The 57,671-nt window shown below is 47.6% G+C and carries 45 protein-coding genes (2 of these 45 running past the window's edge); 27 read left to right on the top strand and 18 right to left on the bottom strand.

The features are described 5' to 3' along the window. Both JOY44_RS03430 and JOY44_RS03425 read left to right on the top strand, forming a co-directional pair. Nucleotides 1-514 carry the 3' portion of a DUF6492 family protein gene (locus JOY44_RS03430; RefSeq protein ID WP_171572327.1) on the top strand. 479 nt of this gene lie to the left of the window's left edge, so the window shows 514 of its 993 coding nt (coding positions 480-993); its start codon lies off the left edge, out of view; its stop codon occupies nucleotides 512-514. A gap of 259 nt (nucleotides 515-773) precedes the next feature. Beyond that, the gene (locus tag JOY44_RS03425; RefSeq protein WP_207211154.1) at nucleotides 774-926 is read left to right on the top strand and encodes a hypothetical protein; all 153 of its coding nucleotides are present in this window, start codon (nucleotides 774-776) and stop codon (nucleotides 924-926) included. A 48-nt stretch (nucleotides 927-974) separates the two neighbouring features. Here the strand turns inward: JOY44_RS03425 and JOY44_RS03420 are convergent, their stop codons facing one another. The 3 genes from JOY44_RS03420 to JOY44_RS32280 all read right to left on the bottom strand — a co-directional run bounded on the left by JOY44_RS03420 (nucleotide 975) and on the right by JOY44_RS32280 (nucleotide 3,212). After that, nucleotides 975-2,144 carry an MFS transporter gene (locus tag JOY44_RS03420; protein ID WP_197984924.1) on the bottom strand — a complete coding sequence of 390 codons (1,170 nt, stop codon included), beginning with the start codon at nucleotides 2,142-2,144 and terminating at the stop codon, nucleotides 975-977. A gap of 101 nt (nucleotides 2,145-2,245) precedes the next feature. After that, nucleotides 2,246-2,983, bottom strand: a complete 738-nt coding sequence (locus JOY44_RS03415; protein WP_171572325.1) for an SDR family oxidoreductase — start codon at nucleotides 2,981-2,983, stop codon at nucleotides 2,246-2,248. A 100-nt stretch (nucleotides 2,984-3,083) separates the two neighbouring features. Further along, complete coding sequence (locus JOY44_RS32280) at nucleotides 3,084-3,212, bottom strand: hypothetical protein (RefSeq protein ID WP_281063275.1); 129 nt, start codon at nucleotides 3,210-3,212, stop codon at nucleotides 3,084-3,086. Between the two features lie 151 nt (nucleotides 3,213-3,363). Between JOY44_RS32280 and JOY44_RS03410 the strand changes: the two genes are divergently transcribed. Continuing rightward, complete coding sequence (locus tag JOY44_RS03410) at nucleotides 3,364-3,705, top strand: winged helix-turn-helix transcriptional regulator (protein ID WP_171572324.1); 342 nt, start codon at nucleotides 3,364-3,366, stop codon at nucleotides 3,703-3,705. Between the two features lie 76 nt (nucleotides 3,706-3,781). Here JOY44_RS03410 and JOY44_RS03405 read toward each other — a convergent pair whose 3' ends face one another. Further along, nucleotides 3,782-4,114 (bottom strand): hypothetical protein, encoded by a 333-nt coding sequence (locus JOY44_RS03405; protein ID WP_171572323.1) that lies wholly within the window; start codon nucleotides 4,112-4,114, stop codon nucleotides 3,782-3,784. A 377-nt stretch (nucleotides 4,115-4,491) separates the two neighbouring features. Between JOY44_RS03405 and JOY44_RS03400 the strand changes: the two genes are divergently transcribed. From JOY44_RS03400 to JOY44_RS03390, 3 genes are all read left to right on the top strand, one after another. Continuing rightward, the gene (locus JOY44_RS03400; protein ID WP_171572322.1) at nucleotides 4,492-11,247 is read left to right on the top strand and encodes a HAMP domain-containing protein; all 6,756 of its coding nucleotides are present in this window, start codon (nucleotides 4,492-4,494) and stop codon (nucleotides 11,245-11,247) included. Nucleotides 11,248-11,336: 89 nt separating this feature from the next. Further along, nucleotides 11,337-13,040 (top strand): response regulator, encoded by a 1,704-nt coding sequence (locus JOY44_RS03395; protein ID WP_171572321.1) that lies wholly within the window; start codon nucleotides 11,337-11,339, stop codon nucleotides 13,038-13,040. A 270-nt stretch (nucleotides 13,041-13,310) separates the two neighbouring features. After that, nucleotides 13,311-14,507, top strand: a complete 1,197-nt coding sequence (locus JOY44_RS03390) for an MFS transporter (RefSeq protein WP_171572320.1) — start codon at nucleotides 13,311-13,313, stop codon at nucleotides 14,505-14,507. Nucleotides 14,508-14,510: 3 nt separating this feature from the next. On the opposite strand, the gene JOY44_RS03385 is transcribed toward JOY44_RS03390, so the two are convergent. Next, a complete protein-coding gene (locus JOY44_RS03385) occupies nucleotides 14,511-15,524 on the bottom strand; it encodes a WG repeat-containing protein (RefSeq protein WP_207211153.1) in 1,014 nt (337 codons plus the stop codon). A 221-nt stretch (nucleotides 15,525-15,745) separates the two neighbouring features. Between JOY44_RS03385 and JOY44_RS03380 the strand changes: the two genes are divergently transcribed. Further along, a complete protein-coding gene (locus JOY44_RS03380) occupies nucleotides 15,746-16,192 on the top strand; it encodes a hypothetical protein (RefSeq protein WP_171572318.1) in 447 nt (148 codons plus the stop codon). Between the two features lie 223 nt (nucleotides 16,193-16,415). Here the strand turns inward: JOY44_RS03380 and JOY44_RS03375 are convergent, their stop codons facing one another. Further along, entirely contained in the window at nucleotides 16,416-17,615 is a 1,200-nt protein-coding gene (locus tag JOY44_RS03375; protein WP_171572317.1) for an amidohydrolase family protein, read from the bottom strand. A 253-nt stretch (nucleotides 17,616-17,868) separates the two neighbouring features. On the opposite strand from JOY44_RS03375, the gene JOY44_RS03370 reads away from it, so the two are divergent. After that, nucleotides 17,869-19,242: a serine/threonine protein kinase gene (locus JOY44_RS03370; RefSeq protein ID WP_197984923.1), complete on the top strand. Its 1,374-nt coding sequence runs from the start codon at nucleotides 17,869-17,871 to the stop codon at nucleotides 19,240-19,242. A gap of 321 nt (nucleotides 19,243-19,563) precedes the next feature. Beyond that, nucleotides 19,564-21,051: a CoA-acylating methylmalonate-semialdehyde dehydrogenase gene (locus tag JOY44_RS03365; protein WP_197984922.1), complete on the top strand. Its 1,488-nt coding sequence runs from the start codon at nucleotides 19,564-19,566 to the stop codon at nucleotides 21,049-21,051. A gap of 2 nt (nucleotides 21,052-21,053) precedes the next feature. Here the strand turns inward: JOY44_RS03365 and pbpC are convergent, their stop codons facing one another. The 3 genes from pbpC to JOY44_RS03350 form a co-directional block, all read right to left on the bottom strand. After that, entirely contained in the window at nucleotides 21,054-23,429 is a 2,376-nt protein-coding gene (pbpC, locus tag JOY44_RS03360; protein WP_171572315.1) for a penicillin-binding protein 1C, read from the bottom strand. 66 nt (nucleotides 23,430-23,495) lie between these two features. After that, nucleotides 23,496-24,557: a hypothetical protein gene (locus tag JOY44_RS03355; RefSeq protein WP_197984921.1), complete on the bottom strand. Its 1,062-nt coding sequence runs from the start codon at nucleotides 24,555-24,557 to the stop codon at nucleotides 23,496-23,498. Nucleotides 24,558-24,703: 146 nt separating this feature from the next. Further along, on the bottom strand, nucleotides 24,704-25,855 hold the full coding sequence (locus tag JOY44_RS03350; protein ID WP_171572314.1) for a PP2C family protein-serine/threonine phosphatase: 1,152 nt from the start codon (nucleotides 25,853-25,855) through the stop codon (nucleotides 24,704-24,706). Nucleotides 25,856-26,063: 208 nt separating this feature from the next. On the opposite strand from JOY44_RS03350, the gene JOY44_RS03345 reads away from it, so the two are divergent. Then, nucleotides 26,064-26,507, top strand: a complete 444-nt coding sequence (locus JOY44_RS03345; RefSeq protein WP_171572313.1) for an ATP-binding protein — start codon at nucleotides 26,064-26,066, stop codon at nucleotides 26,505-26,507. Nucleotides 26,508-26,548: 41 nt separating this feature from the next. On the opposite strand, the gene JOY44_RS03340 is transcribed toward JOY44_RS03345, so the two are convergent. Continuing rightward, complete coding sequence (locus JOY44_RS03340; protein ID WP_171572312.1) at nucleotides 26,549-27,082, bottom strand: Hpt domain-containing protein; 534 nt, start codon at nucleotides 27,080-27,082, stop codon at nucleotides 26,549-26,551. Between the two features lie 461 nt (nucleotides 27,083-27,543). Between JOY44_RS03340 and JOY44_RS03335 the strand changes: the two genes are divergently transcribed. Next, on the top strand, nucleotides 27,544-28,032 hold the full coding sequence (locus tag JOY44_RS03335; RefSeq protein ID WP_171572311.1) for a hypothetical protein: 489 nt from the start codon (nucleotides 27,544-27,546) through the stop codon (nucleotides 28,030-28,032). 195 nt (nucleotides 28,033-28,227) lie between these two features. Next, a complete protein-coding gene (cysE, locus tag JOY44_RS03330; protein ID WP_171572310.1) occupies nucleotides 28,228-29,025 on the top strand; it encodes a serine O-acetyltransferase in 798 nt (265 codons plus the stop codon). Here the strand turns inward: cysE and JOY44_RS03325 are convergent. Further along, nucleotides 29,022-30,074: an aromatic ring-hydroxylating oxygenase subunit alpha gene (locus JOY44_RS03325; RefSeq protein ID WP_171572309.1), complete on the bottom strand. Its 1,053-nt coding sequence runs from the start codon at nucleotides 30,072-30,074 to the stop codon at nucleotides 29,022-29,024. The genes cysE and JOY44_RS03325 overlap by 4 nt on opposite strands. A gap of 509 nt (nucleotides 30,075-30,583) precedes the next feature. Between JOY44_RS03325 and JOY44_RS03320 the strand changes: the two genes are divergently transcribed. The 3 genes from JOY44_RS03320 to JOY44_RS03310 all read left to right on the top strand — a co-directional run bounded on the left by JOY44_RS03320 (nucleotide 30,584) and on the right by JOY44_RS03310 (nucleotide 34,939). After that, nucleotides 30,584-31,846, top strand: a complete 1,263-nt coding sequence (locus JOY44_RS03320) for a glycosyltransferase (RefSeq protein WP_197984920.1) — start codon at nucleotides 30,584-30,586, stop codon at nucleotides 31,844-31,846. Between the two features lie 93 nt (nucleotides 31,847-31,939). Continuing rightward, a complete protein-coding gene (locus JOY44_RS03315; RefSeq protein ID WP_171572308.1) occupies nucleotides 31,940-33,427 on the top strand; it encodes a hypothetical protein in 1,488 nt (495 codons plus the stop codon). 63 nt (nucleotides 33,428-33,490) lie between these two features. After that, nucleotides 33,491-34,939: a glycosyltransferase family 4 protein gene (locus JOY44_RS03310; protein WP_197984919.1), complete on the top strand. Its 1,449-nt coding sequence runs from the start codon at nucleotides 33,491-33,493 to the stop codon at nucleotides 34,937-34,939. An 8-nt stretch (nucleotides 34,940-34,947) separates the two neighbouring features. Here JOY44_RS03310 and JOY44_RS03305 read toward each other — a convergent pair whose 3' ends face one another. Next, nucleotides 34,948-36,465, bottom strand: a complete 1,518-nt coding sequence (locus JOY44_RS03305) for a carotenoid oxygenase family protein (RefSeq protein WP_171572307.1) — start codon at nucleotides 36,463-36,465, stop codon at nucleotides 34,948-34,950. 91 nt (nucleotides 36,466-36,556) lie between these two features. Next, nucleotides 36,557-38,005 (bottom strand): folate/biopterin family MFS transporter, encoded by a 1,449-nt coding sequence (locus JOY44_RS03300; RefSeq protein WP_171572306.1) that lies wholly within the window; start codon nucleotides 38,003-38,005, stop codon nucleotides 36,557-36,559. A gap of 357 nt (nucleotides 38,006-38,362) precedes the next feature. On the opposite strand from JOY44_RS03300, the gene JOY44_RS03295 reads away from it, so the two are divergent. The 4 genes from JOY44_RS03295 to JOY44_RS03280 all read left to right on the top strand — a co-directional run bounded on the left by JOY44_RS03295 (nucleotide 38,363) and on the right by JOY44_RS03280 (nucleotide 45,091). Beyond that, on the top strand, nucleotides 38,363-41,458 hold the full coding sequence (locus JOY44_RS03295; protein WP_171572305.1) for a GAF domain-containing protein: 3,096 nt from the start codon (nucleotides 38,363-38,365) through the stop codon (nucleotides 41,456-41,458). 9 nt (nucleotides 41,459-41,467) lie between these two features. After that, nucleotides 41,468-42,664 carry an anhydro-N-acetylmuramic acid kinase gene (locus JOY44_RS03290; protein WP_171572304.1) on the top strand — a complete coding sequence of 399 codons (1,197 nt, stop codon included), beginning with the start codon at nucleotides 41,468-41,470 and terminating at the stop codon, nucleotides 42,662-42,664. Between the two features lie 184 nt (nucleotides 42,665-42,848). Further along, nucleotides 42,849-43,298 carry a hypothetical protein gene (locus tag JOY44_RS03285; protein WP_171572303.1) on the top strand — a complete coding sequence of 150 codons (450 nt, stop codon included), beginning with the start codon at nucleotides 42,849-42,851 and terminating at the stop codon, nucleotides 43,296-43,298. Between the two features lie 239 nt (nucleotides 43,299-43,537). Beyond that, nucleotides 43,538-45,091 carry a serine/threonine protein kinase gene (locus tag JOY44_RS03280; RefSeq protein ID WP_171572302.1) on the top strand — a complete coding sequence of 518 codons (1,554 nt, stop codon included), beginning with the start codon at nucleotides 43,538-43,540 and terminating at the stop codon, nucleotides 45,089-45,091. 241 nt (nucleotides 45,092-45,332) lie between these two features. On the opposite strand, the gene JOY44_RS03275 is transcribed toward JOY44_RS03280, so the two are convergent. Next, nucleotides 45,333-46,763: a carotenoid oxygenase family protein gene (locus tag JOY44_RS03275; protein ID WP_171572301.1), complete on the bottom strand. Its 1,431-nt coding sequence runs from the start codon at nucleotides 46,761-46,763 to the stop codon at nucleotides 45,333-45,335. 211 nt (nucleotides 46,764-46,974) lie between these two features. Between JOY44_RS03275 and JOY44_RS03270 the strand changes: the two genes are divergently transcribed. The 7 genes from JOY44_RS03270 to JOY44_RS03240 all read left to right on the top strand — a co-directional run bounded on the left by JOY44_RS03270 (nucleotide 46,975) and on the right by JOY44_RS03240 (nucleotide 53,697). Beyond that, entirely contained in the window at nucleotides 46,975-47,517 is a 543-nt protein-coding gene (locus JOY44_RS03270; protein WP_171572300.1) for a PadR family transcriptional regulator, read from the top strand. Between the two features lie 117 nt (nucleotides 47,518-47,634). Next, nucleotides 47,635-48,522 (top strand): PhzF family phenazine biosynthesis protein, encoded by an 888-nt coding sequence (locus tag JOY44_RS03265; protein WP_171572299.1) that lies wholly within the window; start codon nucleotides 47,635-47,637, stop codon nucleotides 48,520-48,522. A gap of 11 nt (nucleotides 48,523-48,533) precedes the next feature. Beyond that, nucleotides 48,534-49,385, top strand: a complete 852-nt coding sequence (locus JOY44_RS03260) for a M20/M25/M40 family metallo-hydrolase (protein ID WP_171572298.1) — start codon at nucleotides 48,534-48,536, stop codon at nucleotides 49,383-49,385. A gap of 100 nt (nucleotides 49,386-49,485) precedes the next feature. Then, entirely contained in the window at nucleotides 49,486-50,988 is a 1,503-nt protein-coding gene (locus tag JOY44_RS03255; RefSeq protein ID WP_171572297.1) for an alpha-amylase, read from the top strand. 39 nt (nucleotides 50,989-51,027) lie between these two features. Continuing rightward, complete coding sequence (locus JOY44_RS03250) at nucleotides 51,028-52,053, top strand: ABC transporter permease (protein ID WP_197984918.1); 1,026 nt, start codon at nucleotides 51,028-51,030, stop codon at nucleotides 52,051-52,053. Nucleotides 52,054-52,151: 98 nt separating this feature from the next. Next, the gene (locus JOY44_RS03245) at nucleotides 52,152-53,087 is read left to right on the top strand and encodes an ABC transporter permease (RefSeq protein WP_171572296.1); all 936 of its coding nucleotides are present in this window, start codon (nucleotides 52,152-52,154) and stop codon (nucleotides 53,085-53,087) included. A gap of 241 nt (nucleotides 53,088-53,328) precedes the next feature. Then, nucleotides 53,329-53,697 (top strand): hypothetical protein, encoded by a 369-nt coding sequence (locus tag JOY44_RS03240; protein ID WP_171572295.1) that lies wholly within the window; start codon nucleotides 53,329-53,331, stop codon nucleotides 53,695-53,697. Nucleotides 53,698-53,781: 84 nt separating this feature from the next. On the opposite strand, the gene JOY44_RS03235 is transcribed toward JOY44_RS03240, so the two are convergent. Next, the gene (locus JOY44_RS03235) at nucleotides 53,782-54,378 is read right to left on the bottom strand and encodes a hypothetical protein (RefSeq protein ID WP_203031925.1); all 597 of its coding nucleotides are present in this window, start codon (nucleotides 54,376-54,378) and stop codon (nucleotides 53,782-53,784) included. Between the two features lie 793 nt (nucleotides 54,379-55,171). Between JOY44_RS03235 and JOY44_RS03230 the strand changes: the two genes are divergently transcribed. Continuing rightward, nucleotides 55,172-55,528 (top strand): hypothetical protein, encoded by a 357-nt coding sequence (locus tag JOY44_RS03230; RefSeq protein ID WP_171572293.1) that lies wholly within the window; start codon nucleotides 55,172-55,174, stop codon nucleotides 55,526-55,528. A gap of 214 nt (nucleotides 55,529-55,742) precedes the next feature. Here the strand turns inward: JOY44_RS03230 and JOY44_RS03225 are convergent, their stop codons facing one another. The 3 genes in view from JOY44_RS03225 to JOY44_RS03215 are tightly spaced (at most 49 nt apart) and all read right to left on the bottom strand, a layout consistent with a single transcriptional unit that may run on beyond the window. Beyond that, nucleotides 55,743-56,552 carry a pathogenesis-related family 1 protein gene (locus JOY44_RS03225; protein ID WP_171572292.1) on the bottom strand — a complete coding sequence of 270 codons (810 nt, stop codon included), beginning with the start codon at nucleotides 56,550-56,552 and terminating at the stop codon, nucleotides 55,743-55,745. A gap of 49 nt (nucleotides 56,553-56,601) precedes the next feature. Continuing rightward, nucleotides 56,602-57,438 (bottom strand): DUF3598 family protein, encoded by an 837-nt coding sequence (locus tag JOY44_RS03220; RefSeq protein ID WP_171572291.1) that lies wholly within the window; start codon nucleotides 57,436-57,438, stop codon nucleotides 56,602-56,604. A 2-nt stretch (nucleotides 57,439-57,440) separates the two neighbouring features. Continuing rightward, on the bottom strand, nucleotides 57,441-57,671 hold the end of the coding sequence (locus tag JOY44_RS03215) for a cell division protein FtsX (RefSeq protein ID WP_171572290.1). 672 nt of this gene lie beyond the right edge of the window; 231 of the gene's 903 nt are visible here — the last part of the coding sequence; its start codon lies beyond the right edge, outside the window — the gene reads right to left on this strand; the stop codon is at nucleotides 57,441-57,443.

The following is a 57,671-nucleotide window of genomic DNA, read 5'->3' as shown; positions in this document are numbered from 1 at the left end:
AGTGCTTGCAGTTGAGCCGCTGACAGATCATGAAGGAACTTTCGTGCCGCACCACATGTGGTTCAAGCAAACCCATCTCGAATCTTTTAAGCAGCAGATTAATCGCTATTTTCAAACAGATGATTCTTGGCTATTGCTGATGATACGCTCTGCTAATCAGTTTGGTACTTTCAGCGAATATTGGTCCTATGTTTCGTGGGTTGCTGCTCACGCTCCTGCTGATTTATCATTTCATCCCTACGAGCACTATGGAGCGACGACCGAGCGATTTTTTGATGATGGTACGGGACTGTTTTTTACGGCACTTCAGCAATATCAAATGCCGACCTCTGCTGAAATCGACAGTCCTAGTTATGCTGAGGTAGAAGCATTTGTTCAAGCTGCCTATGGTTCAGATCCAATGCCATCTTCTCTATCGTTTGAAAGCAGTCCGAGGCATCTAAAGAAGGGAAATGAGAACAGACATATTGAAGAATTGCGCTCTCGTTGGCAGATAATTAGCGCCCAGCCTTAGAGAGTATTTGTAGAAAGGCGTTAAGTTTTTTTACCCTACTCTACTCGGATTATTTCTAATCGTCGCAGCATCAATCGATCATCGCAAAATAAATGCGCTTTATTCGGTCGAGTGCCAGCGAATGCTTCACACGCTTCAATTCATCGCTACTAAGTCAGACAGGCGCTGCTGAATCTTGAGACTAAAAGCGATCGCGCAAACAAACCCCATCTTTAAATAATTAGACAAACCCTTTTCCATACTCTCTGTAGACTATACTTTGCTCGTTTTGCCTCTCTCCTTCAGCTCCCGCAACCCTGAAAAGCTCTCTGCGTTAGTGGCAGCGGTAGGAAGCAATGCGATCGCAGGCACGATCGCGGAGGCTACTAGTTTCACCGATAAGTTCTGGATCATCTCACAAAGCCAAACCTAACTAACCGTAATCCGAGATGGCGGAGAAACAGCAATAGTCTCTGAATCATTACCAGCGAGACATCACACCGAGAGTCAGGAGGGTCATCATCAGCATTAATCCACCCGCCAATCCATAGGTTGTGCTCAATCCCACCCATTGGCTGAGAGGTTGACTGGCAAACGGTGAAATAAACTGCCCCAGAAAAAAGCTAGTGGTTAAGCCACCCAAAATCCGTCCCCGTAAAACTGCTGGAGTGGATGAGGTCAAACATACAGTCATGTTAGGCATTAACAATCCCACGCCTAACCCACCGATCGCCAAGCCAAGTAAGACTATTTCATAGGTGCGCCCGAAACTGATGACTAGATAACCAAGACCCATCAGCAAAAACGCGATCGCGTAGAGATTCAGAAAGGTAAAACGCGCTTTAAGGCGCTGATAGCTGAGGGCACTGATGGAAGTGGCAAGCGTGGCACAGGCGATCGCCAGCCCACTTTGAGCCGCATTGGCGTTAGTGAGTTGCTGAAGATAAAAAGGAATCTGCACCGGAATCATGTAGAACACAATTTGAGTGACCAGCGCAATACTGTAGGTCGTGAGCAGCAGCAACCAGGGAACTGACTCGGAAACAACTGCCTCAGAGGATTGTGCGGCCGAATTGGCAGAAGGTTCGGACAGTACCAGCAGAATGAAGGGTAAAATCAGCCATGCCAGCAGGTAAATTAAGAATGGGAACCGCCAATTAAGGTCAGCCAGATAGCCGCCCAGAGTCAGGAAAATTACACCGCCGAAGCCCATGAAAGCGGCTTGCAGTCCGAGAAATTGGGCACGGGCAGCACCCCCGTAGTAATCGGCAATGAGCGTGGTGGCGGTGGTCATGATCCCAGCCACACTCAAGCCCAGCAGCACCCGCCCCAGCAGCAGCAGCCCAATCTCATTTAGCAAAAAACCAGAACTGCCCGCCAAACCATAAAGAAAGACGGCAGCACCCAGTAAGCCTTTGCGCCCAAAGCGATCGATGATGGTTCCAGCAATGGGGGCACCGATCGCAATAAATAGCGCTGGAGCAGTCAAGATTAATCTCACCCAGTAATCGGCATTAGGCACCTCTGCAAAGTGCTGCCGCATGGCTGGAAGAGCCGGGGCGATCGTCGCGCCTGCCATGACGGTGAGGGTGCTGACCAGCAGTAACGTTGCTTTGACGAGAAGAGTGTCTGGACTGCGGGATTTCATCATACTTTTAGGAAGGTTTTAATGACGATTTGCATAGGCATCGTAGTGTTCTTCTACGCTCAAAACATTCCTACGAAACTGAGCCAAAACTCTGATTAGTGAGTTTAACTTGGCAACATCAACGCCACTGTTTTTTCCAGCATCTTTGGATCGCTAAGCAACTGTGCTGCCATTTGTTTCGCCTGCTCACCGGGGTAAACATCTTCAACCCCCTCGATCGCGGCTTGTAATGCCTCGCTGACTACTTCTTCAGGCGACACTTTCGGTTCAGGATAAGCTTTGCCCATGCCAATATCAATGGTCGCAGGCAAGACCGCGATGACTAGCGTTCCTTGTGCCGCTAGCTCTGCTCGCACTCCCTGGGTGAGCGACAGGGTCGCTGCTTTAGAAGCACTGTAGCTGCCGTTGAAAGGAAGATTGACGCGCGCCACCATGGACACCATATTGATCATTGCCCCGCCGCCATTTTGTTTCAGCACCGATGCAAAGGCACGGCACATCATCAACGTGCCAAAATAGTTCACGTCTATTTCCATGCGGGCATGGGATAAATCAGGCGCGGCGATTAGCCCTTGATTGAATCCAACCCCAGCGTTATTGATCAGCAGGGTTACGTCTTGGCACAACAACGCGGCTTGGTTGACTGATTGTTCGTTGGTGATGTCGAGAGCAACCGGAATAATGATGTTGGGATCAGTGGCTACCAGGTCGGCTAGCGAATTGGGATTACGAGCCGCCGCATAAATTTTGGCAGCACCGCGCGATCGCAGCGCCTCCATATAATATTGACCTAAGCCTCCGTTGGCTCCTGTCACAAGCGCAATTGAATTCGCAATTTCCATCTTTTCCTCCTCTATAAAATGCCGCCGTTCATCTGAATGATCTAGCCATTCACCCATTGACTTTCGATATTGTTCAGATCTGATTAAACTGCGATTGCTTCTACTTCACTACTTCTAAGCGTCTCGACAATCGCTCTGCCTTATCTTGGTTGCCAGAGTAGGTAATAGCCACATTTGCACGAGCACGCCCCAACCGTTCAGCGATCGCTCGCGATGCTCCTGCTAACAAGTGCTACTTTGCCAGCCAACGCTGACATTGCCTTGCCTCCCGATCAAAACTGGAAATAATTACTAACCATTAAGGTATACTCCTACTAACTTTTTGGGAAGTACTTACTTTTTTGTAAGGTCAATGTAGGCTCACGAAAGAAGCGATTCTGATGCAATCAGATCAAACCGACGGCACATCCTTTGTGCAAATGACTCTTAGCGTATTGGGCGGCAAATGGAAGCTTTTAATTTTGTGGCATCTTAAAGATGGCGGAAAACGCTACAGCGAGTTAAGACGGTTAATGCCTGAAATTAGCGAGAAAATGCTGATTCAGCAACTTAAGGAACTCGAAAAAGACACCATCATTAGCCGCACGACTTTATCAGCCATGCCTCCAAAGGTTGAGTATGCCTTCACAAGCTACGGCCGAACCCTTATACCCGTCTTTCAACCCCTGTGTGAGTGGGGACAAGAGCATCTTAAACGGATGAACATGAATCAATCTGTTTGACCCAAACAGCCCTGCATTGATTACTCATTCACAACTTTGAATAAGCAAAAAAAGCTTGGACTAATGGACAAAAAAATCATTTTTGCTGCGATCGCAAATCTGCCATCAATACATTAATTCGCTCGGCAACATCAGCTTTTGCATCTGGATCAGCATCATACAAAAACACATCTAGCACAAACCAACGACACAGCAATGGATCAATAAAAATCAATCTTAGAATCAGTTGATTCAAAACCTCTGTGACGAGATCGTTTGGTAAGCGCCGGATTTCATCTCGAATGGCTAAGGCAGTCTCTAAGTTCCGGCTTTCACCGACTTTTGTTACAGCTTGAACTACAGCCTCAACCAGTTGGGGTAAATTGATTCCCGACTGACTCGATTCATTAGGTAAGGATTGATCGTTCAAGGGAATTGCGTGTTAGAAGGTGAGATAGTAGAGAGGCTGGCATAGCAATAGTTAACTGGCAGCCGGAAAGGCAATCACATCCATTGTCAGCTACTCGCTATACAGCTTGCAAGCAACTATTGTGTAAATCTAAGCATAATAGCTAGCCTACTTAAAGTGGGTTAAAGCCGCTGTGCTGACATCTCTCTTTGGACTGATCTATGAAAATTTAGTCTTCTGTCCAAGGTATGAAGCCGATTCTATCCTTTGCGGTAGATGATCCGTAGGGGAGGTATGTTTGTCCTTTGGAAAGCCTTTCGTCGCAGAAACTTACTACCTCACTATCTCAAGCGTCATCCTTTAATCATCCTCCTCACCAAAAGCAGCCGTAGAAGTTTATGACAACCGCTCAAACCCTCGCTGAGACCGATAGCTTTGACCTGAAGCAACTGCTTAAAGTTTTGACCGAAGTGAAGAAAGGAAACTTCTCAGTGCGAATGCCGTTTGATCAGACGGGTATCGCAGGAAAAGTTGCCGACACGCTTAACGACATTATTGATAAGAACGAGCAGATTGCGACGGAGCTAGAGCGGATCAGTACTGTGGTGGGGAAAGAGGGTAAGACGAATGAACGGGCTTCATTGGGTGGAGCAAAAGGATCGTGGAAAGCCTGTGAAGGATCAATCAACACGCTGATTGTGGATTTAGTGCAGCCGATGGCGGCGATCACGCGGGTGATCCGCTCCGTGGCAAATGGTGACCTGTCGCAAGCGATCGCCACGGAGATTGAAGGGAGATCGCTGCAAGGGGAGTTTCTGCAAACAGCACAAATCGTCAACACGATGGTGTCTCAGCTTCAGTCCTTCGCTTCAGAAGTAACGCGGGTGGCGCGGGAAGTGGGAACAGAAGGAAAACTGGGCGTGCAGGCGGAAGTAAAAGGGGTTGCTGGAACCTGGAAAGATTTGACCGATAACGTGAACTCGATGGCGGGGAACCTGACAGCACAGGTGCGGAATATTGCCGAAGTGACAACCGCTGTGGCAAACGGCGACCTGTCTAAGAAAATTACGGTGGATGTCAAAGGCGAAATTCTTGACCTGAAAAGCACCATCAATATCATGGTGGATCAGTTGAATTCCTTTGCTTCTGAGGTAACGCGGGTGGCGCGGGAAGTGGGAACAGAAGGAAAACTGGGTGTACAGGCGCAAGTTCCTGGAGTTGCTGGCACCTGGAAGGATTTGACCGATTCTGTGAACTCGATGGCGGGGAACCTGACGGCGCAGGTGCGGAATATTGCCGAAGTAACAACCGCTGTGGCAAACGGCGATTTGTCCAAGAAAATTACGGTGGATGTCAAAGGTGAAATTCTCGATCTGAAAAGCACCATCAACACAATGGTGGATCAACTCAACTCCTTTGCTTCGGAAGTAACGCGGGTGGCGCGAGAAGTAGGCGCAGAAGGTAAATTAGGTGGACAGGCGGAGGTGCGCGGCGTAGCTGGCACCTGGAAGGACTTGACCGACTCTGTGAACTTCATGGCAGGTAACTTGACCGGACAGGTGCGAAATATTGCGGAAGTGGCAACGGCGATCGCGAACGGTGACTTGTCCCGCAAAATCACAGTGGATGTAAAAGGTGAGATTCTGGAGCTGAAAAACACCGTCAATACGATGGTGGATCAGTTGAACTCCTTTGCCTCTGAGGTAACGCGGGTAGCGCGGGAAGTGGGAACCGAAGGAAAGTTGGGCGTGCAGGCGGAAGTAAAAGGGGTTGCCGGAACCTGGAAAGACCTGACGGACAACGTGAACCTGATGGCAGGTAACCTGACCGGACAGGTGCGAAATATTGCGGAAGTGGCAACGGCGATCGCCAACGGTGACTTGTCCCGCAAAATTACGGTGGATGTAAAAGGTGAAATTCTGGAACTAAAAAACACCGTCAACACGATGGTGGATCAGTTGAATTCCTTTGCCTCTGAGGTAACGCGGGTCGCACGGGAAGTGGGAGCCGATGGTAAGTTGGGCGGGCAGGCGCAAGTGCGCGGCGTGGCCGGAACCTGGAAGGATTTGACTGACTCGGTAAACTTCATGGCAGGCAGCTTAACAGCACAGGTGCGGAACATCGCCGAAGTGACAACTGCTGTAGCAAACGGTGACCTGTCCAAGAAAATCACCGTGGATGTGAAAGGCGAAATTCTCGACCTGAAAAGCACCATCAACATCATGGTGGATCAGCTCAACTCCTTTGCCTCGGAGGTAACGCGGGTGGCGCGAGAAGTGGGAACCGAAGGGAAGTTGGGCGTACAAGCCGAAGTGCGCGGCGTTGCCGGAACCTGGAAAGACTTGACCGATTCGGTAAACTCGATGGCGGGCAATTTGACGGCGCAAGTGCGGAACATTGCCGATGTGACAACCGCTGTAGCAAACGGCGATTTGTCCAAGAAAATCACCGTGGATGTTAAAGGTGAAATTCTGGAACTGAAAAACACGATTAATACGATGGTGGATCAACTCAGTTCCTTTGCCTCTGAAGTAACGCGGGTAGCACGCGAGGTGGGAACGGAAGGGAAACTGGGCGTACAGGCGCAAGTTCCTGGCGTTGCCGGAACCTGGAAAGACCTGACGGACAATGTAAACTCGATGGCAGGTAACCTGACCGGACAGGTGCGAAACATTGCCGAAGTGGCAACGGCGATCGCCAATGGTGATCTGTCCAAGAAGATTACCGTGCAGGTGAAAGGTGAAATTTTCGAACTGAAAAACACCATCAACATCATGGTGGATCAACTCAGTTCCTTTGCCTCTGAGGTAACACGGGTGGCGCGGGAAGTGGGAGCCGAGGGCAAACTAGGTGTGCAAGCTGATGTACGCGGCGTTGCCGGAACCTGGAAAGATTTAACCGACTCCGTAAACTTCATGGCAGGCAGCTTAACGGCGCAAGTGCGGAACATTGCGGCAGTGACGACCGCTGTGGCCAACGGCGACCTATCCAAGAAAATTACCGTGGATGTTAAGGGCGAAATTTTGGAACTGAAAAATACCGTCAACACGATGGTGGATCAGTTGAATTCCTTTGCCTCGGAAGTAACACGGGTGGCGCGGGAAGTGGGTGCTGAAGGGAAGTTGGGCGTACAGGCAGAAGTGGGCGGCGTGGCTGGCACCTGGAAGGATTTAACCGATTCTGTGAACTTCATGGCAGGCAGCTTGACGGCGCAGGTGCGGAACATTGCCGAAGTGACAACGGCGGTGGCGAACGGTGACCTGTCTAAGAAAATCACCGTGGATGTTAAAGGCGAGATTCTCGACCTGAAAAGCACCATCAACATCATGGTGGATCAACTCAACTCCTTTGCCTCTGAAGTGACGCGGGTGGCGCGAGAAGTGGGAACTGAAGGAAAACTGGGCGTACAAGCGCAGGTGTCTGGGGTTGCCGGAACCTGGAAGGATTTGACTGATTCGGTAAACTCGATGGCGGGTAACCTAACGGCGCAGGTGCGGAACATTGCCGAAGTCTCGACCGCGATCGCCAACGGCGACCTTTCCAAGAAAATTACCGTGGATGTGCGCGGCGAGATTTTTGAGCTAAAAAATACCGTCAACACGATGGTGGATCAACTGAGTTCCTTTGCCTCTGAGGTGACACGGGTGGCGCGGGAAGTGGGAACCGAAGGAAAACTGGGCGGTCAGGCACAGGTGATTGGCGTAGCGGGCATCTGGAAAGATCTGACCGATAACGTCAACTCAATGGCGGGCAACCTGACGGCGCAAGTTCGAGGCATCGCTAAAGTCGTGACCGCCGTCGCCAACGGTAACCTGAAACAGAAGTTGATGCTGGATGCCAAAGGGGAAATTGAAACCCTGGCAGACACGATTAACGAGATGATCGACACTCTGGCAACCTTCGCCGACCAGGTGACAACCGTGGCGCGGGAAGTGGGAATTGAAGGGAAATTGGGGGGTCAGGCGAAAGTGCCGGGTGCATCAGGCACATGGCGTGACCTGACCGACAACGTAAACGAACTAGCGGCAAACTTGACGACTCAGGTACGAGCGATCGCCGAAGTGGCAACCGCCGTGACCAAGGGCGATTTGACACGGGTCATTGCGGTTGAAGCTCAGGGCGAAGTTGCCATCCTGAAAGATAACGTTAACCAGATGATCGCCAACCTGCGCGAAACCACCCAGAAAAACATCGAGCAAGACTGGCTCAAAACCAACCTGGCAAAATTCACTCGCATGTTGCAGGGGCAGCGCGACCTGGAGACTGTCTCCAAACTCATCTTGTCCGAACTGGCTCCCCTGGTATCCGCCCAACACGGCGTATTCTACCTGCTGGAAACCAGCGAGATACATCCACCGTTCCTGAAATTGCTTAGTACCTACGCCTATCGAGAGCGCAAGAATCTAGCAAATCGCTTCTATCTCGGCGAGGGATTGGTCGGACAATGTGCCCTGGAGAAAGAGCGAATTCTCGTTACCGAAGTGCCCCACGACTATATCAAGGTCAACTCTGGATTGGGCGAAGCATCTCCTATGAATGTCGTTGTGTTACCGGTGCTGTTTGAAGGACAGGTGACAGCCGTAGTTGAACTGGCTTCCTTCAACCGCTTTAATGACATTCACCTCACCTTCTTCGACCAACTGACCGAAAGTATCGCGATCGTCCTCAACACGATCGCCGCCAGTATGCGAACTGAGGAACTGCTGAAACAGTCCCAATCTCTGGCAGAAGAAATGCAAGGTCAGCAAACTGAACTCACCGACACCAATCGTCGTTTGGAGCAACAGGCGCAATCCTTGAAAGCGTCAGAAGACTTACTCAAGAGTCAGCAAGAGCAACTGCAACAGACCAACGAAGAACTGCAAGAAAAAGCCGAACTATTAGCGACGCAAAACAGCGAAGTAGAGCGCAAAAACAGCGAAATCGAGCAGGCACGATTGTCTTTGGAAGAAAAAGCTGAACAGCTAGCGCTAACTTCTAAATACAAATCTGAGTTTCTGGCAAACATGTCTCACGAACTCCGAACTCCGCTTAACAGCTTGCTGATTCTGGCGCGACTCTTATCCGATAACACTGAGAGCAACTTGACCCACAAACAGGTGGAATATTCCCAGACCATTTACTCTGCCGGAAATGACTTGCTAGGGCTGATTAACGACATCCTCGATCTGGCGAAGATCGAATCCGGCACAATTTCAGTGGATGCCGAGCCTATCCTGTTTGCCGATCTGCAAGTGCATCTAGAGCGTACCTTCCGTCAGATTGCCGTCGATCGCAAACTCGATTTTCACATGCGCTTCAGCGAGCAACTGCCACGCACCCTTTACACCGATGCCAAGCGGCTGCAACAGGTGTTGAAAAACTTGCTGGCAAACGCCTTCAAGTTCACAGAGCGGGGACAAGTAGAGTTAGAAATCAGCGTCGTCACCCAAGGCTGGAGTCTAGAAAAAGCTAGATTAAATCAGGCAGATCAGGTGATCGCCTTTGCGGTGATCGATACGGGCATCGGCATTGCTCCAGAGAAACAGCAGATTATCTTTGAAGCCTTCCAGCAAGAAGATGGAACAACGAGCCGTCGCTATGGTGGCACCGGTTTAGGCTTGTCGATTAGCCGGGAAATCGCCCAACTTTTGGGAGGTGAAATTCGCCTGACGAGTGAACTGGGTCAGGGCAGTACGTTTACCCTCTATTTGCCATTGACCTATGTAGATCGCCAAGAGAACGGGGAGACAGGCAGACGGGAAGGCCGGGAGACGCGGAGAATCATTCCGGTAGAAACCCGCAGAGCGCCAATTTCAAATGGCTCCACGGCTCAATCGGTTAGCTCGACGATCGCCCTGCATCCCACAGAAGTCGCGTCACCCACTCCGTCATTGGGAAGCCGAGCCGCTATTCCTGTCACCGCAACCCAAGTGGGTACCTTTTCAGCTGATCCAACGCTAGAAGACGATCGCGTTTCGATTCAACCCAATGATCGCTCGTTGCTGATCATCGAAGATGACGTTAACTTTGCGCGCATCCTGCTCGATCTGTCGCGGGAACACGGTTTCAAAGGCTTAGTTGCCACACGGGGAGATGTGGGGCTACAGATGGCGCGAGAATTTCAACCCTCTGCCATCATGCTAGACATCCGGTTACCCGTTTTGGACGGTTGGACCGTGTTGAACTACCTCAAGCACGACCCTGCCACTCGCCACATTCCGGTTCACATTATGACCGTGGAAGATGGGCAAGACCGCAGCTTGCGGCAAGGCGCGATCGCCTACCTGCAAAAACCCGTCAGCAGTGAATCCCTGCTCAATGCCCTAGCGAGCATGAAAGAGTTTGTGGAACGGTTAGTCAAGAGCTTGTTAGTGGTAGAAGACGACGACCAGCAACGCCAAAGTATCGTCGAGTTGATTGGAGATAGCGATGTCAGCATCACGGCGGTTGCAACCGCCGCCGAAACTCTAGCCGCTATTCGCGCCAAACAGTTTGACTGTGTAGTCCTCGATCTGCTGCTGCCCGATGCCAAGGATTTTGAGCTACTCGAACAAATCAAACGCGAACCGAACTTAGGTCGCCTGCCGATCATCGTCTACACGGGTAAAGAGCTAACCGTTCAGGAAGAAACAGAACTGCACCGCCTGTCCGACATCTTGATCCTGAAGGATGCACGATCGCCCGAACGCCTGCTCGACGAAACCAGCTTGTTCCTCCATCGGATTCAGGCAAACTTGCCCGATCGCCAACGGTTGGTGCTAGAACAACTACGGCGCAATGATCCGATTCTGACAGACAAAAAAGTGCTGATTGTAGATGATGACGTTCGCAATATCTTTGCCCTCACCAGCCTCTTAGAACGCCAGCAAATGCAGATTCTATACGCCGAAAGCGGCAGAGATGGCATCAATATTTTGCAGGCAAATCCTGATATTGATGTGGTATTGATGGATATTATGATGCCTGGAATGGACGGTTACGAAACCATGGGGGCAATCCGACAGATTAGTCAGTTTGCCGATTTGCCGATGATTGCCCTCACGGCCAAAGCCATGAAAGGCGATCGCGAAAAATGTCTAGAAGCAGGTGCAACCGATTACATCACTAAACCGGTCGAAATGGAGCAACTGCTGTCACTACTACGAGTCTGGCTCTCCCGATCTAGAGACTAGGTGCTAAAGGGTGAGAGCAGCCTAGTTCTCACCCTCAATTCACACTTTGCTTGGCAGTTCATCCTCTCCGCCCTCCAATTCCCCACACCATGTCCTCTGAACTCAAAGCCAACATTCTTCTGATTGACGATCGCGTAGAAAACTTGATCGCCCTAGAAGCCATCTTGTGCCGATTGGGGCAGAATCTAGTGACAGCCCAATCCGGAAAAGAAGCGCTTCGGTGTCTGCTGAATCAGGATTTTGCCGCAATTCTGTTAGATGTGCAAATGCCAGGAATGGATGGATTCGAGACCGCATCTATCATTCGGCAGCGACAGCGATCGCAGCATACGCCAATCATCTTCGTCACTGCTTTTAGCACCGACGATCAGTTGCAGATGAAGGGCTACGCATTAGGAGCAGTGGATTACTTACTCAAACCGATTAATCCCGAAATTCTCATTTCCAAAGTCTCTGTATTTGTTGAATTGTTCAAAAAAACCCAGGAGATCCAGCGGCAATCAGTGGAATTAGCCATGCAGAAGGTCGAGATTATCCACGAACAACTTGCTCGTCAACAAGCAGAATCTGCCAACCGAATGAAAGATGAATTCATGGCGATCGTTTCCCATGAACTGCGAACTCCGCTCAACTCGATTTTAGGCTGGTCAAGACTATTGGTAGCAGGCAAACTTGACGAGGGCGCGACGAGCCGTGCGATCGAAACTATCAATCGAAATGCCCTATCTCAGGCGCAACTCATTGATGACATCCTGGATGTCGCCCGCCTTACCAGCGGCAAAGTGAAAATTCATCAACAGCCGGTCAATTTACTCAATTTGATTTCAGACGAACTGGAGTCTATCCGTCCTGCTGCAAACGAGAAAGGGATTCAACTGACCGGTGAGTTCACGTCCGATCACTGCATTGTCAGCGGCGACATTCAGCGTCTACAGCAAATCCTCCGCAACTTACTCTCAAACGCTATTAAATTCACGCCCGAAAGTGGGCAGGTTGAGGTGGGGTTAAAGAGAATCATGGGCAATGAGTCGTGGATAATTAACAGAAACCAAGAGTCACACCGAACGACCCAACACCCCTTGCCCATCACTGCATTTGCCCAAATCACCGTAACTGACACCGGAATCGGCATTGACTCGGATTTTCTACCTCAGATTTTTGAATACTTTCGCCAAGCAGATTCGTCCTCTACTCGTTCTCATGATGGGCTAGGGCTAGGATTGGCGATCGTCCGCCAACTCGTTGAGCTTCACGGTGGCAAAATTGACGCTGCCAGCGAGGGAAAAGACAAAGGCACGACCTTCACTATCTTTTTGCCGTTGCAAACTCCAACCCAACTCGACTCCTCCTCCCAGATGCCAAACCCAGAGTCATTGCATAGCGATTTAGCCCTAGAGAATATCTCTATTTTGGTCGTTGATGACAATTTTGATAATCGGAACTATCTTGTGACCGTGCTGGAGATAGCGGGTGCTCAAGTCACTGCGGTTGCGAGTGGACAAGAGGTGATAGATTTCTTACAACACTCGCACCCTGATGTGTTGTTAAGTGACATTGCCATGCCCAACGAAGATGGTTACGAACTACTGCAACGAGTTCGGATGGTTGAACAAAAATGGGGGAGGACAATCCCGGCGATCGCCCTAACTGCCTATGCCAAGCAAGAAGATCGAAATCAAGCCATCTCAGGCGGCTTCCAACAATTCCTCTCCAAACCCATTGATCCAATTCAGTTGATTGAAGCTGTGGCACAGGTAGCGAGAGCAAAAGTCGGCAAGCTGACAGCCCTTTAAACACTCATCAAACCTCTTTGATAGTCCCTGACGACTGAGGCTGATCATGCCAATCCAGGCTTGCGTAATTCGTTGGAGCGTAATTCGTTGGAGCGTAATTCGTTAGATAGGAGGAGTTTGATCTCGAACACTATCGGCTTCAGCAGTCTGCTGCTTAACTTCAAGCAAATAACCTCGCGCTAAGCATAGTCTCAAACGCAGGTGCTGCGATGGCACTCCGAGGTGCAACACTCATAACGTTTGATACCCAATTGCCACTGCTTTTACCCAATGAATCGAACATTTTGGATTACTGCTTTAATTTCCTTCACAAATTCTCTGAGCTTTACAATTCTGATTCCGATTCTGTACTTGTATGGTAAGCAGTTTAATCTCACAGATTTTCAAACGAGTTTACTATTTTCTATTTATTCCGTTGCTCAGTTCTTTGCAACGCCTGTCATTGGGAAGCTCAGCGATCGCTTGGGGCGTAAACCGCTTTTGATTGCCAGTTTGGCAGGTACAGTAGTGGCAAACTTTATGGCAGGCACCGCCAGCACAGCGGGAATTCTCTTTTTTGCTAGGTTTCTTGATGGCATCACGGGTGGCAATGCATCAGTAGCTCAAGCGGTTGTTTCAGATATTATTCCGCCCCAAGAGCGGGCAAAAGCATTTGGAGTATACAGCGCTATTAGTTTTGGATTAGCCTTTATTTTAGGTCCCGTGATTAGTTTGCTAGCGCAAAGGTATTCTTTGGGAGCAGGCTTTTTAGCATCCAGTGCGTTTGCATTTTTATCGCTGCTGATTACTACTTTCTTTTTGCCGGAAACATTGCAAACAAAAGCGGCTAAGGCAAGTAATATTTTTGATATTGGATTAGGAAACTTGATCAAGGGATTAACGATTCCTAAGGTTGGTATTTTATTAATTATCAATTTCCTCATTGGCACCACTTTCACGATTTTTACGTTTGCCTTTCAGCCCTATTTTATTAATGTGCTAGGTCAATCTAGCCAATCGCTGACGTTAATGTTCGTAGCATTTGGGGCGATCGCAATTTTAATGCAAGCAGCAGCGATTCCTTTATTGATCAAACGCTTCAGCTTAGTGACTATTTTGCTAACTGCAATTTTTGCTCGTAGTGCATCGTTTGCTTTGATGCCGTTGATTCCTAGTATTGTTTACTTTGTGGGTATTAGTTTAGTTTTTTCCTTGTTTAATTCCTTTGTGCAACCCATGATTACGACGTTGATTTCACTCAATGCAGATGCGAAGACTCAAGGAACTGCATTAGGATTGAACGCTTCTTACTTAAATGTTTCCAATGCGTTTGGTCCAGTGATTGCCGGATTGATTGTAAATCAGGCAGACTTCAATACTTACAAATATCCATTGTATTTAGCTGGAGTACTGACATTCTTGGTGTTTTTGTTTGCGATCGCCAAGCGTGATCAATACAGTCCTAAATCAGAGCTATCTCCCTCTTAGGATTCATTTTGTTGGTTGCCACACATAGCTGCCTGTCTTGTCAATGTAGCCTGCTTGACCATCTGTATAAACCAGCGCCAGTCCCTCTACAAAATTTAGCGCCAGTCCAAACTGAGGCGAAATGGCCATTTTTCCAGTCTGGTCAATATAGCCATAGAGATCGCCCTTCTTCACTGCTGCCAACCCATTTGAAAAGCGATCGGCGCGCTCAAATTGCGGTGGAACCACAACCTTTCCAGTCTTGTCGATATAGCCCCATTTTTCACCTAGCTGAATGCTTGCCATGCCCTCATGAAATTCTCGAATTTCCTCAAACTGAGGCGGAATCACAACCTTTCCTGTGGTGTCGATATAGCCCCATTTTTCATTCTGTTCAACTCCGGCAAATCCTTCGCTAAAGACCCACATGCCCGACAGTGCATCTCCTTCCAAGTGAGGCTGAATCACCATTTTTCCAGTCTGGTCAATATAGCCTCGTTTACCGCTCACTAACACGGGAGCTAGCCCATCCGCAAACGCCATGGCATAGTCAAATTGAGTAGGGATGGCAACCTTTCCAGTTTTATCAATGTAGCCCCACTTCCCACCGATTTCCACTGCCGCCAGCCCCTTTTTAAATGCCTGTGCCTCGTTAAATTGAGCTGGAATGATTACCTTTCCAGCTTTGTCAATATAGCCATACTTTGTGCCGACTACGACTAGCGCTAAATCATTAGAAAATCCAAAAGCTAAACGATATTTTGCTGAAATAACAGGCGTTCCAGTTTCATCGATAAAGCCGTATTTATCATTCGCTTTATACTGCGCTCGATCGCCCACAAAACCCCAAACTAGGTCGTCAAAACGAGGTGGAATGATTACTGTACCGATGCGATCAATAAAGCCATATTTTCCGTCTTGAACAATCCGAAATAAGGGCTTACGTTGTGGAGTGGTTGCTGTCACAGTTTGGGCAGCCAAAACTGATGGTGTAGCTAGGCTGAGCGATCGCGCTAGCACAGGCTGCCCTCCGCTCATCAAGCTAAAACTGGTGATGCAAATGAACCTAAAAAATCCAAATGAATACATCGTTGTTAATTACAATTTATGAAACAGCTAGAAAGATTAGCCCCATTCCTTCGCTCGTCTCTTCCTGAAGACTGAGGTAAAGTCTCTGTCCTAAGAGTCTTATAGATCACCAAAGCGCACTGGTAAATTTGCTTTATAAAACAACTTTAATTTTATTTAGGAGATAAGTTATGGCAGACGTTGTTAAAAATGTAACAGACGCGATTAAAAATGCTGTTCAAGATAGTTCGATCCCTGGCATTTCTAACGATAAAGAAGTTGTTCCCGATTTGGTCGATAAAACAGACACTACGCAAAATCTGGATGCAGAGATGCTGAAGGAATCGATCGCCGAGGGTGACACGAAGGATCTTAGTGTGGATGTTGGCGCAGATTACGCAGCTGCTCAAGGAATGAGCACGGGTGCGGTCGGTGCTGCTGAAGCTGAAGCCCTGGTTGCCCCTGAGCTTGAGGTGTCTACACCCGCAGAAGTGGCGGTGCCTACGATGTCTGCTAACGATCAAATTGACTATACAGACATGGCTAAAGATATCAATCCTGCTGGCTCTGGAGCCGGGAATGTGACGGACGATCTCGTGAAAAAAGCTTTGGACTTAGGTAAAGCGGGTGGTAGTTAGGTCAAGATTTCAGGAGTGGACTGCAATAGCTTCAGTCCGCATTCGGAAGATTCATACTGCTGCTTAAACATCTATCACCTTGACAAGATTTGGTGATTCATAGTTGAAGCTAGCAAGTAAATATATAAAGGTACTGGAGCCGGGTTAGAGGGGTCGTAACGCTTCTACCCGGTTTTGACTATTGTTCTTTACTTTTTACACTACAGCGGACGCTTCCAGTTGGCTAGCTGAGGGGTTCTGATTCAAATGGCGATCGCTCAATGTGAAGATATTCTCCACTTCGGCAAACCCCTTTTACTTTCAATAGCTGCGGAACGGTCATCGTACTACTGCCATCTTTCAAAGTTGTGGGTTTATCTTCCCACTCAAAAACAGTGAAATCTGCCAGTTGACCTGGCTTGAAACCACCTAGTTGACTCGATTTACCAAGTGCTGCAGCTGGCTGATAGGTGACTCTTTCTATCACTTCGCTCAGAGAAAGTCCTAAATTCACAAACCGGGTCATGACTGTTGCTAAACTGTCTGCAATTTTGACGTTGGAGCCGTTGAGATTAGTAGAAAGAATATTGGGTAAAATGCCCTGCGCGATCGCGGCTTTCGCGGTTTCAGTAGAGCAGTCTGCATTGCTGTAGCTAACATCTAACAGAACACCACGATCAATCGCATCCTTTGCAACAGGCAACAGTTTATAGTCTGAGTCAAACAGCGTATCATCTGGTTGAAAACAGTGAGTCACGATGTCTCCTGCTTTAAGCTGAGGCAATAGCTCTGCTGAAGGCACCACTTCTTCCTGCGGAAAACGTCCTAGATGCACCAGCAGCGGCAGTGAAAACAGTTCTGCTAGTTTTTTTGCAGTTTCCAACATTGGAGAAGTCGTTTCGCCGCGCTGGCGAACGGGACGCACATGAAAGCCAACAATCACATCTCGGTGGGCTTCCACGACCGCCGCAGCGCGATCTATATCCTGGTTTCGTGGGTTAGCAACAATTTCTAGCTGATGGGCAATCAGGTCTGAGGTGGCAATATATAGCAAAGAGGGGTTCATGAAGGAGAAAACCCGCGTTTTTGCAGTGGCGATCGCCGTTTGATAAAACGCATCAAAGGTGAGAATGCTGGAGGTGCCAGCATCGGCAATGGTAGTCACGCCAGAACGGATACCAACATCATCGGCAGACAGGCAAAAATCGCCAATCGTGTTAAAGACATGAGTATGAATATCCATCCAGCCGGGAGAAAGGAAAGCTCCTGCCAGGTCAATGATTTGGGTATCCCACTGGGGCACCAGGATAGGTACAATTTTGCCGATCGCGGAATCATCTTGCAGCACGCCAACAATTTTGCCGTTTTCCACCAGCACATCGCCGCGCCCTTCCAAACCCTGCATGGGGTCTAGCAGATGTGCATTTCTAAAGATCGTTGCCATACCCAATTTACTGTCCTTAACACGCCTTCCAGAATACCGCTTTTGAGTACCAACATAAGGTGTTGTTCGATCGCTTCATTCCTCGATTGAGACGTAGCCGGAGAAGGAGTGGTCAGTAGCGGAGGTAAAGAGTTTTACGATTGACATAGATGTGAATAATAATTGTCAAAAAGCACAATAGCAAGCGGATAGATTGTAGGGAGAATCAGAACCATCCTATTACCTCTTGATCGCAAAAACTATGGGTGAACTCATGGCTCAGATTTTACACGATCGCTATCGTATTCAATCTCTGCTGGGTCGTCAGACGGGTCGAAGAACATTTTTGGCAAGCGATTTGCAAACAGGCTTGTCTGTTGTCGTCAAATTGCTGCTGTTTGGTCCTGACTTTACCTGGGATGATTTGAAACTGTTTGAACGAGAAGCAGAAGTTCTCAAAGCTCTCGACCATCCTGCCATTCCTAAATATCTTGATTACTTCGAGGTTGAGACTAAGCTAGGAAAAGGCTTTGCATTAGTTCAATCTCACATTGCTGCGCGATCGTTACAGGACTGGATACAGTCTGGTCGTACCTTTAGTGAGGAAGAGTTACAGGTAATTGCCAAAGAACTATTAGGCATTCTGGATTACCTTCATCATCGCCAACCTGCTGTCGTCCATCGAGACCTTAAACCCAGCAATATCTTGCTAGGCGATCGCACCGGAAATCACCTTGGGCAGGTTTACCTGATTGATTTTGGTTCCGTCCAAACAGCAGTTCACGGTGGGACAAGAACAATCGTTGGCACCTATGGCTATATGCCTCCTGAACAATTTGGTGGTCAGTCCATCCCCCCGTCAGATCTTTACGCTCTAGGCGCAACGCTCATTTATCTGGCAACGGGACAGCATCCCGACCAACTACCACAGCGAGAGATGCGGATTCTGTTTGAGGATAGAGTCAATCTCAGCCCAAATTCAATCGACTGGTTGAAATGGTTGACAGAGCCAAGCACCGATCTCCGGCTGAAATCTGTGAAGCAGGCATTAAACGCTTTAGAAAAACCAACTTCACGAAAAGGTAGTTTAGCAACTCTTGCCAAACCCGTTGGTAGCAAAGTGCAAGTGACAAATACTCAACAGACGTTGGAGATTCTCATTCCGCCGCGCGGTTTTCATACTGATCTAATGTCTTTGATTGGATCAATTGCATTGAGAGCCTTGGTAACCGTGATGATAATATCTTCCATGAGGATTTCGACTTGGGATTTAGGCTGGTTCTTTACCGCAGCTGTAATTTTTCACTTGTATTTTTGTATTGCGCCTATTTGGCGGATTCTCGTCGCTTTATTTGGAACAGTCAGATTGCAGATTACTCAATCAGAAATTTTTCTCACCTATGAAGTATTAGGGTTGAAGAATTTACTACCGCTCATCGCCTCTCGACAGACCATTGTGAAAATTGAACTCACTCGTCTTTCATATGAGAGAGGTTCTAATGGGTATAAGATCGCAGTCCCTTCTCAACTTGACATTTGGGTAGGAACAAAGAAATTTCCACTGGGTAATGTAGACAGTTTGACGGCTCCAGAACTTGACTGGCTCGCTCAAATCTTGAGTAATTGGCTAAATTTACCGATTACCTGAAGATGAATAATAGGTCATACCGAAAAGAACGTTTGAAATAACCGCAATATGCTATTCACTTTTGGCGCTAGTTGAGATCCCAGGCAAGATAACTTCTTGTAAGAGCGTGTTGTTACAGTACAGTAATGTTGTCTCTGGATAAGGTTATCGATAGGACAACTTCTACCGCGATTGCTTCTCCATTTGAAGGCTATCTTCAGTACGTGCCTCAACTGCTCAACTTTCTTTGTTGAACCACATTCTTGTTCATGGAGTCAGTTGGTGAGTCGTTAGGCTGTTCTGATAGACGAATTCAGCAGCAGGTAAGAGAACTGCAAAGTGATGGGTGATTTGATGGGTGGATTTACTTTGTTACAAAATTATGTCAATGGTGAATGGGTTAACTCGAACGCGACTGAGTTTTTAGAGATAATAAATCCGGCGACCGTAGAAATATTAGGTAAAGTGCCGTTGTCGGAAGCGAAAGAAGTGGATCAGGCAGTGCAGGCAGCGCAACAGGCATTTACTACATGGCGCAGGGTTCCGGCAGGCGATCGCGTTCAATACCTGTTCAAACTCAAAGTTTTGCTTGAAGAACACCTGGATGACTTGGCGAAAACCATCACCATAGAATGCGGCAAAACGCTGGCAGAGTCCAAAGGTGAGTTGCGTCGCGCGATCGAAAATGTGGAAGTTGCCTGTGGCATTCCAATGTTAATGCAGGGCTACAACTCGGAGGATATTGCGAGAGGCATTGACGAGTTTATGATCCGGCAACCGTTGGGTGTAGTGGGTATTATTTGCCCGTTCAACTTTCCCGCAATGATTCCCTTTTGGTTTATGCCCTACGCGATCGCCTGTGGCAACACGGTGATCCTTAAGCCGTCCGAAAAAGTGCCGCTGACCTTGCAAAAACTGGTGCAGTTGATTGAGCAAACAGGCTTACCAGCGGGTGTGGTGAATTTGGTGAATGGCACGAAAGTCGTTGTAGATGCCTTGCTAGATCATTCCGCAATCCGTGCCATTAGCTTTGTCGGGTCTACCCCCGTTGCCAAGTATGTATACAGTCGGGCAGCAGCGAACGGCAAGCGTGCCCAGTGTCAGGGTGGGGCGAAAAATCCGGTAATTGTGCTACCTGATGCGGATATTGCTACGACCACGCGAATTATGGCAGATAGTGCCTTTGGCTGTGCCGGACAGCGGTGCTTGGCAGCATCCGTGGCAATCACTGTGGGAGCAGCGAAGCAACCGTTTACTGAAGCGATCGCGGAGGTAGCTCAAACTCGTACCGTCGGCTATGGACTGGATGACGGAATTCAAATGGGATCGGTGATCACGACTGACAGCAAAAACCGAATTGAACGTCTGATTCAGCAGGGCGTTGATGAAGGCGCAACGGCTCTAGTTGATGGTCGGCATCCCAAAATTTCGGGCTACGAGCATGGTTATTTTGTGCGTCCCACCATTCTGCAAGATATAAATCCTTTAGGCGATTTGGCAAAAACTGAAATTTTTGGTCCCGTGCTGAGTTTGATTCACTTAGATACCATTGACAAGGCGATCGCGCTAATCAACCAGGGGCAATATGGCAATATGGCGTGTTTATTTACTTCTAGCGGTGCGGCAGCCCGTAAATTTCGCTACGAAGCCGAAGCGGGAAATATTGGCATCAACATTGGCGTGGCAGCTCCCATGGCGCAGTTTCCCTTTAGCGGTTGGAAAGATAGCTTTTTTGGCGACCTGCATGGGCAAGGGCACCACGCCGTGGAATTTTTCACCCAAACCAAAGTGGTGATAGAACGTTGGCACGACTGGACACGCCAGTTTTAGATTTATTTTGGGGCAAAGGAGAATCCCTTGCGAGTCGGTTTAGCCTCTGCTGTCTGTACCTCAAACCTAATCTGATCCGTCTGCTGACCTTGCTTTACCTGTAGAGTCCAAGTGCCCGCTTGAGGTTTCCAAAAGAACGAGCTAGACGTGGATGTGGTCAACGGCTGACCATTGAGTCGCCATTCCGTTGCTGTCTTGGAAGCGCCTGCCAGCTTAAACTCTAATCGTTGGGAGGCATCGTTTTTGCCAATCACAAACACATCATTACTGCGGGGAGAAACAATTCGCAACCCCATTGCCGTTGAACTGATCGCGTCTTTGGGCTGTCGTGCTAGCCATTCATTGTATTCTGCTGGCAGCTTCAACTGTGTGGATGCACTATTGTTGCCCTGAGCAGTGGGGAAAAAGCGATCGCCCGGTTTTTCATACGCCGCCAAATCTTCAGGAAACAGATACTCCTGCACCACAGCCGGACAAGCGGGAGTAGGACGCGCCCCCGACACCGCACAAATCGGACGCTGCACCAGTCCAGTGGGTGCTTGAAATGGTTTTGGTTCTTGCTGTTCGTGCAGATGTAGCATAATCCGGTTCCACAAGGGAGCCGCTCCCATCACTCCCGACACCTTCTGCATCGGTGCACTGTCGAAGTTTCCCACCCATACTGCCACGGTGTAATTTGTAGTGAAACCCACAGTCCAAGTATCTCGGTAATCAGACGATGTGCCTGTTTTAACCGCCGCCGAAAAGGGTAACGTCAGCAATGAATCTACGCCAAATGCACGCGCACGCGCATGGCGATCGCTCAGCATATCCGTGACTAAGCGCCAAGTAGAAGGGGAGTTCGGGGTTCGGAGTTCAGGGTTCAGGGTAGATTGAGTGGATTCCATACTCCGCACTCTCAACTCCGTCCCCTTCCCCTGCCTTGCCAGAGTCAAATACGCCTGCGCCAATTCCCACAGGCTCACTTCACCACTGCCAAGGGTGAGTCCCAAGCCATAGTGTTCTGGAGGCTGAGTTAGATGACTAAAGCCAAGTTGATGCAGGCGATCGAGGAAAGCACCCACACCTACTTTTTCTAGAATTTTGACGGCTGGCACATTCAGAGAATTTGCCAAGGCAAGTCGCACTCGCACGGGACCCTGAAAGGTTTCGCTGTAATCGGACGGGCTGTATAGTCGCGCTCCAGGAATGGCGTAGCGAGTGGGCACATCTGCCAGGATGGTATTGGGCTGGATCGTCCGGTTTTCCAGAGCAAGCTGATAGAGAAACGGTTTGAGCGTCGAACCGGGTTGGCGCAATGCCTGTACGCCGTCGTTTTGCCCCAGTTGTGCTCTGGCAAAATAATCCGGTGATCCCACATATGCCAGCACCTCGCCCGTTGGGTTGTCTAGCACCAACACGGCTGCATGGTGAGCATTATGAGGGGCAAGGCTGCGAATGACTTGCAGTACTTGAGTTTCGACAAATTGCTGAAGGGGACGGTCGAGGGTCGTGCGAACTTGAGCGGGATGATTGGCAGGAAGCTGATCTGCTAACCAAAACAAGAAGTGAGGTGCCGCAATAATGCCCTGCTGGCGGGACTGGAGGGCGGTAGCTTCGGTATAGGCGCGATCGCTTTGAGCACGAGTAATGTAGCCATCTTGCACCATGCGATCGAGGACGTAAACTTGACGATTCTTCAGTGACAGCAAGTGATCATAGGGATTGAGGCGATTGGGATCGTTAGGAATAGCAGCCAGCAAACTCGCCTGAGCCAAAGTTAAATCGCTAGCAGGGATGCCAAAGTAAATGCGAGATGCCGCTTCCACGCCGTAAATGTTGCTGCCCATAGGCAAACGGTTTAGGTAGGCCTGCAAAATTTCGGCTTTGCTCATGCCTGCGCTGAGCCGCCAGGATGTCCAAATTTCTTGCAGCTTCGCTTGGGCAGTGCGAGGAGACCCATCCAGCATTCGCGCCAGTTGCATCGTAATGGTGGAGGCACCGCTGACGATTTGCTTTGCCTGAAGGGCTTCTAGCAGCGATCGCACGATTGCCCGCTCATCGAGTGCACCATGCTGGTAAAACCGCTGGTCTTCAGCGGCAACAATTGCCTGGAGAAACTGAGGCGACACCTGAGCTAGAGACACTGACACCGTATGGTCTTGGTCACGAGTTAGCACCGTTCCTAGCGGTAACCCGTTGCGATCAACGAATTCAGCTGCCTGTTGCGTTTGCACAAGGTCACTGGCTCGAATGGGCGCGAGATAGGGCAGCGATCGCACCGTCAACACGACGATTCCCAATCCCAGCAACCCTTTCAAAAACCTGGCATGTCGCCTTGCAACGTTCCATCGCCAAGGGTTCCAGTTCACTGTTAATCGGTGCCAATCCTGCGCCATAGTCTTTTGCCAATCTGCCTTTCAACAAACTACAGTGATTAATTGAAAAACTCCGGAGGAGGAGGTTTACAGTTTGATTAGCAGGAAGACTCCTAGGAGTAATATTGTGCATTGGGCAATTAAAAAAGGGCGATCAAGCTTTTTCACACGGGCGATCGCTTCTGATTGCTGAGTTTTAGCCCAGTCGGCTGTAACGATGGTTTCCATAATCGTGGCAATAATCAGTAGATACGAAAGGGCGTAGATCTTATCCAGCAGCACTAAATAGCCCACTTCTGGCAAGGCGTCGGAATAGGATTGTTGCAAAAAAACGATCGTCAGCAGGGCTGTGAATGGGATGGCAATGCGCGATTCCACATAACTGGGATGGAGCAATAACGCACCCCAACCCGCAACTAACACAATAATTAACGGCAGTAATAGCTTCCAAATGAAGTAGTTTAACGGTCTTCCCACAAGCAACTCATAGCGGATAGCAGAATAGGGAGCTAGGTCGGGCACTGCCAACCCAAAATTGCTTGGGTAATTATGAGCAAGGTTCTGCATTTCCCAGCCATTAATTTGCCAGCCTTGTATCGATAACAATTCGGCGTAGCCAGAGTCTTTCTGATCGGCTAAGTAAACCAAATCTTTGGAGGTGTAGATGGAGTTTTCTAAAGTGACTCCAAGCCGCTGACGATCGAGCGGATATTTAGCCAAGCTAAACGGCTGAAAAAATCGCCCTTCTACCCGAATGATTTGGTATTGGCTGCCATCGGGCTGTTTTTGTGGCTTTTCATATCCCAGCTTTTGCGTCATGCCCCAATCATCTACTGAGTTAACCAGTTCTAAATCGGCGATTGGATCGATTGCGCCTTTCCATTTGAACCAGATGTAGGTGTCAAGGTAATAAGTATTACTAGAAATATCTAGTCCATAAACATTGATAGGGTAAAAACCAACCTGTACCTGTTGGGCGCTAGATGCGGGATTGGGCAAGGGCTTGAATGAAACAGGCTGTTGGATTTGTTGATTGGTCAATCCACTCAAAAGGAGCCGTAGCATCATGAGCAGGGCAACGATGGTAAGCACCAGAAGTAATAGCTTTTGGGTATCGCGTCGGTTAACCCATTGGGAGAGGAGATGCATTAAAGCGAAAATGGTTGATTAAATTCATTGAACTGCGATTGGAGCTTGATGAACAATTCGGCGATCGCGCTCTTCCCTATTTGTTAGATAAAGGTTTGCTAGATGAAACGCTGAATCTGCTGCTACTCGAAGCGGCAGCAAGGCGGTTAACCAAAGTTAATCCGCAGCAGAGAAAGATCGTCGTCCAACGATTCATTTGGGCTAAGAGTTTTGACGCGATCTAGCACATAGTTGAGTCCTTGATCGGCAATCATACGGCGATTATCGCTGAGCAGATCAATAAATCCATCCAACCCCCAAATATCACCATTGGGCTGCATAATTTCATAAATGCCATCGCTAAAAACGTAGAGAGTGCTGGTCACACCTATATCACAGCGTTGATTGCTAAATTTTGTATCTGGCATCATGCCAATCGGTAAGCTAATTGTTTTAAGCTGCTTGACTTCAGTATCGTCAGGGTTAGCGTTGGAAATTAGCAGTGCCGGAGGATGTCCTGCGCTGGAGTAAACAAGCTGCCGTTTTGCCTGGTTATACACGCCATACCAAATAGTGAAATATTTATCGTTTTGGTCATCCATTTGAAAAGTTTCATTTAAGGCGCGCAGCACATGGTTGGGTTGATAAAAATTAACTCCGTCCATGGATTGCGATCGCAGCAAATTTAATACCGAAATAGATGGCAATGCCGCTCCTAACCCATGCCCTGACACATCCAACAAATAAATAGCCAAATAATCTGGGTCAAGCCAGTAATAATCAAAACAATCCCCGCCAAGCTGCCGAGAAGGAATAAAGCGCGAATCAATATTGACATTGCCAACCAGGGGAGAGGGAAGCAGCGATCGCACATACTCCGCTGCTTCTACCAACTCTGTCTCCAGCATTCGTTTCTGTTCTTGCAGCGCTTGATATATTTTATTCAGCCGCAACCCCGCCCGCACCAGTGCCCGCAATTCGTCTGGCTCGACGGGTTTTGCCAAAAAATTATCAGCCCCGCTATCTAGACCTAAAACACGATCTTCGACGCTTCCCCGAACAGTTAGTAAAATAAGAAAAATCATCGAGAGTTCTGGATCGGCTTTCAGCCTGCGGCAAACCTCTAGCCCATCCAAACGGGGCATCATCCAATCGCAGATAATGAGTGCTGGATGGAACGACCTTGCGTGCATCAAGCCCTCTTCACCATCATTGGCAGTAATTACCTCATATCCTTGATCCTCAAGGATTCTTTGTAAGAATACCTGAGCTATGAGATCATCCTCGATAATGAGAATTCTTATTGCAGAATTAGACATAAAAACATAGATACCGTGCAGGATGGTTAGGGAATACTTGTTCTAAAAGGAACTACTCGATAGTTTCAGCTTAGAGGGCAGGATAAATTGTCAGGGAGCGACCATACACTAAGATTAAAGGCTAAAGAGTCAGGGGCTATAGTTCAGATATTTGCCATTTTCTGACTATTTAATCAAACCATTCTTCCAGTTTATTAGGACTACACTGGTGACAATTTTTAGAGCCTCAACATTGAAACCACTCCATCAAGCATTCCTTCAAGTTAGTACAGATCTTGACGCGCTTGCTCAAGTGCTTGAGTGGTTTGACCAATTTAACCATCCTCCAATTCATTCCCAAGCTTGGATGCAGTGTCAATTGGCAGTAGCCGAAGGATTTACCAATGCAGTCCGCCATGCCCATCGTAATTTATCTGCGGAAACTTTGATTGATTTAGAAGTACAAGTGTTTGAAGACAGTATTGAAATTCGGATTTGGGATCAAGGCGCTTCGTTTGATTTAGAAAAGCGACTTAAAGATATGCCGCCCGAATGGGATACGGAGGCAGAAGGTGGACGAGGGCTAAGACTAATGCAGCGAATCTCGGATACCCTCAGTTATTCCCGGTTGCCTGATGGACGAAACTGTTTGTCGATTATAAAAAAGGTATAAAAGGGTCTAGGAGTAAGCGGTTAAGAGCGAGGGAATTAAATTTACTTGACTGCTATAAATGTTTGCAGTGTTTTGAGGGTCTGTTGCAGCATAAGCAACTGAGGGGTGGGATTATCAAGCTGATGACTGCGGGCTTGCGTTTCGAGAATTGCAGCGGCGACCTGCATAGGTCTAAGCCCTACGTTAGCGCTGGAGCCTTTGATGTAATGGGCTTGTTGTTCTAAAGCCGCGAAGTCTTGCGTAGCGATCGCGGCTTCCAATTGATTGAGATGTTGTTCGGCATCCTCTGCAAACATTTGCAAAAGTTCTAATTCAAATTCTGGGTTATGGTCTGAAATCTGATGCAGACGGTTCCAGTCAATAGGTAAAGGTGGATGGACTGTGGATGTGGATGCGATAGGAGGAGCGATCGCGTAAGCGCTGACTTGACGGTGCACCTGGGCAATGGCAGATTTCTCTTCCCCGTGAGCAAGTAATACTTGACTCCAGCACTCAGTTGCTAGATTAGCTTCAAGGATAGGCTTGCTGAGATAGCTGTTTTCTTGCAAGGCTTCTTTGTTTGGGGGCTGATCCATAGGGGTGTCTAGCGATCGCGTGAGCATGACTCTTTTTCAGTGTTCCCTCGAATCCTATGACATAACGCGATTGTGACGATCAAATTATTTTTTGGCTCAATCGTCGAAACACCAGGCAAGAAGTGCAATCACCGGCAGCCACCCAAACCAAAACGGTAGGTGAATCCAGTGCAACACATGAAATGGAATCAATAAGATTTGGGTGAAGATAATTCCAATCGTAACCAGGAGAACCAACAATCCGATTAGCATAAACAAAGAGCAGGATAAATCGTTTACTGGAAATCTGGCTCTGGCATCTTAACTATCACTCCTTCCCGCAGATCAAGGGAATGCTCTGAGTTCTTTGGATATTGCTCAATGAAATGATCAAACTTCTAGAAAACATACTGGCACAAACACTCCCTGGAGATTGCTAACAAAGTTCGTAGAATACAACTATTACAAAGGGGTGAGTCCGAATGAATAGCGCGATCGCAGTTCTCCACACAATACTTAGTTTTAGGTTAGGCATTTTAGCGATCATTATTGCAGTCCCTAATATGCCAGCGATCGCTCAAGAAGCAAATTTTGGCAAGGTGGCCCTCAGCACAGCAAATCCGGTTGGCAGACTCTCTGGTTCCACAGGAGGCTCTATTTCTTTGCCCGCAATTATCAATAATGTTGATTATCGCAACAATCGCTGTTTGGGCTTTGGCGATTCTAAACCCGATCATATCCTCACCTTAGAACAAAATTTCCCTAGTCTGAGCGTGCGAGTCAGCAGTGGATCAGATACGACACTTGTGGTTCAAGGCGCTGACGGTACTGTGAGATGTGGTGATGACACAGGTGTTCAAAAAGATGCCAGCGTTGTTGATAGTAACTGGAAAGCAGGCATTTATCGGATCTGGGTTGGCTCAGCAAAGCCTGGAACTCAACGCGACTACAGGCTCACCATTCAGCCTTAGTGGAGCGTCAACCCTAATCTTGTGCATCGGCAAACGGAAGATGCTGGCACCTGAAACCTAGACCTGTCTAATCGAAATGCACGTGTTGCCTTCGATTGGCTATGGACAATTCCAATCCCTCTAATGGGGTGATGCTGGATAGGGTACGTCCGGCGTTAAAATGAGTGAGTTCATCATTGCCGAGGGTCATCTATCGTGCTGTCGATCCTTCTTGCAGATTTCCGCATTATTTTTGATCGCGATCCGGCTGCTCGCAACTGGCTAGAGGTTTTGTTTTGCTATCCCGGTTTGCAAGCGCTTTTGCTGCACCGATTTGCTCATTGGCTCTATCGCATAGGATTGCCGTTCGTGCCTCGGTTGATTTCTCACTGGGCGCGCTTTTTTACTGGCATTGAAATTCATCCTGGTGCCCAAATTGGACAAGGTGTGTTTATCGATCACGGTATGGGCGTAGTGATTGGGGAAACTGCGATCATCGGAAATTACGCGCTGATTTATCAAGGGGTAACGCTAGGTGGCACGGGGAAAGAATGCGGCAAACGCCACCCAACTCTAGGCGAGAATGTGGTGGTGGGAGCCGGAGCAAAAGTTTTAGGCAATTTGTTGATTGGCAACAATGTTCGCATCGGTGCCGGTTCTGTTGTGCTGCGTGATGTACCTTCAGATTGCACAGTGGTGGGGGTGCCGGGGCGGATTGTGTATCGCTCAGGAGAACGGGTAGAACCTTTAGAACATGGGCTTTTGCCTGATTCAGAAGCACGAGTCATTCGGGCATTAGTTGATCGCATCGAAAACCTAGAGCAGCAGGTGCAGAGATTACAACCTGTTCCATTAAAGGTGATGGAACCTGCGATTGCGGTCTCTGCATCATCTAACGGTTCAGTATCTAACGGAAAATCTGCTGTTCCAGATACTTGGACACCCTCAACGGCTGCCAATTGCCGCATTCGCGATCGCGTTATCGAAGAATTTTTGGATGGATCAGGTATTTAGACTTGTGCTTGGGTGCGAATTAGGCGCTGCACACTGATGAGCGCTCGATTTAACTCGTGAGGGCGGCGATTTGGATTTTCTGAATATGCCTGCTGCTCATCTTCAATCATCGGCACATCCTGCAATACCAGCCCATCTAACAAGCGTTGAGCCGATCCAAACAGGCTATTTTTCAAAAAAAGTCTAAATCTTGGAGAGAGCTTATGCAATTTTGGGAAGGCATTTAGCGAGGTGAAATGCACTAGGTAAGCGCGGGTATGGTCTTCACTTACCGGGCAAAACAGGCAGTAGATTTTGAAATCGTCTCCCAAACGAGATATCCAATGTGGATACACATAGCTGACATCGAGCGGCTCTGGATGCAACTGGCGGAGTTGAGGGATAAAGAGTTGAGCAACGGACCAAATTTTGTCAATTCGGTAATAGCTTTGAGCGTTGTAGTGAGCATCTATCCGGCTCTCTGTTTCATCAATGGTGTCCAGTTCGGCAAATGCCCAGGCTTGCAGCTCATGGTGCAAATGCCCATGATACATATCCATTAAGTTTTCAATCAAGTAGGAAAAATGGGCACGGGCATCTATTACAGAAACAGTGGCAATGTAATTGAGATGATCCCATTCGGGTAAGCCCAAGGGTGAGATTTTCTCTGCTAAGGCAGCATCGCCTGGGAACACCCAAATAAAGCCATCCTGCTCTTTCACGGGATACCGCCGAACCTGGACATTTGGCAATTTTTGATCCGCTTCTAGATAAGGCACTGCACTGCACTGTCCTTGGCTGTTGACCCGCCAACCGTGATAGGCGCACTGTAGCTCCCCTTCTACTACGCAGCCGCGACTCAGCTTAACGAATCGATGGGGGCATCGATCTTCCAGGGCATGAATTTGCCCCTGCGGATCTCGAAAGAGCGCGATCGCCTGTTTCCATAGCACCACACCCATCGGCTGATCGGTGATTTCGCTAGCACGGGCAACCACATACCAATGATTGGGATTGATGCCAGCTAAGCGAATATCTAACCGAGGCGATGCTGAAACAGGAGCATTCATAGATCAATCCAACCCTCACACAAAATAAGCCCACGCTCAAGATTGTAGCTTTGTGGAAGTTGAAGCAACCTATCTATCGCAAGCTTAAAGTGGTGAATCGGGTGGATTACGGGCTTTGGATCCAGTGGACGAGAACCAGCGATCTCACTGGGGGTTGAAATGTTTGGATGGCTTATAAAAAGACTAAAAAGTACTGATATTAAAGGCTTTGGAGCGCTGGACTCAAATTACCAGAGGCGTCATAAATTAAGTCGCTGACTTCTAATACTTCATAAGCCCTCTTTTATAGTCATTAACTTTAAACTCTGTTACCGTCATCACTTCTAAAAAAGCCTTAAACGCTGTATTATCACGCTCTGTAGCTTTAATCATTAAGCGGTATGTCTGTCTATAGGAATATTTACACTCACCTGCTTTTGCAGGTACCTTGAAGCTGTTTAGCTTAGCCCCAAGGTGCAAGTCGAGAGTATTGTCATAATCTGTAGACCTGTTAGCCCAATAGATTTCCAATGATCAATATTCAACAAAAGCATCTACTACAAGCACCATCTGGCTTGCTTCAAGTCCCAAGATTGCCGCAATCATCTTCAACTGATGGGTATGCTGCTCAAGCCTCAAATTTGATATTTCCAATACATTTTACGTTGATCATTCCAACGTTCAATGAAAGGGACAATATTGAAAAGATGGTTGCTCAACTGAGTCAGCTTTTAGACAAAGTGTTGCCTAACGACTATGAGTTATTAGTTGTTGATGATAATAGCCCTGATCGCACCTGGGAATATGCCCTACATTTGACAGAGCACTACCCTAACTTGCAAGTCATGCTGCGACAAAACGAACGGGGTTTATCAACAGCCGTGATTCGAGGATGGCAAGCTGCACGGGGCGAGATAGTCGGTGTGATTGATGCGGATTTGCAGCATCCCCCAGAAGTACTGCTCAAGCTTTTAGAGAAAATTGAGTGTGGTGCAGATTTAGCGGTTGCCAGTCGCCATGTAGAAGGGGGCGGAGTAAGTAGTTGGAGTGCAGCGCGACGAGTTTTATCACGGGGCGCGCAACTGTTAGGGTTAGTGATTTTGCCCAGAGTGTTGAGCAGCGTCACTGATCCAATGAGCGGCTATTTCTTGGTAAAGCGCAAGGCGATCGCCGGAATTCCACTCAATCCAGTTGGCTACAAGATTTTATTAGAAGTAATCGGTCGTGGTGACATTCAGCAAATTGCTGAAGTTGGCTACGTGTTTCAGGAACGCGAAGTTGGCGAAAGTAAAGTGACTTGGCGGCAGTATAAAGATTATCTGCACCATTTAGCACGGCTTCGGATTGATTCCGGGCGTTTGGGGAAATGGGGCAGACAACTGAATTTTCCAGTGGGTCGATTCATTCGCTTTGCGTTTGTAGGGTTATCTGGGCTGTTGGTTGACATGGGACTGTTGTATTTTTTCTATGACTTTTTGAGTATTGGTTTAACGCGGAGTGCAATATTTGCCGGTGAATTAGCGATTGTTAACAACTTTCTTTGGAACGATCGTTGGACATTCAAAGACCTTGCTCAAAAGCAATCAAGTTGGCAGCAACTGCTTAAGCGTTTTCTGAAATTCAATATCATTTGTTTGATGGGCTTGATCTTAAAGATTCTGTTGTTAAACATTCTCTTTAATGGAATTCATCTCAATGCGTATTTGGCTAATTTCTTAGCGATCGCGATTGTCACTGCCTGGAATTTTTGGATTAATTTAAGACTGAACTGGCGAGTTACTCAGGTTGACTAAAGCTGTTAAGGCTTCCTCATAGGGTGTCTGAATCAGATTGCTTAAATGATTTACTTCAACTGAAAACTATTAGTTTTTTCAGGTTATACACCCATGCTGAAGATTATTGCCAAAAGCCAATTTTTGTATGTCTTTGCTCTTGTAACGGCCTCAATTCTTTGTGGTGTTTTAGCTATTGGAGGAGTGACAAGCTTTTTTGAGGCAATCGTTGGTGAGGAAACTAACTTTAACAGTGAATCATTTAACGGCATTAGCTCCATTCGGATATTGTCAACGTTTTCGTATATTAGTTTGTGCGCATGTTATGTCATTTGGTTGCTGCGCGTTCGACCAATCTCAAATGAGTTGAAATTTAAGCAGCTTATTAAGCCTGCGATCCCATTTTTACTGCTTGCACTAATTGCTTATCCGCTCAGTAACGATATCTACCTTTACTTACAGTATGGATTGATGAATCTACGCAGCGTAAATCCATTTATTACTCCTGCTAGTCATGTTTCCAGTGTGTTGATGCCATTACTTTATTGGTTGCAAACTTCTACTTACGGACCGATTTCTCAATTATTTTTTACAGTCTCTGCTGTATTTGTTCGAGCGAATCCAATTCTGGGTGTTTATGTATTCAAGGTTTTTTGTCTACTCGTTTATATTCTTAATGCTTATTTGATTTGGCGTTTACTCAAACAGTCTCCGAATCGTAGCAAGTTAACGATCGCATACTTGCTGAATCCTTTCCTTTTAATCGCTCATGTTGCGGATGCTCATGTGGATGTTTTTCTATGCTCTTCAGTCATTATTTTGATTGGCTGCTTGTATCACCGCTTCTACGTGGCAGCAGTTTTAGCGATCGCCGCAGGCTTCCTCACTAAAACGCTACCGATTATATGGTTGCCGATGGTAGTAGGTTTTTTGATTTCACGGCGGCTTTGGAAAACACTCGCGATCTCAACCGCTGCAATCTTTGTCCTTGTCCTACTTTTGAGCCAGACTATCTTTCCAGAGTTGACAGCCTGGAGAAGTTTGTTGAATCCCGGCGTTTCTGGATTAACAGCACGGTCTATCCATCATCTAATCAATTTGGGACTGGCGTTTTTTACGGGATCAACTTTTCTAGAAAATCAGCCAATTATTCAGAAATTGAGCCGAATTACGCTGCTAGGCTTTGCGATTTTCTACGGTTGGAAACTGCTTCAGCCCTATCTCAAACGAAGATACTCAGAAGCTGATTTGGTAACTGATTTAGGCTGGGTCACAATGGCACTGCTCTTGGGAACAACACCATGGCTCATGTCCTGGTATCCCTCCGTGCTTCTGCCATTTGCGGTGTTGATTAGGAATGCGCCTATTTTTTCGCTTTCTAGCCTCACCTTTTGTCTTTCGACGGGGGCTGTCATTGGTGCAGGAAGTGGAAACACACTTCTTAGTTTGGCAGGCTGTTTACTCACCTTAGGACCCGTATTTGCTGTTCTTTTATGGCGGCAGCAAGTATTACAAAAGCTTCGCTTGACCCAGGATGGAGACTTTATTGCTTTGAAGTTTGACGCTTCCACAGATGCGGCGCGATCGCCCCAGCCGCAGTAACCCTATCGCGAATTTAGGGCTGAAAAATTCTAGTCGTAGTGAATTTAACCTGTTAGGAACCTCATGTTTCAACCACCGTCTGCTTCTCAAGCAAAAGGCTCATCGAGCAATCAGCGTCAACTATCAAATAAAGCTGTATCAGCTGACCACTCTTATCCTGATTCTCAAGAATTGCGGATATTAATTGTTGCAGAACATGCTTCTATGGAATTTGGCGGTGAGGCTGCTCTGCCAGTTCATTATTTTCGCGAATTGCGACAGCGCAAGGTTGAGGCTTGGCTAGTGGTTCACGAACGTACTCGTGAGGAATTATTAACTTATTTTCCAGACGATTGCGATCGCATTTACTTTGTGCCCGATACTCGTTGGCATCGGCTACTTTCATCCGCAGGAAAATATCTTCCTCGAAAGATTTCTGAAATTACTTTTGGATTTGCAATGACGATGCTAACGCAGCTCTATCAGCGTCGTCTGATTAAGAAATTAGTCCGAAATAAGCAGGTTGATGTGGTTCACCAACCTATTTATGTCTCTCCTAAAATTCCTTCTTTGATCTTTGGCATAGGTGCGCCCGTAGTTATCGGTCCGATGAATGGTGGCATGACTTTTCCGCCTGCTTTTCGGCATAAAGAAGGGCGAGCCGTGACTTTTGCCGTCTCTATTGGTCGTCTATTAGCAAATTTTATCAACACGCTAATTCCAGGCAAAAAACTGGCGGCAACTCTACTAGTCGCAAATCACCGAACCCGTGAAGCTTTACCTGCTGGAATTAAGGGAAAAGTGGTTGAACTGGTCGAAAACGGTGTTGATGTTTTGCTGTGGCGATCAAAATTTTCACCTCAGTTGGCTAAGTTGAATGCAGCTACTCCAAATTCAAATAAATCTGGCAACCCAGAGCGCGAACCACAACCGATAAAATTTATCTTTGTCGGAAGATTGGTGGGATGGAAAGGCCTTGATTTACTATTGCCTGCCTTTAAACAAGTGCTTGAGCATCTGCCAGCGACCCTAGAAATCATTGGAAACGGTCCCGCTCAACCTTCGTTGGCTCAACTTGTGGTTGAACTAGGCCTGAATGATGAACGGTCTAGTTCTCTGCACGGATCTCATCTACCTGCTGTGGAATTTTCGGGTTGGCTCGCCCAACGTGAATGCGCTCAGCATTTACAAGTCGCCGATATCTTGGTGCTTCCTAGTCTGTTTGAATGCGGCGGCGCTGTGGTTTTGGAAGCGATGGCAACCGGTTTGCCCGTGATTGCAACAAAGTGGGGCGGACCCATCGACTATGTAGATGAATCCTGCGGCATTCTGGTTAGCCCTAACTCTCACGAGGAATTTGTTCACGAGCTAGCTGCTGCTATGCTAAAACTAGCCCAATCTCCCACGCTACGCGAAAAAATGGGTAGAAGCGGACGACGCAAAGTTTTTAATCACTTTAACTGGGAGAAAAAGATAGATACGATGCTCGAAATTTATGCGGATACTGTTCATCGAGTCAGAACGCTAGCATGATGAGCAGCCTACATAAAGCATTCAGAAGTGAAACTGCCGTGGAGTCCGTAGGGAACATGGTGCTTTAGATGCAGACGGGCAACTTCGCTGAGGTTATGAGCATCAAGAATCACTAGATCAGAGCGATCGCGACTCGCATCAAACGTCATCACTAGCACCCAACCATCATCTTCAGCATTAGTTGGCTGGTTGGATTGATTCCTCGGAACAAAAATCGGTTCCCCTACATAACCCCAAGGTGCAGCACTCCAAAGGGCACGATTGCTGGATTGTGTGTCTACCTTCACCACAGTTTGAAGCGGTGCATTTCCTGTGGGCGCATAGCCCGCAGCCAAATAAGCATAGCGATAGGATCGCCCCACTTTTGCTGGATGTACCACTGGAAACTCACAGCAGCGCCCTTCTAATAATTGGCGATCAACGGTTCCAGTTTGCAAATTCACTTGGAAACGCCACAACTGCCCTGGCGCGATCGCGTCGAAATTTGTTTGGCGAAAATCGCCTCCTGGCTCAACCGCAGGTAAATCTTCGTAGCACACTGAATCAATCACCACCTCGTCACCCTGCTCAAAGGCATTAGCATGATGAAAAACAAAGCCAGATAGAGTTTCAAACGTGCGCGATGTAGGTAAAGCTATTTGTTGAGCAGTTTCCTGACTTCCTGAATTTTTCCGCGGAATTACCACAATCTTAGTCGGTTTATTTGGATGAAACTGAATGCATTCGGCAGCTGAACGCACTCCTGCCAAAAAGTTTAGAGGATTGAAGGTAACAGGATTTTGAAAAAGGATGCAGTAGTGGGGAGTAATGGCAAAGTCGTGAATAAACGCAAAACCAGGAGTAGCGTGAGCATACTTCCGGAGCAGTTTGCCATTGGTTCCAAATTCATACAGGGTAATGGTGGAAGACAAACCGGGCTTGATCGAAAAGTTCACCAGGCAAGCATCGCCATCATGTGCACAATCAGGATCAATACGGGGATGAGCGGCAAAAGCATCTCCCGGTTTCAACACGCCTTCTAAATTGTCTAAGCCCAAGGTATCGAGCGTGCGAGGATCGAGAGCATGAGGTTCAGCCGCTTCCCACAGCGCCCGCAGCTTGCCGCCCCAATACAAAATATTGGTATTTGCAATATTTTTCAGGCGCACATCGAGCAAATTTGCTAGCCATCCACCGGATTTATTGGTGCCAAACACACCGCGATATAAAATCTTTCCGGCTTCCTGTTCTGCCAGATAGCCTGCTGTTTTTACAAAGCGATTGCGAAAGTGGGCGCGTCCATTTTGAAAAGCGATCGCGCAAATCATGCCATCCCCATCAAATGGATGGTGAATCCGCTCTCCATTCACCTCCAGCAACCCTGGACCATTACGAAACAGTGTCCCTTGAAGTTCGGCTGGAATTTCTCCATCAATGTCATCAATCCAGTAGTCGAACTCTTGCGCCAAAGACCTGTAGCCCCGTTGCCAATCCTCTTGACGGTAGGACTTTTCCAAAACAGATGGATTCAGTTCAATACTGGTCATACTTCAAAAATTAGGTAATGAGAATTATGGGCTAGATAATCAAGATGATGGATTAGGAGCTTTTTTTAGTAGCACTCGCTGCTTCTCTGGTTTACTCTTCCACAGGTTCCGGTTCGCGGGACTGAATCACCAATTCCGTCATAATGTCAGGCAGAAAAGGTTGAGCGAGATGCTTAGAGGCACCTGAATCTAGTTCCAACGTTGCCGGAGGTTGATGATCATAGGAATCTTCAGGCATATCTTCGCTGGAAGGAAGCCACCCTAGAAGCGGCAACGGCAATAGACTTGTGAGATTGGCAATCACAATCAAGAGCGCCAAATTTGTAAAATTGCTCTCAGTGATACCCAGCTTGTGCATCAAAAATGCGCCAGATTCATATGAGACTAACCCTGCCAGATTCACAACAGACATCAGCAATGCGAACAAAGTAGCTTCTACACCTGGCGGGCAAAGCCGTGCAGCAAGAACCAGAACGGGCATGAAAGCAATTTGCCCCATGACTGTCAGAATCAGGTTGTCTCCCAGGCTAAACCACTGGTCGCTGATACCCAAACTGCGGTTAGCGTGAGTCACGAGCAGCAGAGTTGTCATTCCTAGGGCGGCTGAAATCACCGTTGACCAGCCAAAAATCGTGCGGAATGGAACATTTTTTAGAAAGCGTTGAAAGATCCATACTCCAATCAACGAAGCCAAGCTAGTTACCAATCGCACACGCCCCAAAAACTCTGGTGCAAATTTGAGTTCGTTGGTGGTGAAGAAGAAAAAAGCAGATTCCGCGGTGGGCATTGCTTGCCAAATAAACAGAAATGCAGTGGGCATCCAAATGGATTTTTGACCCAATGCCTGCCGCAACTGTTGAAGCTGATGCTTGACAGCCGTCCAATCCATTCGCTCTGTAACCGGAGTTTCACTAATAATCCAGGCGACACAGGAGACGATTAAAGGAAAAACAGCCGTGACAGCAAAAACGGTGCGAGTGGTGAAATGCTCTAACAAATAACCACTCAAATAGGCAGTCATCAAGCCACCAGCAGCAGCAGCTCCCCAAGAGAGCGATTGCAAAGATCCTGCTTTGCCAATGGATTCTTTGCGCGCCCGTTCGACAACGAGGGAATCAACAATCACATCGCTAAAGGCGACTGATAGAGAACTGGCAGCGATCGCCAAAGTTGCAGCAAGGGGGGTGTTCACAACCGTTGCCATTGCTACCCAGGCTAACGTTCCTAAAAGTCCAGACAGAATTAGATAAGGGCGCCGACGATAGCCAAAAATCGGCAGTCCATCTGAGATGAAGCCAAACAGTGGCTTGACCATCCAAGGTAGGGCAGCGACCCCAACCAAGGCAGATACCTCGACCGGACCCAGACCCAAATCATCTTTGAGAAAAAAGCTAACTGCTAATCGTGCTAAGCCGAGAATGCCCTGCACGAAGTAAACCAACAGGATAGCGATCAGTTCAGGAGTAGGCTCGTGACCAAAGAAAACCTTTTCTGTCACTAAAGCTTTGAGTTTTGAAAAATTGGAATGAGAAACAATCATTGATAATTTGTTACAAGTTTTATCAATAGATTTTATGATAGCGCTTTGATTTCATGGCGGCATCTGAACACTGCAATTGATCTTTCCGTGAGAGTCCGATTTCTGCCTGATATAGCCTTACTTTCTCAAGCACATCTAATTAAAGAGGCTTGGAGAAATAGTGAAAAATTAACAATGGAAACTCATGTTTCATCTAGTGTCCTGTGAACCGATAGGGGACAAGAGATGACTATGTTATGCGATCGCGTCAAGCGATCTCTAAAAGATCCAAGTTTTCTCTCTAGTCATTTTTCAGATTCCTGACAAAATAGTAATTTCTTGGTACTGGTTCAGTTCAGCAAGACGTTGCACTTCCTTATGGCGAAAATCTTAGTTGTTGAAGATGAATCCACTACGGCTCAAATGATTTGCCACTTCTTAGTGCAGTTAGAACACCAGGTTGCCTCGATTGTAGGAGATGGATTGCAATCTATTCAATTAGCATCGGAAACTCATCCCGATCTAGTTTTGATGGATATTCATTTATCTGGAGAGATTGATGGAATCACCGCAGCCGATCGCATTTACCGACAATTTCAAATTCCAATTATTTACATCAGTGCAGCTACTGAAGATGAAATTCTAAAACGAGCAACCTCGACTTCCGCTTTTGGCTATCTCGTCAAGCCCTTTAATCAGTTACAGCTTCAGGTGGCGATCAATGTTGCTCTGCAACGACATTGTTTAGAAAAACAGCTAGAGCAAGCAAACCAACGATTAACAACCACCTTGACCAGTATTGGAGACGGTGCGATCGCCACTGATCAAGCAGGTTTAATCACCTTTATGAACCCAGTTGCCGAAAGACTTACAGGCTGGCAACTAACCGATGCCTTAGGATCATCAGTCAGCCAAATCCTCAACTTGATTCATGCAGACACGCACGAGCAGATAGAAAATCCTGTGATGCAAGCAATGCAGGCAGGAATGCAGGTGAATATGCCGGAGCAATGTCTTTTGCGAACAAAAGACGGATTAGACCGCAGAGTGGGTGACTCGGCAACACCTATTCGCAACAGCAGCGGTAAAATTACCGGCGGGGTGCTGGTGTTTCAAGACATTACCCAACGTCATCAGGCAGCACAAAACCTGCGGCTGCAAGCAGAACGAGAACAGTTATTAGGGGCGATCGCTGAACGCATTCGTCAATCGCTGAACCTCAATGACATTCTCGATACCGCTGTAAACGAAATTCATCAGCTTTTGCAAACCGATCGAGTAGTAATTTACCGTTTTGAAACCAACTGGAGCGGTTTCGTCATTGTAGAAGCCCTTACACCAGGCTGGGTTTCTATGGCAGGGCGTGAAATCCTTGATCCTTATCTTGCCACTGAAAAATGTCTGCTGCCATTTGCCCGTGGCGCAGTCAGCAGAATTGAAAACATTGATACGGCTGGGTGGGAGCCATGCCACGTAGAGCTACTGGAGCAATTTCAAGTCAAAGCGAATTTAGCGATTCCTATCCTTCAAGGAGAGGCTCTCTGGGGATTGCTCGTGGTGCAGCAATGCTCTGCTCCTCGGCAATGGCAAGACTGGGAAGTGAGTTTTCTCAAACGGCTTGCCACCAGTTTGTCGATTGCCCTCCAACAAAGTCAGCTTTATCAGCAAACCCAGCTACAAGCTCAGCGAGAACAGGCGCTTTGCAAACTAATTCAAACCGTTCGCAACTCCCTTGATCTTCAGACTATTTTTAATGCAGCAGTGTTTGAAATCGGTTCCCTGGTTCAGGTTGATCAAGCTGATGTTTTCCAATATTTGGAGATTCAGAATAGTTGGGTCTGTTTAGCCTCTCATTGCCATGATCTCGAACGCTCTCAGCATACTGTTGGGTCAGAAATGTCTGATATCAACACTTCTCATATGGCTCTGCTCAAGCAGTTTGAAATAGTGCGACTGGATAATGCCACCCGGTTAGAGAATCCACTGAATCAAACAGCAGAAACCTTTTTAGGAGCCTGGTTAGCAGTGCCAATCCAGATTGGTGATCGCCTTTGGGGCACTATTCAACTGGTCAATCATGACCCTGCTTTCATCTGGCAAGATTGGCAGGTTGAATTAATCTCTACGGTTGCCGACCAGCTAGCGATCGCCATTCAACAATCAGAGCTATACACCGAAGTGCAACGGCTCAACTTTGCGCTAGAAAGTCAGGTGCTAGAACGCACCACCGCTCTCCAGCGGGCGTTGAGCTTTGAATCCTTGCTTAAATGCATCACCGATCAAGTGCGCGATTCGTTAGACGAAAACCAAATTTTGCAAACCGCTGTAGAAGCTTTGGGGCAAGGATTAAAGGTTAAGTGCTGTAGTGCTGGACTGTACAACTCAACCCTCACGACATTTACCGTTACGCATGAATATCTCGTTTCGCTCCCTCCGGCACAAGGGCAAACGTTTGCCATGGCAGACCAGTGCAGCGACGACTTCTACCAGCAGCTTTTTCGACAACAGTGCATTCAGTTTTGCTTTAGCGCCGAGAATTCGGTAAGACCTGGTGTAGGACGGCAAAGCATTTTGGCGTGCCCCATATTTGACGATCAAGGGGTGCTTGGAGACTTGTGGTTGTTTCGACCTAGCCAAACAGTATTTAGTGAGGTAGAAATTCGCTTGGTGCAGCTTGTAGCGAATCAATGCGCGATCGCCTTACGTCAATCTCGGCTCTACCAAGCCGCCCAAGCTCAAGTACATGAGCTAGAACATCTCAATTATTTGAAAGATGATTTTCTCAGTACCATCTCTCATGAACTGCGAACTCCCATGTCCAGCATTAAGATGGCAGTTCAAATGGTAAAAATTGCTCTCGATCCATTGGGAATACTTAACGATGCAACCAGCAGTGTCAGCCGCTACTTTCAAATTTTGCAAACTGAATGTCAGCGAGAAATCAATCTAATCGATGACTTGCTTAACCTGTCGCGTTTAAATGCTGATACAGAGCCTTTGGTTCTATCGACCGTTACCCCGCAAATCTGGATTAATCACGCCATAGAGCCATTCTACGAAAGAATAAACACTCAGGAGCAAATCCTTGAAATAGATATCCCTAAAAATTTACCCTGCTTTATTACCGATTTATCTTGTTTAGGGCGCGTTTTATCAGAATTGCTCGACAACGCTTGCAAATACACTGCCACTGGAGGAACCATCGGTGTATTTGCTCATTTGACGAGCAAGGGGCTGTGCTTGGGGGTTCGGAATACCGGAACCATTCCCGCTGATGAATTACCCCGTATTTTTGACAGATTTTACCGCGTTCCTCGCAACGACCCGTGGCGCTATAGTGGGATAGGTTTGGGATTGGCGCTAGTGAAACAGCTTGTCGCCCATATTGGCGCTGACCTCCAAGTAGAAAGCAACACCGACCAAACTACCTTTATGGTCACATTTCCCCAGAGTAGTCTAATTTCTAGCTCTTAGCGTCTTCTTATGCTTGTAATCGGTTTAATCAGTGGCACTTCGGTGGATGGGATTGATGCAGCGCTGGTTGAAATTTCCGGCTCCACCACAGATTTGCGAGTAACGCTGATAGCAGGCGAAACCATTGCCTATCCAACTGCTCTACGGGAACAAATCTTAGCGGTGTGTGCAGGTGCAGCATTGTCGATCGCCGACCTGGCAGCGCTAGATGACGCGATCGCTTACCACTTTGCCCAAGCCGCCCTCACCATTCAAACTGGGCACCCTGCCGCAGAGCTGATTGGCTCCCATGGGCAAACCGTATTTCATCGGCCAGCGGTGCAGGGGCAGAGTTCGAGGTACAGAGTGCAGACTGCGGATGAGACGCGATCGCCTCATCCCCTTGGCTATAGCTTACAACTGGGGCGAGGAGACGCGATCGCCCATTACACAGACATCACCACTATCAGCAATTTCCGGGCAGCAGATATTGCGGTGGGTGGACAAGGTGCGCCCATGGTTTCTAAAATTGACGCTTGTTTGTTTGGGCAACCATCCCAATCAAGCTGTGTACAAAACATTGGTGGTATTGGTAACCTCACCTATCTGCCTGCGATTGATCAGCAAAACGATTGGCAGTCAGAAGTTTTAGGCTGGGATACAGGACCCGGCAACAGCTTGCTTGATTTAGCAGTGCAGCATCTAAGTCAGGCAACTAAAACCTACGATCATAATGGCGACTGGGCGGCATCTGGACAGGCTAACCACTCGCTGGTAGACCAATGGCTTCAGCATCCTTTTTTCCACCAGCCACCGCCTAAATCAACCGGGCGAGAATTGTTTGGGGTTGAATACTTGAATCAACGTCTTGTCGATTGTCGAACGGACGGCATGGTTGAGGCGGCGGATATTTTGGCAACTTTAACTGAATTGACTGCCGCTTCCATTGCCCACAGCTACCAAACTTTTTTACCTAACCAACCCGATCGTGTCTTGCTCTGTGGCGGCGGCAGCAAAAACCAGTACCTCAAGCGGCGAATTCAAGCCCGAATTGACCCAATTCCCGTCCTAACAACCGATGATATGGGCGTAGATGCCGACTTCAAGGAAGCGATCGCCTTTGCTGTTTTGGCATACTGGCGCTTACACCAAATTCCCGGCAACCTGCCCGCCGTCACCGGGGCAACCCACCCCGTTCTGTCGGGCGAAATCAACGTAGGGAGGTAGGGATTAGGGGTCAGGAGTTAGACGAAATCAACTTTTCACTCCGTACTCCCCACTCCGTACTCCCCACTCCGTACTACTCCTTATTTCCCTTTTCTGATCTACCTGTTAGTGTTGTAAATGCGTGATAGCATGGGCTACCGATTGACCAGCATAACAATTTGCTGTCGAACCAAAGGATAACGTTGTGGCTCACACCTTTTTAATACAGCCAGGACGCTGGACAATGCAGGGGCACTGGCTAGAGCGGAACGGTATGCCAGTTTCGGTGGTCGGTAAAACTTTAGTGGGCTGGAGCCGAGACGACTACTGGTTTACGATGGTTACAAAGTTAGCTTTTCCAAATAGTGAGCGCGAAGAAATTTCACTTCAGTATCGAGGTCGATTGGACTCTGGGGAACGGCAATACACATTTGTTTTGCAACATAGCTTATTAGGACGGGTGGAAGGAGAAGGTTGGGTTGCTCAAGAGTCTATTGTGCAGCGATATTGGGTGCTGGGCGATCGCCAGCGACGGAGCGGGTTTGAAACGATGTATCGCGTTGAGGAAAACAAATATTATCTCTCCAGTGGCATCATGGCAGGGCATTATTTAACCAGTACGATGGAAGTGACATTGGAGCGGCAGCTAGAGTAATAGACTCAAAGTAAATTAGTTCGTCCGCGATCGCTTGCTAAAAAACTGTCAAAATGAGTCATTACACTAGTTTTACGGGATTACTAGCAAATAAGAGTATATTCTCAGTTTTTACATGCTTAAGGTGTTTGAGTCCATAAGCAACCATAGGTAAATCACCGTTTCATATCCGCTACGCCAAATCTATTTCTTCCATCAACCATGATTTTAGGGCGAGGCTCGCATCATTGGCTTCTCTTATGACTACAGACCCCAACATTGGACACTTACTTTCCAACCGCTACCAATTGGTTGAACTGGTAGGAAAAGGGGCTATGGGAAGGGTATATCGTGCTGAAGACGTTCTACTGGGCGGAGTCATTGCCGTCAAGTTTCTGTCTCAAGCACTGATAGTAAACGATAGCTTACGCAAGCGTTTCAAATTTGAAGCTCGCACCTGTGCCCAGCTAGGGCAAAAGAGTATTCATATTGTTCGAGTGACTGACTATGGCATCAACGAAGACGATGTGCCGTATTACGTGATGGAATATCTTCAAGGGGAAAGCCTCAGCGAAATTATTAGCACGCAGACCCTGTTGTTGCCTCGATTTCTTAGCCTTGCCCGTCAAATTTGTTTGGGATTGCAGTGCGCCCATCAAGGCATTTTAATGGATGGTCAACTGTGCCCCATTATTCATCGGGATATTAAACCTAGCAATATTCTGGTTAGCCAAAATGCGCTTTTAGGCGAGTTGGTTAAAATTTTAGACTTTGGCATTGCCAAGCTGCTGCAAGAAGATAGTGGGCAAACCAGTTCTTTCATGGGAACTCTGCCTTACTCTTCTCCGGAACAGATGGAAGGACAAGACTTAAATGCTCGTTCAGACATTTATAGCCTTGGCATCATGATGTTTGAAATGCTAACGGGCAAAATGCCATTACAAGCAGAAACCCATACTTTTGGTGCCTGGTACAAAGCTCATCATTCTAAACCGCCACGCACTTTCAAATCGGTTAATCCCACTTTAAAAGTACCCAATGCCTTAGAAACCTTAGTGATGGGGTGTTTGGAGAAAAAGGCGGCGGATCGTCCTCAATCAATCGTCGAAGTTCTCAAGGCTCTTGAACCGCTCGAACAGCGCTACAGTGCCAATCATCACATTGGCAACCGTATTAGCGAAGCGCTCGCAAAGAAACCGTTGATTGAAGAGCGATCGCGTTCCGTTGCGCCCTCTCTATCCGGTGATATTGCTGCTCATGCAATGTGGCCTAAAGATAAGCCTGTCGCTCAAATTGTATTTCCTCAAATTTTTTCGACTGGCAAGGAAAGTGTGCCAACGATTTGGGTGATGCTGCCCCAAAAGGAAATCCACAGCCTGCAAGTCAATCGAATTTATAACCGCATCTACAAAAATTTTCTGTGTTCAATGTCGCCTCATCCCATGGTGTTATGGCTGACAGCAATTTACAATCGCTTTCATAGTAAAGAACAAGGACCTCGATGGCTACGCTGTTACCTTGATCTAAAAACTCCATTTGGACAAGAGATGCTTCGTTTAATGGGTGAAACGGGACAATACCAGGTATTACTGTTTGCCTTAGAAGATCCACCTCAGTGCGCCCATGGGATTACAATTACCATTCATCCGTCTCAATGTTCGTTGTTGAAGCAGTGGGCGATCGCTAGCCAATCTTCACCATCGCTCGGACATCCCAGCATGACCAAAAATTTGCTCCAAGCGGAATTTGAAAAGCTTAAGCCCAAAATCGTCGAGGACTTAGAAATCACCTCTAACAGTTCACCCTGGGTATAAAAGAACTTTAAAAAGGCTTGTGAGGAATCGTGAGATTGCTCACAAGCCTTTTAAGTTGAAGTCATAGGAATTGCACCGCCAAAAGGTATTGACGACTATGCTGCGCGCTTATGCATAGCCAACTTCTTACGGCATGCTACGGCAATACCAGCTAGTGCTTGGATTAATCTTTTATCTAGGCTGATACATTTTTTCCAAATTTGGGTGACCTAATGCTGCCTTTAATCTCGACTATTGTTCACTATGCTGGTTTCCAAGTGCCGTGAAAACCGATAGGCACAATTGCAGGCAGTGCCAAGCGACACACGGGTTCATAGTCTAAATGATCTGCATCGAAAATCCACACTTCACTAGCATTGATGGCGTCGTCATAAACAACGGTTAAAATCCAACCTTGATCAGAATTTTGGGCATCAGGCGCATAAATCGGTTCCATCGGATAGCGCTGAGCACCCAAATTCGCTTCAGTGAGAGTCCCGGTTTGGTGATCAAAGCGGGCGATCGCGTCGTAAACTTCGCTTTGCACATCGGTTGCTTGACAATGAATTGAAAGATAGGTGTAGCGCGAAGGTTGCCCCAGGTCTTGCGGTTGGGTTACAGGAAACTCACAGCTTCGGTCTAATACTTGCTGATTTTCAAGCACGTTGCCGAGTATCGGGTCGAGTCGTAAGTGCCACAGGGTCGCCACGGCAACCGTTTGAGTCGAGCCGGTAGAAACTTCCCTCAAGCGTTGATTGGTTTGAAAGTCTGGGTAGCGGCAAATTTCAATCGTAATGGAACCATCTAGAAGCTGATAGCCATTACCAAAATGCCATTGATACCAAGGGTCGGTAGTCGTTCTGCTGACGACTTCGAGAGTTTCTTGATCCACCACGAGGATTTCAGTGCCTTTGTCGGGCTGCCACAAGAGTGCTTCGCTGTAGCTTTTAATGCGGGCAAGCAGTGGCAAAACATCCAGGCGAACGGGTGGGATGCAAAAGACCAAATATTTTCCAGCGATCGCAAAGTCATGAATCAGCGACAGCCCGCTCAGCGGAATCGCGTTTTGTCGCTGAATCTTACCGCTAGCATCGCTGCAATAAACATGCAGCAAACTTTTTGCACCCGTGCTCACCCCAAAGTTGAAAATAGCTCCCGTTTTTGGATCGCGCTTAGGATGAGCCGAGTAGGGACGCTGTTTCAATCCATCCAAATCGTCTAAACCAACTGTTTCCAGAGTATCCAGCGTCAGAGCGTGTGGTTTGCCGCCCTCCCACAGTGCCAAAAGCTTATCGGGCAACGCGATTACAGAAGTATTCGCTACATTTTTCACATCTTTATTAAATCGCTGCCAAAGTGGACCCGATGGCACCATGCCATAGCCAGCCAGGATCAGCCGCCCCGCTTTTTCTTCGAGTTGATACCCTGCTGTTTGCACATAGCGATAGACCCCAGTTGCCCCAGCATCGGTAAAGTGAATGCCCAAAATGCCACCATCTCCATCAAACCAATGCCCCATGCGCTGACCACCGCGTTCGAGAGTGGCGGGACCGTTGCGGTACAGAGAACCGCGCAGCCCAGCAGGAATGGCACCGGATAAAACAGTCAAGGAGGTAGGCGAAAATTCTTGGGCGGGTTGAAGAACGGCAGTTGCCCAGGCGGGAGTTTGCACAGGTCGAAGTGTGGCTGTCATGATAGTGGCTCCTAACGTGATGCAGGACAGGGGTGGAAACGTAAGGTAGTTGAAGAAATCACGTGAGATCGCTTTTGATCGAGCTATTAAAGCAAGCTCAGTCAGTTGCTCTTCAACGTGCAATATGCAATTAATTGCACTAACGATCTCATATTATGCGATAATTTGCATATGTCAATAGTTGCATATCATTTTGTATTTGGCTAAAACGATGGCACTCGCTCATGCGATTCTTGCGCTTTTACTGGAGAGTCCTTTCACAGGTTATGACTTGACTAAAACCTTTGCAGGCTCCATTGGCAGCTTTTGGAAAGCAACGCACCAACAGATTTATCGAGAGCTTGCCAAGCTAGAGGCGCAAGCCTGGGTTACCGTCGAAACTATTCCCCAAGCAGGTCGCCCCGATAAAAAGCTGTATAGCATTACCAATTTGGGGCGACAAAAGTTTGTGGCATGGGCAAACCAACCCTGCGATGTCAGCGCTGTGAAAGAAGAGCTTTTGGTGAAAGTGTTCGCCGGGGTGATCGTGGGTGCAAAACCCATTTGTCAGGAAATTCAGCACCATCGTCAGCTTCATGCCGCAACCTTGGCAAATTACCGCCAAATTGAGCAGCAATTTTTTGCTAACTGCGATCGCCTTTCCAGTGAACAAACCTTCCCCTACTTGACTCTGCGGCGCGGCATCCGCTATGAGATTGACTGGATTGAATGGTGCGACGAAGCACTTGAATGTTTAAGGAAAGGCGAGGGGTAAGGTGCGAGCGACGAATAACGTTCGCGTAGCGTCTCCGTAGGAGATATAGCAAATTCAAAACTCCAAACTCCGCATTCTGAACCTCGAACTCAAAACTCAAACTTAAAACTTAAAGTCATGCCCAACCAACCTTTTTACATTGTGGACGTATTTGCAGAAACGAAGTATGCGGGGAATCAACTGGCGGTTTTTCCGCAAGCGGGCAATCTTTCCACCGCGGAAATGCAGCAGATTGCGAAGGAACTCAACTTTTCGGAAACTACGTTTATCACTTCGTTAGAGCTAGAAGCGGACGGCTATCCCGTGCGGATTTTTACGCCCGTGCAGGAGTTGCCGTTTGCTGGACATCCCACCCTAGGAACAGCGTTTATTTTGCAGCAGCGAGTCGTTCAACAAGCGGTGGAAACGGTTAATTTGAATCTCACTGTGGGGCAAATTCCGGTTCAAATTTTCTATGCGAATGGCTTGCCGGAAATGCTGTGGATGAAACACAATCCGCCAGTTTTTGGTCAGACCATTGCGCCCGACGCGATCGCGCCTGTCCTGGGTTTGGAAATCACCGACATAGATCCAAGCGTCCCCATTCAAGAAGTGTCAACGGGCGTTCCTTTTATTATCGTGCCGCTCAAAACCTTGACAGCATTGCAGCAGATTCAGGTAAATCGCGATCGCCTGCCTGCTCTACTCGATCCCCTCGAAGCTAAGATGATCTTTTGTTTTTGTCCAGAAGTCCGCCATTCCGCCAATCACTTCAGCGCTCGGATGTTTGCTCACTATCTCGGTATTCCCGAAGATCCAGCAACGGGTAGTGCCAATGGCTGTTTTGCAGCTTATCTAGCGCAGTATGAATACCTGGGAACGCCGACAGTTGATGTACGAGTTGAGCAAGGCTACGAAATTGGCAGACCATCCTTAATTTTGCTAAAGGCAGAAAAAACAGAGGCTAGGATTGATGTATCCGTGGGCGGCAAAGTGATTTTGGTGGCTCAGGGAGAGTTTGTTTAAGGGCGAGTGGCATGGTGGCAGAGAATGACCTGAAAGATCGGGTGCGATCGCACCTGCTAGAAATTGTGCGAGAGCGTGATCCTTATCTGGCAACGGCTGGGCATTTTTACGTGCAGCAGTATATTCACGATCAGCTTCAGCAGTGGGGCACCGTTGAAAAACACACCTTCAGCCATCGCGGACTCACCCACACCAATCTAGTGTTAAATCTGCCAGCGCAGCCAAAAGCCCATCAGCCACCGATAATTATTGGTGCCCACTACGACGCGGTGCCCGGAACCGTTGGAGCAGATGACAACGCCAGCGGTGTCGCCGCCTTGCTAGAGCTGGCACGCCTGTTTGCCGCCGATCCCGCTCGACACCCTGTGCGCCTGATTGCCTTTGACTTGGAAGAATATGGCATGGTGGGCAGTCGTCAATATGCAGCAGAAATGCGTCAACAAGACCAACCCTTGAGGCTGATGCTGTCTTTAGAGATGCTGGGGTATTGCAGCAAAGAACCCAATTCTCAAACCTATCCGCCTGGTCTAAAGCAGTTTTACCCCGATCGCGGCGATTTTATTGCGCTCATTGGCAATGCATCTACCATTCCCGATTTAATGCATCTACACCGCGCCATTTGCAAAGTGGGAACCTCAGTCCAGTGGCTTCCCGCAGGAGTGGCCGGGCAATTCATTCCCTCTACGCGCCTGAGTGATCATTCCCCCTTTTGGGATTGTGGCTACCGGGCGATTATGGTTACCGATACGGCATTTATGCGAAATCCTCACTATCACCAACCTAGCGATCGCCTAGAAACGCTGGATCTAGACTTCCTTGCAGGAGTTTGTTGGGGGCTCTTTCAAGGACTACAAAAACTGTAAGACACAATAAAACCTATAGGGCACAATTGAGACTGAATCAATCGGGTGAGCCGCACAATCGTTTATTAAGCCAACCTCGTCACTTATCCAAGGCAACCGCATGACAGAAATCAATGGTGTGATGATGCAGTATTTCCAGACACATGTTTCTAACGATGGAACGCACTGGGATACCCTGAAAAATCAGGTCAAGGATCTAGCGGACGCGGGGTTTACAACACTTTGGCTACCTCCTGCCTACAAGGGCAGTGACGGCATTCAGGATATGGGCTACACTGCCTATGATTTATTTGATTTGGGCGAGTTTGATCAAAAAGGAACCATTCGCACCAAATATGGCACTCGTGATCAATATCTAGCGGCTATCCAAGCAGCCCATCAGCAAGGGATGCAAGTGTATGCAGATGCCGTTCTGAGTCATAAAACGGGGGGAGATGGGGCAGAAGGGGTAGAGGCGATCGCAGGGCGGATAGACGATCGCCAGTGGGAATTTCGCGACGTGATCCTGACGGGAACGATACCCAGCCAAATCATCAAAATTCTCAGCCAGTTTACGTTTCCGGGTCGTAACGGTAAACATTCCGACATGACCTGGCACAAGCGACATTTTGACTGTGTTCATCACAACCTAGATAAACCGGGAGATCGCACCCTTTATCGCCTCAAAGACAAGGAATTTGAAACAGAGGTTGATCCGCGTCATTCTTTGCCGACTTTTTCAACATCCTGCGCGATCGACACCACCCATCCCAAAGTGCAAGAAGAATTGAAATACTGGGGCGAATGGACTTTAAACACCACAGGCGTGAATGGATTTCGGCTGGATGCGATCGCTCACGTTCGGGCTTCATTCTGTGTTGAATGGTTGACCCATATCCGCCGCTTTGCCAACCGCGAAGTGTTTGCCGTTGGAGATTACTGGGCGGATGACGTGGAATCACTCCATGAGTTTATTCATCAAACCAACGGGCAAATCTCCCTGTTTGATGTACCACTACACTACAACTTTCATCGCGCTAGCCGTGCCAGTGGGCATTTCGACATGCGTCGCATTTTGAACGGCACCTTAATGCGAGAGCAGCCTAGCTTGGCGGTCACCTTTGTAGAAAGCCATACCTCCCAACCATTACAACTGCTGGAATCGGTAGTGGAACCCTGGTTTAAGCCCCTCGCCTATGCGCTGATTCTGCTGCGCCAAGAAGGCTACCCCTGCGTGTTTTATGCTGACTACTATGGAGCGCATTACTACGATAAAGGGCAAGACGGTACAGAGCATGAGGTTTGGCTCAATAACCACCGCTGGTTAATTGACAAGTTTCTCTACGCTCGTCGTCACTTTGCTTACGGTATCCAGTATGACTATTTTGATCATCCCGATTGCATTGGTTGGACGCGCTTAGGAAATTCTCACGAGTCTAAGGCAATGGCAGTATTGATGAGCGATGGTGCAGGAGGCCGCAAGTGGATGGAAGTTGGCAGGTCGAATGCAGTTTTTCGGGACATTACTGAGCATGTTGCTGAATCCGTTCGCACGAATGAACATGGCTGGGGAGATTTTTGCTGTAATGGTGGCTCAGTATCCGTTTGGATAGAAGGAGAATGATAGGATGCTGGTCAACGATGGCGTGTTGGCTGAGTATTTGTGAAATCTAGAGTTGTTCAATGGCTGCCAGTGTTGTCTCCGGTGATGGCGATCGCAGTGGCGATGTTGGTCGGAGCTGGGTTAATTGCGATCGCGGGAGTTAATCCCATCAAAGCCTATGCGGTTTTGTTTAGCGAAGCCTTAACTGATTATTACGGCTTTGGAAATACTCTCACCAAAACAGCCCCCTTGCTTCTGACCAGCTTGGGGGTTTTGATTGCCCTCAAAGCGGGTCAGTTTAACATTGGGGGTGAGGGTCAAATTTACATGGGTGGGTTAGGCAGTGCCTTAGTGGGGCTATATATTCACGGGTTGCCCAGTTTTATTTTGGTGCCGCTTGCCTTATTCAGTGGCTTTTTGTTTGGCGGACTGTGGGGTTTGATTCCAGGCTATTTGAAAGCAGTGCGCGGCGTGAACGAGGTGATTACGACCTTGATGTTGAACTACATTGCCCAGAATTTGATTAGCTACTTGGTGAGTCATCCCATGATGGAAGCTAATGCTCCCAGTCCTTTCAGCCCACCAATTAATGTGGCAGCTCAACTGCCAATTTTGCTGCCCCAAACCCAAACTCATGCTGGAATTTTGGTGGGGCTACTGGCAACGGTCTTGATCTGGTTTGGATTTGCTTATACGCCTTTCGGGTATCAAATTGAAGCTGTGGGACAAAACCCAATCGCGGCTCGCTACGCGGGAATTTCTGTTTCACGCACCGTTATGGCTGTTATGACTCTGGCGGGTGGCTTAGCAGGATTGGCAGGAGCAGGCGAGGTTCTAGGTTTGAAATATCGCCTGTTTGAAAATTTCTCACCGGGCTATGGCTTTGACGCGATCGCGATCGCCATTCTGTGTCGCGGCAATCTCGCAGGCATCGTCTTAATTTCCTTGTTCTTTGGTGCCCTTCGCAGCGGTGCCAATGTCATGCAGCGCAGCGCCGGAGTGCCTGTTACCGTGGTCTATGCCATTCAAGGTTTAACCGTGCTGTTCATCGCTATTAGCTTAACGTTGGAACGAAAAGAAGAATGAATATCAAAGCGAAGAGGTGAGCTTGGAGTTCAAAGTTTCAAGTTCAGAGTTCGGGGTTTGAAGTTTGAAGATTTGAATTTGCCATTCGTCAATTTCTTATGAACAACATTGCTTTCTTTTCTGACTATCTGGCTGCGAGTATGCGCTTGTCTGTACCGCTGGCGTTTGCGGCGTTAGGAGGATTGTTCTCTGAGCGATCGGGCGTTTTGAATATTGGGTTAGAAGGCATGTTGCTGACCGGCGCATTTGTGAGCGCGGCGGTAACGTTTTATAGCGGCAACGTGTGGCTAGGTGCAATGGCAGCAGTGATGGCAGGTGCCTTGGTGGGGTTGCTGCACGCCTATCTCAGTGTGACGCTACGCGTGGATCAACTGGTGTCGGGATTGGCGATTAACCTCTCGGCAGCAGGGTTAACAGCATTTGGATCGCGGTTGGTGTTCACTGCTGAAACGACTCAAAAGCTATCTGGAATTGGCGCGATCTCTGTGCCAGGGCTGAGCCAAATTCCGTTCATCGGCTCTTTGTGCTTCAATCAAGATGTGCTGGTTTATGGATTGTTTGTGTTAGTGCCATTGACAACCTATCTGTTGTTTTACACCAGTTTAGGATTAACCCTGCGCGCCGTGGGTGAGTATCCCCGTGCCGCAGACACAGCAGGCATTTGGGTAGGCTGGGTGAGATATAGTTGTGTCATATTAAGTGGTGGTTTAGCGGCATTGGGCGGCGCTTATCTAGTGCTAGCGCACGTAAAGTATTTTACTGAAGGCATTAGTGCAGGAAAAGGCTACATTGCCTTAGCAGCATTGATTTTTGGCAGATGGCATCCTGTGGGTACGGTATTAGCCTGTTTTCTGTTTGGCGCTACAGAAGCGCTACAGCTTAGAGTGCAGGCGTTTAACCTAAATATTCCCTACCAGCTTTTGACAATGCTGCCCTATGTCACTGCATTGCTGGCATTGGTTGGCTTGGCAGGTAAATCCACGCCCCCGGCTGCATTAGGAATTCCTTACACCAAGGAAGGTTTAAAGAGGTAATAAAAAATGATGAATGATGATGGGTTAAAAACAAGGACAAAGGCTAAGCGGAAGGGGAACTAATCCTTTCCTTTATAATTGTGAATATATAATACAAGCTCTATCCGTGCGAAGTTGCAGCTTACGTATATTTAGAGTGAGAAGATTTAGCCTTGAGTGCAGGATGTGAAAGCGATCGCGTCTTTTATGCATATTTTTTCTAGATGAGCCTGTTGATTAAAAAGCTATCGCAAAAAACATTATGAACTATCTGCTTGTTTTATCTCTTGGATGGGTAGGGGCGATCGCGATGACTGCTACCGCTACAGCCCAAGAAAACTATCCATCAAGGCTTCAGGGACGCTCCATCGATTTTTTGACCCCTCAGCCGCTTTCTACATGGCAATCGGATCCTGCTATCCCAAATAAAACCTTGACTCAAACTAGCAAGTTGGATGATGTGGCAAAATCAATTCAATCCAGGGTTGGCAAGTCCTCTTCGACCGGAATTGGGATTCCTGAGGATTTGATTCGTACCCCAACTCGGCCCTCCAGAGACGAAAACCCCCTTGGCTTTTTTCAGGTTTCTCCACCGACTCCCAGTTTGGGCGTTAACTTGAAAGCAGATTAACGAAATCTAGTTTTTATCCAAACAATTTGAGGTTCGCTCAGATTTGAGCCAAATCATCTCGTCATTCGGCAACACACTAAATTATTATCTTGCACAGTCTAAGCATTGTCCCTGACCAAGCATTGCTGGTTTACCGCAGACAATGCAAACGTCGAGTGGGATGTAAACCCTAGAATTTATTGCTTCTTTCTCATCAACTATTTCTGTCTCGTCAGTAAAGCTAGTACTTCTTTGTCGTAAGCGTTTAAGATCCTTCCGTACCTCAATAAGGTCTGAATTCTTATTTTGGTAGGCTCTTTTTAGAGATTGATTATCAGATTTAAGTTGTCCGAGGGAAGCATTCTCGCGCATTAGCCTTTTCTTCTCATCTTCCAAGCCAACTATTGCTGAACTCTGTTTTACCAACTTTGACTGTAAGTCTCCAAATTTCTGGTGCAAACCATCGAGTTGATTTATTAAGTGTTCAATACGTTTATCCTTCTGCTTTAAAGCTTCATCGGTCTTCTCTTTATACTTGTTATGAAGATCTGAACACCTTTTCTGAAGATTTGAGACAAGCTGTTCGTTATCAGTACAAAAATTGATTGCCCAAAGCGCTTCATAATTGAGATCTTTTTGCGAAGAGGTAATTTCCCAAACATGATTTGAGCGTAGCCAATCACATGTCTTATCAACATCCATAGCTGGAGCAAGTATAAGCTCACAGACAAAGACAGACTTTGTTATGACTGTCAGATGAGGCGATATTGTAGACATGATATTCAACCCATAATTGCTGAGCTAGAGCGGCTCAGATGCCATATTCTATTGTTCCCGCCTTGACTATAGGCATAACAACTACCGCACTTTCTAAGACCAGTAAGTAAAAATCCGCACTCTGCTATGTGTTCTCTAAAGCCCCTTTTCGGAAGAAATTATGTCGCCTTGCAAAGAAAATCCCTAGTCTTATTCCACGAAGCTGAAGACAAAACGATCCTGTGTAACTGCATTTTAGAAACGCGACAGGCTTGCGGTAGGTGGTACTGCATTTATTAGTAGAATTCAATGTCGACCAACATGCAACGGAAATGACAAAGCAACTAGCCGCCACAAATAGCTGATGTGATCGTCTAAAACTAGCGCTATTCCATGCGTCAGAAACTATTCTGCTGCTTTTTTAATGTCGATTTTTCGGTGGGCGATCGTGACGTATCAACCAATAGGAAGACAAAACCCATATTCAGCAAAGTGATCTTCAGTCTCTAGACTGATGAACTAACTAGCCGATTTCAAGTAAAAAAGAGAATGTAAACAATAAAAGAGAAATCATTTCTTTCCTTTATCCATTCCAAAAACTGGTAATGATGAGAAAGGGGCTCAGAGCTAGGAAGTCATTTGATCTGTATCTAGGAAGATACCAAGCCAATGTACTTTTGCTTTTGAATTGATTTGGTTTCCTGTAAAAATTTCACATATATCCATCGGAGGAAATATCATGAACTCTATCCGTATTCATTTAAAGCAAGCAATCCGCACTATATTAGTCGCGTTTACCTGTGCAATCCTGGTTTTTTCAACTGCCTTTCCAGCCCTAGCAGGTGGTAAGACTGCACCTACTAGCCTTACAAAGGGTGAGGCTCCATTGACCGACATTATCGATAAGTCAGAAGATATCATCCAAAATGGTGTGCCTTCAATGGAACAAGTTCAAAAAACTGCAAATGAAGGGATTAACGAAATTCAAGGCAGTGCAGATATGAACAAAATGAGTCGCCCTTCCAACTCACGCAAAGCCGTTTCGATTGAAGAAAGAATTAAAACTGGGTTAGAGAAGGCTGAAGGGAAAGACTAATTAAATAGTCAAGCCATTTGCTGACACAGCCAATTAAATTCATCAAATTCTAGCTACAGACTTTCTATGGTCTGTAGCTTTTCGGTTTCTCTCTCATCGGTTTGATTTGCTTGAGCGAGTTTGAATTGATTACTAGGGTAATTTTTATGGAGCAACTCGCGTAAATGCTGTTTGCACTTAGCACTACCTAAATTTAGAGGTTTTAGAAGAGACCCTAATACGGTTTTTGCCCTCTAAAATTTCCTGGTGGATCGTAATTGCAAACCCACACTTCCCGACCGTTGCCGCGTGCCATGCCACATCCCACTTGTTTAGTGCTGCGCCAGACGATTTGCGTATAGTGACCACACATTTTTCCGGGTTTGCAAGTATTTGATGCATAGTTGTAATCGCTTACTTCATCTCCCCACATCTTCACTACTCGTCCTGGACTCAACTGTTGCCCAGAGGCGGATGCCAGGTTCTCGCCATAGCGTGAGTTTGTGCGGTGCTCAAATCGGTTTTCTTTCAGGAGCTTGTTTGCCCACTGCTGAGCAACGGTCGCCAACTGGGGCGACCAGGTTACGCTAGAAACTCCAGTCCGTTTACGCCAGTCGTTGTGAGCATTGAGCATCTGTTGAATGCCGACCTGACTTGATACGTCATACACTGTAGTGGCAAGCCCTTGTTTTTGAGCACTGGTGAGAGACTTAATCCGATCAGTTCCAACCCCTTTCTCGGTACTACCACTCTGGGTGTACTTCACGTCATAACGCACACCCGATTGGCTATTCCAGGCGTAGCCCACCAATAAAGCTTCTTGCCAGCGATCGCCCTGGCGCACATATACAGGTTTACCGTCTAACGGAAATGGCAGGGCGGGTTTTTGAGCGATTCCTGTCAGAAATCCGTTTTGCGGAGTTGCGTTAGGGATAGATTGAATTCCCGCTAAAATTCCATTAGCTGGAAGAGTAGGATTGATGTAAGCCGCTGATAGACCTACTGCGATCGCTGTGACTAACGAACCATATCGTTGTGAAATCATCTTTCTACCTGTCGCGAACGTCTCGTTCTTTTGAGTATGCCCAAGGACTTTAAGTTCCCTGTATCGCAGAAACTTTTTGTTCAGTCACACAGGTTAAACTTAGCCACTCGCCTTTGTCGCTATAGCTGCGAATGATTCGCTGGCGTAAATTGGGTTGAATCAGCCAGCCAGCCTCTAAAACAAAAGACTGCCCTGGTTTGATTTGCATGGGGCAGTTCGATGATGCGCCGTCGGGCAGTAGCACCACTTGAGCAGGCTGAAGACTTTGCGTGAACATGAGACGATTTCCATCAATCTCAGCGACAGAGGCGATCGTTTGACTGGATGCACCCGACCCGAATGAAAACCTTTGCAGTAAGCGATCGCCCTCTCGCTGAATTTGTAGCGTGCTGGAGAAAGTGTTGGGGGTGCGCCAATCGGCATACAGAGTCGTCGCTTCTCCCTGCCAGGTGCCGAGCAGGCCTTCCACAGTTAAGGGAGGACGTTCTGGAGTGGTCGTTCCAGCCAGATGCTCTCGAATTAGCGTCAGGCGATCGCATCGGCTGGCTTGGTCAAACAACTGCACCAGTCGCAAGCGGCGATCGCCGTGAACTAGGCCTAACTCTGCCCCAAATTCTGAGAAAGGAGCAAACTGAAGCGCCCCTTGGGAAAACGCCCCATCTTCAAAGAAGAGGATTCCGCGCCCCAAAGTGCTATATTCCAAAACCTTTTCACTCGGCTCTGGAGTGAGACGACGAATAATTTGACGGATGGTTTGGTTACCATTCAGTCCTTCCAAAGAAACAACCGTTGGTGTATCCTCCAATTCGTCTCCCTGCGCCGAAAAGCGAGTGAAGGAACCCTGCCACTCTCCCAAATTTTGAAGTAAACAGTCCCATTGGCTCATACTCATCGCATGGCAATCTTGCGAACGGCAAACAGACTGCCCATCACTCCAACTGAGCTACCTAAACCCAACAAGATGACGGCAAGAAATACGGTTTGGAAGGGGCTGATCTGCAACCCATGGGTCAGAAATTGGACAAATTCTGGCTGTTGAGCCAAGAGATGGTTGAGAAATTGTTGCAAGGCGGTCAGCAGGCTCCAAGAGATCGCGGCTCCGACCACGCCAAAGGTGAC

The organism is Leptolyngbya sp. Cla-17 (assembly GCF_016807185.1).
Taxonomy (GTDB): Bacteria; Cyanobacteriota; Cyanobacteriia; order Leptolyngbyales; family Leptolyngbyaceae; genus ULC077BIN1.
The sequence above is the reverse complement of the archived record's forward strand: the minus strand, read 5'-3'. Positions and strand labels throughout refer to the sequence as shown.

What these genes read in the sequence shown, in the direction of transcription:
- JOY44_RS03420 (WP_197984924.1), bottom strand. Translation starts at nt 2,144, where the DNA reads ATGATGAAATCCCGCAGTCCAGACACTCTTCTCGTCAAAGCAACGTTA.
- JOY44_RS03415 (WP_171572325.1), bottom strand. Translation starts at nt 2,983, where the DNA reads ATGGAAATTGCGAATTCAATTGCGCTTGTGACAGGAGCCAACGGAGGC.
- JOY44_RS03410 (WP_171572324.1), top strand. Translation starts at nt 3,364, where the DNA reads ATGCAATCAGATCAAACCGACGGCACATCCTTTGTGCAAATGACTCTT.
- JOY44_RS03400 (WP_171572322.1), top strand. Translation starts at nt 4,492, where the DNA reads ATGACAACCGCTCAAACCCTCGCTGAGACCGATAGCTTTGACCTGAAG.
- JOY44_RS03395 (WP_171572321.1), top strand. Translation starts at nt 11,337, where the DNA reads ATGTCCTCTGAACTCAAAGCCAACATTCTTCTGATTGACGATCGCGTA.
- JOY44_RS03390 (WP_171572320.1), top strand. Translation starts at nt 13,311, where the DNA reads ATGAATCGAACATTTTGGATTACTGCTTTAATTTCCTTCACAAATTCT.
- JOY44_RS03385 (WP_207211153.1), bottom strand. Translation starts at nt 15,524, where the DNA reads ATGAGCGGAGGGCAGCCTGTGCTAGCGCGATCGCTCAGCCTAGCTACA.
- JOY44_RS03380 (WP_171572318.1), top strand. Translation starts at nt 15,746, where the DNA reads ATGGCAGACGTTGTTAAAAATGTAACAGACGCGATTAAAAATGCTGTT.
- JOY44_RS03375 (WP_171572317.1), bottom strand. Translation starts at nt 17,615, where the DNA reads ATGGCAACGATCTTTAGAAATGCACATCTGCTAGACCCCATGCAGGGT.
- JOY44_RS03370 (WP_197984923.1), top strand. Translation starts at nt 17,869, where the DNA reads ATGGCTCAGATTTTACACGATCGCTATCGTATTCAATCTCTGCTGGGT.
- JOY44_RS03365 (WP_197984922.1), top strand. Translation starts at nt 19,564, where the DNA reads ATGGGTGATTTGATGGGTGGATTTACTTTGTTACAAAATTATGTCAAT.
- pbpC (WP_171572315.1), bottom strand. Translation starts at nt 23,429, where the DNA reads ATGGCGCAGGATTGGCACCGATTAACAGTGAACTGGAACCCTTGGCGA.
- JOY44_RS03355 (WP_197984921.1), bottom strand. Translation starts at nt 24,557, where the DNA reads ATGCATCTCCTCTCCCAATGGGTTAACCGACGCGATACCCAAAAGCTA.
- JOY44_RS03350 (WP_171572314.1), bottom strand. Translation starts at nt 25,855, where the DNA reads ATGTCTAATTCTGCAATAAGAATTCTCATTATCGAGGATGATCTCATA.
- JOY44_RS03340 (WP_171572312.1), bottom strand. Translation starts at nt 27,082, where the DNA reads ATGGATCAGCCCCCAAACAAAGAAGCCTTGCAAGAAAACAGCTATCTC.
- JOY44_RS03335 (WP_171572311.1), top strand. Translation starts at nt 27,544, where the DNA reads ATGAATAGCGCGATCGCAGTTCTCCACACAATACTTAGTTTTAGGTTA.
- JOY44_RS03325 (WP_171572309.1), bottom strand. Translation starts at nt 30,074, where the DNA reads ATGAATGCTCCTGTTTCAGCATCGCCTCGGTTAGATATTCGCTTAGCT.
- JOY44_RS03320 (WP_197984920.1), top strand. Translation starts at nt 30,584, where the DNA reads ATGATCAATATTCAACAAAAGCATCTACTACAAGCACCATCTGGCTTG.
- JOY44_RS03315 (WP_171572308.1), top strand. Translation starts at nt 31,940, where the DNA reads ATGCTGAAGATTATTGCCAAAAGCCAATTTTTGTATGTCTTTGCTCTT.
- JOY44_RS03310 (WP_197984919.1), top strand. Translation starts at nt 33,491, where the DNA reads ATGTTTCAACCACCGTCTGCTTCTCAAGCAAAAGGCTCATCGAGCAAT.
- JOY44_RS03305 (WP_171572307.1), bottom strand. Translation starts at nt 36,465, where the DNA reads ATGACCAGTATTGAACTGAATCCATCTGTTTTGGAAAAGTCCTACCGT.
- JOY44_RS03300 (WP_171572306.1), bottom strand. Translation starts at nt 38,005, where the DNA reads ATGATTGTTTCTCATTCCAATTTTTCAAAACTCAAAGCTTTAGTGACA.
- JOY44_RS03295 (WP_171572305.1), top strand. Translation starts at nt 38,363, where the DNA reads ATGGCGAAAATCTTAGTTGTTGAAGATGAATCCACTACGGCTCAAATG.
- JOY44_RS03290 (WP_171572304.1), top strand. Translation starts at nt 41,468, where the DNA reads ATGCTTGTAATCGGTTTAATCAGTGGCACTTCGGTGGATGGGATTGAT.
- JOY44_RS03280 (WP_171572302.1), top strand. Translation starts at nt 43,538, where the DNA reads ATGACTACAGACCCCAACATTGGACACTTACTTTCCAACCGCTACCAA.
- JOY44_RS03275 (WP_171572301.1), bottom strand. Translation starts at nt 46,763, where the DNA reads ATGACAGCCACACTTCGACCTGTGCAAACTCCCGCCTGGGCAACTGCC.
- JOY44_RS03270 (WP_171572300.1), top strand. Translation starts at nt 46,975, where the DNA reads ATGGCACTCGCTCATGCGATTCTTGCGCTTTTACTGGAGAGTCCTTTC.
- JOY44_RS03265 (WP_171572299.1), top strand. Translation starts at nt 47,635, where the DNA reads ATGCCCAACCAACCTTTTTACATTGTGGACGTATTTGCAGAAACGAAG.
- JOY44_RS03260 (WP_171572298.1), top strand. Translation starts at nt 48,534, where the DNA reads ATGGTGGCAGAGAATGACCTGAAAGATCGGGTGCGATCGCACCTGCTA.
- JOY44_RS03255 (WP_171572297.1), top strand. Translation starts at nt 49,486, where the DNA reads ATGACAGAAATCAATGGTGTGATGATGCAGTATTTCCAGACACATGTT.
- JOY44_RS03245 (WP_171572296.1), top strand. Translation starts at nt 52,152, where the DNA reads ATGAACAACATTGCTTTCTTTTCTGACTATCTGGCTGCGAGTATGCGC.
- JOY44_RS03240 (WP_171572295.1), top strand. Translation starts at nt 53,329, where the DNA reads ATGAACTATCTGCTTGTTTTATCTCTTGGATGGGTAGGGGCGATCGCG.
- JOY44_RS03235 (WP_203031925.1), bottom strand. Translation starts at nt 54,378, where the DNA reads ATGGATGTTGATAAGACATGTGATTGGCTACGCTCAAATCATGTTTGG.
- JOY44_RS03230 (WP_171572293.1), top strand. Translation starts at nt 55,172, where the DNA reads ATGAACTCTATCCGTATTCATTTAAAGCAAGCAATCCGCACTATATTA.
- JOY44_RS03225 (WP_171572292.1), bottom strand. Translation starts at nt 56,552, where the DNA reads ATGATTTCACAACGATATGGTTCGTTAGTCACAGCGATCGCAGTAGGT.
- JOY44_RS03220 (WP_171572291.1), bottom strand. Translation starts at nt 57,438, where the DNA reads ATGAGCCAATGGGACTGTTTACTTCAAAATTTGGGAGAGTGGCAGGGT.